Here is a 56,113-nt window from a genome sequence, read left to right as displayed (position 1 = left end):
AGGACGCCAGCCCGCCGCCGAGGTGGACCTGGAAGCCCGGGGTCGGGTCGCCGTCGGGCGTGGGCAGCATCATGCCCTTGAGGCCGATGTCCGCCGTCTGGATCCGGGCGCAGGAGTTGGGGCAGCCGTTGATGTGCAGCGACAGTGCCTGGGGCAGCTGTTTGCTCTCTGCAAGGTCGGCCAGGCGGCGCTCCAGCTCGGCAACCGCCGTCGCCGCAGTAACCTTCGTTTCCACGATGGCGAGCTTGCAGAACTCGATGCCGGTGCAGGCGATGGTGCCGCGCCGGAACACGGACGGGCGGGCGGACAGGCCCAGGGCGTCGAGCTCGGCGACGAGCGGGTCCACCTCGTCCTTGGGCACGTCGAGGACCACGAGCTTCTGGTGCGGGGTGGTGCGCAGGCGCCGTGAGCCGCGGGCTTCGAGGGTGTCCGCGAGCTTGACCAGCTGGCTGCCGGAGAGGCGGCCAGCCAACGGCGTGGCGCCGATGAAGAACTTGCCGTCCTTCTGTTCGTGCACGCCGACGTGGTCGCCGGGCGTGGACGGCTTGGGCGCCGCGGGGCCGTCGGAGAGCTTGTAGCCGAGGTATTCGTCCTCAAGGACCTGACGGAACTTCACCGGTCCCCAGTCGGCCAGCAGGAACTTCAGGCGGGCCTTGGTGCGCATGCGCCGGTAACCGTAGTCGCGGAAGATGCTGGTGACGCCGAGCCACACGTCCGCGGCCTGGTCCGGGCGAACGAATGCGCCGAGGCGCTTGGCCAGCATGGGGTTGGTGGAAAGCGCGCCGCCTACCCAGAGGTCGTAGCCGATGCCGAGCTCGGGGTGGACCAGGCCCACCAGGGCGACGTCGTTGATCTCATGCACCACGTCCTGGCTGGGGTGGCCGGTGATGGCGGTCTTGAATTTGCGCGGCAGGTTGGCCAGCTCCGGGTCGCCGATAAACCGTTCGGCGAGTTCCTGGATCAGCGGCGTGGGGTCGATGATCTCGTCCTTGGCGATGCCCGCAACCGGGGAGCCGAGGATCACGCGGGGGACGTCGCCGCAGGCTTCCGTGGTGGACAGCCCCACGCCCTCGAGCCGGCGCCAGATCTCGGGCATGTCCTCCACCCGGATCCAGTGCAGCTGGATGTTCTGGCGGTCCGTGAGGTCGGCCGAGTCGCGGGCGAAGTCCACGGAGATCTGGCCGATGACGCGCAGCTGCTCGGTGGTCAGCGCACCACCGTCGATCCGCACGCGGAGCATGAAGTATTTGTCTTCGAGTTCGTGCGGCTCAAGCGTGGCGGTCTTGCCGCCGTCGATCCCGGGTTTGCGCTGGGTGTACAGGCCCCACCAGCGGAAGCGGCCGTGCAGGTCGGTGCCGTCGATCGAGTCGAAGCCGTGCTTGGAGTAGACGGACTCGATACGCTCGCGGACGTTGAGGCCGTTGTCTTCCTGTTTCCAGGTCTCGTTGGCGTTCAGCGGCGTGGTGCCGTCCACTTTCCACTGCCCGTGCGGCTTTGCGGCCGGACGGGAGGGGCGTTTGGTGCGGCCGGCGGCAGCCTCGTCCGTGGACGCTCCGGCTAGAGCTGTATCAGTCATGCATCGACTGTAGGGGTGGCCGCAAACCCGTCACAAAGGTTCAGAAATGGGGAGTCACCTAGGGAAATATTTCGTCACGAACCGCCGAAAACCCTTGAAGTAGCCATGCGTCTGTGCATCTGCGGGGACGGTCAGGGCCGGTGTTGTGGGGCTGCGTCCAGCGCGGCGTCGTAGCGTTCCAGGGCAATTTCGGCGAGGACCGGCGAGGGCAGGAGCGGCGCCGTCACAAGGTCCGCGCCGGCCTTGGCCAACTGGTCATGGAAGAAGCCGGGCGCCAAGAGATAGGAGGCGATGACCACGCGTCCGCCGAGGTCCACCGCACCGGCCGATTCCCCCGCGCCGGCACCGCCGGCGGCTTCCTCGCGGAGCATCGCGACGGCGTCGGGAACCGAGGGCTTGGCGGAGGCGCCGTAGCCAGCCACGATCCGGTTGGAACGCAGCGCACGGAGCTGGTCCGCGAGTTCCTCGACATTCCGCCCCGCGCTGGGATCGGAGGATCCGGCGGCGGCGAGGACCACTGCGTCGTTGTCCGTCACCCCGGCCTCGCGCAGCCGCTGGTCCAGCAGCGCTGCAAGCCGCGGATCCGGCCCCAGCGGCGCCGCGGCAAGAGTGTCCGGCCGGCTCTTCACGGCCCGGGCGATGTCCACCTTGACGTGGTACCCGACGCTCAGCAGCAGCGGAACCACGACGGCGGTCTCCCCCTCCGGAATGCCCGCCACAACAGCCTGCAGATCCGGGTCCTGCACGTCGACGTAGGCCTCGCGGACGTCCAGCCCGGGCCGGAGCCCGGCGATGCCGTCCCGGAGCTTGTTGACCTCCACAGCTCCCTGCGGGCTCGACGTGCCATGGGCGCAAGCGATCAGGATGGGGCTATTCATAGCCGTTAGCGTAACCTTGGAGCCGCCCTCTATCCGCCCCCTTGTTATCGACCGGGACGCTCCATGACCTTCTCCTTCAGTATTGTCCTGGTCTGGCTTGACCTCGCCGGAGTGTTCTTCTTTGCCGTCTCCGGCTCGCTGCTCGCGGCGCGGAAGCAGTTCGACATCATCGGCTCGCTGCTCCTGGCCTCGCTGGTGAGCCTTGGCGGCGGTGTCATCCGCGACATCATCATCAACGCAGGCCCGCCCGCCGCGTTCACCAACCCGGCGTATCTGGCGCCGCCAATGCTCGCCACGGTGCTGGTGTATTTCCTGTTCTCCAGCGTCCAGCGCTTCACTTCGCTGCTGGTCCTGTTCGACGCCGGCGGCCTGGCCCTGTTCTGCATCACCGGCACCCTGAAGGCCCTGGCCGCCGGGATGAATCCCGTGGCTGCCGTCCTGCTGGGTGTCACGACGGCGGTGGGCGGCGGCCTGCTGCGGGATATCACCGCCAACGAGGTGCCGCAGCTCTTCGACCCCAAGGATCTGTACGCCCTGCCGGCGTTCGCCGGGGCAGTGTCGACCGTGATCCTGTCCCTCACGGGTACCTTTACCGCGGTGACGGCCTGCGCCGTCACCGCGGTCGTCTTCGCCTTCCGGGTCACGGCCTGGCGGCGCCACTGGTACGTTCCGCTGGCGGTGCGCGGCTGGCACCGGCTGGGCCTGGACGAGGCGGAAAATGAGCGCTAGGGATTAGCTAGGATAAGACCATGACTGACATGTTCCTCGAGAAATTCCGCGCGCTTGTCCCGAAGTATCTCGAAGACGAATGGCAGGAAGAAGATGGCCTCCCGGCCGACGAGCTCGACGCCGCACTGGCCGAACACCAGTTCCAGGTCCCGCCGGTCCTGCGCGAGTTTTACCTGGCCGTCGGCGGCTGCGAGGACCTCATGGAGGCCTACCACTACTTCTGGGACCCCGAAGAGCTCGAAGTCGATGACGAGGGTTTCCTCATGTTCCTCGAGGACGAGCAAGAGCAGTTCACCTGGGGCTTCCGCGTCGGGGACCTCAGCATCCCGGATCCCATCGTGTACCGCAGGAACAACGCCCGCGCCCAGTGGAAGAGCGAGGAGGGGACCTTCTCCGAATTCGTGTTCGACATGTTCGAATGGGCCTTCAACGACGAGGACGAAGACTAGGCCTCCGCTCCTCCTGCGCTCTCAGTCCCGCCTCCTCCCCCTTCCCGCCGCCGCTTCTCCCCATGTTTGGCGTCCCTCACCGGAGTGTCCGGCGGAACCGCGGGTATTCTGCGGCGTCGGAAGTTCAAACCTGGGGGAATTCAGCGGATGACGCGGCCGCGTAGGACCTGCCACACCTCATCGACGACCTTCTGCGGGTTGTAGACGATGTCGTGATACCCGTACCGGAGCACAGCGTAGCCCGTCAGCGTGCTGGCGTTGTTCCGCCCCCGGTCCCTCTTGACCTGCGCCGGCTCAAGATGGGTGCTCCCGTCGATCTCCACGATCAGGAATCCTTCGAGCAAGAAGTCCACGAAGCCGATCCCCGGCAGGTTCACCTGCGTCTGGGTGTAGATGCCCTGGCTCCTGAAGAGTAGCCTGGCCACGACTTCGATCGGCGAATCAGCCGTGCCGTCGACCAGCTCCAGGACTGCACGGGCGGCACCGTTCCGGTTTCCCGGCAGCCGATGCCTGAGGTAATCGAGCGTGGTGCGGCCCTGCAGCAGGGCACTTTCCACCATGACGGCGGCATCGACCGGCGGCAGGCAACGGAGCGCATGGAGCAGGGTGTCAGTGAGCCCGGCCACGGGCCGCGGAAACTCCGGCGGCACTACGCTGCCTCGGTGGATGACCGCACCGGCGGCCACGCCATGCCGACACAGCAGATGCAGCCGCTCTGGGGCATGGAGCTGCCAAAGCCTGTGGTGCGGAGCCGCCGACGCGCAGCACAGCGAACCGTTGGCCAGCACCGCGGCCACCAGATCAGGCTCCGGCCCGGCCAGCGCCACGACGCCGTGGCGCAGCCGCTGCATCTCCCCTGCCGCGACTGCATTCCTGATGCTCCGCTCAGAGAAGCCAGCCTGCAACAGCGTCCCGGTCCGGGCCACCGAGCCTGCGTACTTGAGGTAACTGGTGAGGTCCATGAACCCAGCACAGCCACGGACCGGACGATCCAACAGCAGTCTTGACGCCTATGTGGAAACTTCCGGCGCCGATTCTCCCCGGTTTGGCGCCGCCACACGGCGTGCCGCCACCGTTTTAGCGCTCCCTGATCCAGAGGTGGGAGATTCCGCCGCAGCACCAGCAAGACCCGTGACAAACAATTTACAAAATCGCTGGACAGTGTGACATTTCTGTCATATGCTCTTTCTTGGGTTCACCACCTGCCTCCGGTGGATCTGATGCGAACGGAGAAATGGCCCCGGTTCGGCACAACGGAAGACTCGAACGTTGTGAGGAACCGGGGCCATTCCGTTTAAGAATCGGCACGCCGGACGCGCCCAGCCGGACGTGCCAGACGCGCCCAGCCGAAAGTCTCGGCCGAGGCATGCGGTGGAGGCTCAGCGCCAGGCCGTCAGGCTAGCTGCTGCGGTCCACTACCGCGTGGGCGAAGCTGGTCAGCGAGGCCTTCACGACGCCTTCCGGCAGCGGGGCAAGAGCGGCAATGGCTTCATCGGCCCAGGTGCGTGCCACCACCCAGGACTGTGCGGTGACGGGGTGTTCCCGGAGTCCGGCCACGGCGGCGGTCAGGGCCTCGTCCGAGCTGAGGTCGCCGTCGATCAGCGTCAGCAGTTCGACGGCGGTTTGATCCCCGTCGCGGGCGGCGTTGCGCAGCAGCAGCACGGGCAGGGTGGGGACGCCTTCGCGCAGGTCGGTCCCCGGGGACTTGCCGGACTTGACCTTGATCCCGGTGACGTCGATGACGTCGTCGGCGAGCTGGAAGGCCACGCCCACCTTCTCGCCGTACTCGACCAGGAGGGGCTCGTAGGCTTCGTCGGCACCGGAGAAGATCGCGCCAAGCTGGCCGGAGGCGGCCACCAGCGAGCCCGTCTTGTCAGCGATGACGGACAGGTAGTGCGCCAGGGGGTCCTCGTCCGGCCGCGGTCCCACGGTCTCGTGCAGCTGGCCCAGGCAGAGCCGTTCAAAGGTGCGCGCCTGGATGCCAAGCGCACGGGAGCCGAGCTCCGAGACCAGGATGGAGGCGCGCGCAAAGATGAGGTCGCCAGTCAGGACGGCGACGGAGTTGCCCCAGACCTCGTGGGCCGTCGGCGCCCCACGGCGGAACGGCGCGGAGTCCATGACGTCGTCGTGGTACAGGGTGGCGAGGTGCGTCAGTTCAACGACGACGGCGGCCTGCACCACAGCGGGCAGCGAGGCGTCGCCAAGGTGGGCGCACAGCAGGGTCAGCAGCGGCCGGATGCGCTTGCCGCCGGCTTCCACGAGGTGACGCGACGTTGCGTCAGCCAGGGGATCGGAATTGGCGATGGCTTCGCGCAACCTCTTCTCGACGCGCGCCAGGTTGGTGGTGAGCGCGGGACCCAGCTCGGGGTCGCCAGCAATCGCCGCGAAGCCTGCCGGCAGTTGGAGGCCGGTGGCGATCGCCGTGGTGTTAAGGTCGGGTTCAGAGCTCGACGGGCCGTGTCCGGCGTGCGTCCAGCTTTGGTCTGCAGAGTTGGTCACGGGTTAACCCTAACTTTTGTTGCGGAAACCGCGGAGTTGGTGCCGGAGTGCGGAACGCTGTCCGTGGTGGGCGCGGCCTTGTTGGACGTGGCGGGGACCAGGGATTCCAGGACGCGGATGACCCGGTCCTCGAAGCCCTTGGCGGCAGGATCGGTGAGGTTGGCCAGCATGCGCACCACAAAACGCATGAGCACGGGGACAGGCATGCCCGTCCGGAGGGCCAGTTTCATGACGGCAGGCTTGCCGATCAGTGCGGCGAAGGCCCGGCCCAGCGTGAAGTGTGAGCCCCACTGCTGCCGCACGTAGTCGGCATACCGGGCAAGGTGCGCGTCGGCGGCTGTGGCGCCCCAGCCTGCCGACGCCGACCGGGCAGCGCCGTCGATGATGAATTCGGCCGCAAAGCGGGCGGACTCCATGGCGTAGGAGATGCCCTCGCCGTTGAACGGGGAGACCATGCCGCCGGCGTCGCCGAGCAGCAGCAGGCCCGGCGAGTAGTGCGGGGTCCGGTTGAAGCCCATGGGCAGCGCGGCGCCGCGGATCTCGCCGACCTGGTTTTCCGGCGTGAAGCCCCAGCCGGCGGGCATGCCGGCGGTCCATTCGCGCAGCACCTGCTTGTAGTCCAGCTTGCCGAAGTCCTTCGAGGAGTTCAGGATGCCCAGGCCCACGTTGGAGGTTCCGTCGCCGACGCCAAAGACCCAGCCGTAGCCGGGCAGGAGTTTGCCGTCGCGGCCGGGAAGTTCCAGCCAGCCTTCCATCCAGTCGTCCTCGTGCCGCGGCGAGGTGAAGTAGGTCCGCACGGCCACGCCGAGCGGCCGGTCGTCGCGCTTGCGGATGCCCAGTGAGACGGCGGTGCGCGTCGAGTTGCCGTCTGCGGCGAGGACGACGTCGGCGGTGAAGTCGCGCGTTTCCCCGGTTTTGCGCCCTGAGTTGTCCAGCAGCGCGGCGCGGACCCCAGTCACCCGGCCATCGTCGGAGTGCAGCGCCTCGGTGACGCTGTGGCGTTCCAGCACGACGGCGCCCGCGGACTGGGCGTGCCGGGCCAATTGTTCGTCGAAGCCGAGCCGGGTCCGGATCAGCCCGTACTGCGGGAAGTCGGCGACCTCCGGCCAGGGCAGCTCGATCGTGCGCCCGCCGGCGATCAGGCGCAGGCCTTTGTTCCGCCGCCAGCCCTCGGTTTCAGGATGTGCGAGGCCCAGCTTCTGGATCTCGCGGACTGCGCGCGGAGTCAGGCCGTCGCCGCAGACCTTCTCGCGGGGAAAGCTGGTTTTCTCCAGCACCGTGACATCAATGCCGGCTTTGGCAAGGTAGTAGGCGGCGGTGGATCCGGCCGGGCCCGCTCCGACGATCAGTACATTCACGACGCGTAGCGGCTAACGCCCAGGCCGGGTGATGTTGCGGCGCAGCTTGGCCACGGGTCCGGTGTGGGCTGCCAGCGCGGCAGCGCCCGTGGCGGGATCACTTGCGGGGCCGGCCAGCGGTTTCTGGGCCCGGTGCACGGCGACGATGCCGCCGCTGAGGTTGCGGTAGGTGACGGATTCCCAGCCGGCCTCCTGCAGCCAGGCCGCGAGGTGGTCCTGGTCCGGCCAGGCGCGGATGGACTCGGCGAGGTAGACATAGGCGTCGGGGTTGGAGGAGACCTTGACGGCGATGGCCGGGAGGGCCCGCATGAGGTATTCGGTGTACATGGTGCGCCACAGCGGCACCACGGGCTGGGAGAATTCCGCGATGACCAGCCGACCGCCGGGCTTGGTGACCCGCAGCATCTCGGCCAGGGCCTTCTTCGGCTCGTTGACGTTGCGCAGGCCAAAGGAGATCGTGCTGGCATCAAAGGTGTTGTCCGCGAATGGCAGGCGGGTGGCATCCCCGGCGATGAAGTCGATGTCCGGGCGGCGGCGCTTGCCGACCTTGAGCATGCCAAGGGAGAAATCACAGGCGATGACGTTGATGCCGGCGTCGGCATACGGCTCACTAGAGGTGCCGGTGCCGGCGGCGAGGTCCAGGACGCGCTGGCCGGTCGATACGCCCACGGCCTCCACCACCACCTTGCGCCAACGCCGCGTCTGCCCCAACGACAGGACATCGTTGACGACGTCGTATTTGGGGGCGACGTCGTCAAACATCGTGGCTACTTCGTCCGGACGCTTTTCCAAGGATGCTCGGTTCACCCTGCCATTGTCTCAAATGATCGGCTCCCCCACGAACGGGGCGCCAATCAACGCGGCTTTCACCTGCGGGAACGGCCGCGGCCGCCTCGCTCAGCCCCTGCCGGACCGTGTATATCCACGGCACGGGCGTTCACGGGCTAGTGTTATGCCATCATGACGAGCACGTTCCGCACCTTGACAGTCCCCCTCGATGCCGAAACTTTCCCCGGGGGCCTGCCGTCGTTTCTGGTCCGTGACGATGTCCTCTGCTGGACCCGCCGCGAGGCCGGGCTGGTGGGCTTCGGCGAGATCGCCCGGTTCACCGCCACCGGCCCCGAGCGTTTCCTGGAGGCCGACATCTGGTGGCGTCATCTGGTCCTGGAGGCGGACATCGAGGACGAGGTGGACTGCCCCGGCACCGGCCCGGTGGCCTTTGGCTCCTTCGCCTTCTCCAAAGTCTCCGCCCACGAGTCCCGGCTGCTGGTCCCCGAAATCGTCGTGGGGCTCCGCGACGGTCAGGCGTGGCTAACCCAACTCACCCTTGACGACGGCGAACTCACCGAAGCGGGCGCCCGCGCCGCCCTGGACCGCTGGCTTGGCAGCGCCAGCGCCAATACCGACAGCGCCGTGGTGGACGACCCGCCGCCGGCGGCCGCCCAGGCCGGTGTCGCCGTCGTACGCCCTTTGCCCTTGGCTGCAGGGGCAACTCTGCACACCGGCTCGCTCAGCGAGGAGGACTGGATGGCCGCCGTCGCCGCCGGGGTCCAAGAGATCCGGACCGGGGCCCTGGAGAAGCTGGTGCTGGCCCGCGACGTGGTGGCCACCGTCCCCACCGGCGTCAACGCCGCCCAGGTTCTCCGCGAGCTGTCCGCCCGGTACCGCGAATGCTGGACGTACGGAGTGGACGGACTGGTGGGCGCCACGCCGGAGATGCTGATCCAAGTGGAAGGCCGCACCGCGCAAGCCCGCGTCCTGGCCGGCACGCTGGACCGCCGCGACGCCGACGGCATGGACGGCTCCCCGCTGGAATTCGCCGAACGCGTCCTTGCCGGGTCCGAGAAGCAGCGGCACGAACACGACATCGCGATCCAGTCCCTGACCACGCAGCTGGCCCCGTTTTCCGAGGCCATGAACGCCCACAGCGAGCCGTTCATCCTGGAACTGCCCAATGTGTGGCACCTGGCCTCGGATGTGAAGGCCGAGCTGGCCGAGGTGGAAGGCCACGTCCCCACGTGCCTGGCCCTGATCAACGCACTGCATCCGACAGCCGCCGTCTGTGGCACACCCACCACCGTGGCCGGGGCACTGATCCGCAAGCTTGAGCATCTGGACCGCGGCCCCTACGCCGGGCCGGTCGGCTGGCTGGACGCGGCTGGCAACGGCGAGTGGGGCATCGCGCTGCGCGGCGCCGTCATCGAGTCCCCGCAGACGGTCCGGCTTTACGCGGGCTGCGGCGTGGTGGATGGCTCCGTCCCCGAGACCGAACTCGCCGAGACGTGGGCGAAGTTCCGTCCCATGCTGGAGTCGCTCGGCATCAGCAGCTAGTCGGCGGGGCCAGCGGGGTTGGCGCCGGGCAGGAGAACTTGGCCCGGCGGTCCCGGCGAATTCAGAAGGAATCCGGGATTACAGACAGATCGGCCATTGAAGATATTGCATATGGGTCTGGTTTAGTTATCCAATAGTGAAACTTAGTTTTCTGTGACGTACATCTCTTGTTCGGCGATACACTATAAATCGGCTTGTTACGCATCCCTCCGGCAACAAAAGGTAAGAAAATGCAGATCTCCCGTTCGCTCCTGAGCAACCCCGCCCTGAAGGTCGCCACGGTGCTCGCCGTCGGCACATTGGCCCTGACGGCCTGCACCAACGCCTCCGAGACCGGCACCTCCGGCGCGGCTTCCGCTTCCGGCAGTGCCGCGGCCAGCTTTGACCCCAGCACCGTTCAGAAGGACGATGCCCTGGCGGCCATGGTGCCCGAGGCAATCAAGTCAAAGGGCACCCTTACCGTTGGCTCGGACACTTCCTACGCCCCCGCAGAATTCCTCGGCACCGACGGCCAGACACCTGTGGGCTACGACGTCGACATCGCCAAGGCGATCGGCGCCGCGCTCGGCCTGAAGGTCCAGGTCCAGACGGCCGAATTCACCGGTATCCTCCCGGCCCTCGGCCCGAAGTACGACCTCGGTGTCTCCTCCTTCACCATCAACCCGGAGCGGCTCGCCGCGGTGAATATGGTCAGCTACTATCAGGCAGGCACCGGCTGGGCCGTGCAGAAGGGCAACCCGAAAAAGGTCTCCCTGGATGACCTGTGCGGCAAGTCCGTCGGCGTTCAGACCGGCACCATCCAGGAAGATCCGGACCTCTCGGGCCGCAACAAGAAGTGCACCGCCGAGGGCAAGCAGCCCATCAACATCGTGACACTCAAGACCCAGACCGATATCACCACACGTCTGGTCAATGGCAGCATCGATGCGATGGCGGCCGACTCCCCCATCATCGGCTACGCGCTGACCCAGACCGGCGGACAGCTCGAAAAGCTCGGCGAGGTCTACGACGCCGCACCGCAGGGCATTGCCGTCGCCAAATCCGACAAGGCCCTGGCGGACGTCGTCCAGAAGACCGTCACCAAGCTGATGGAAGACGGCTCCTACAAGAAGATCCTCGAGGGCTGGGGCGCCGCTGACGGTGCCATCACCAAGTCCGAGGTCAACCCGGCGGCGACGTCTTGAGCCTGCCAGCAACCGGACACACACCAGGGGCACAGATGGACAACCATCATGACCGCCACGCCGCACCGGTACTGAATAATGCCGTACCGGTGCGGCACCCGGGCCGCTGGATCAGCGCCATCATCATTGTCGGCTTCCTTGCCGCCTTCCTGCAGAGCCTATTCACGAACCCCAACTTCCGCTGGGACGTCGTCGGGACCTACATCCTGGACACCAAGGTGGTCCAGGGCGTGGTCTGGACCCTGTTCCTGACGTTTGCCTCCATGGTCCTGGCAATCATCCTGGCCATCCTGCTGGCCTTCATGCGGCAGTCCGACAACCCGGTGTTCCGCTGGTCCAGCTGGACCTGGGTCTGGTTCTTCCGCGGCACCCCGATCTACACCCAGCTGCTCTTCTGGGGGCTGGCCACCGTCCTCTATCCGACGATCGTTCTCGGCATCCCGTTTGGTCCTGCAGCCATCACCTGGGTGACCTCGGATCCCACGCACGGCCTGATCCCGGCCATCCTTGGCCTGGGCCTGAATGAGTCCGCGTACCTCGCCGAAATCTTCCGGGCCGGCCTGAAGTCCGTCGACCAGGGCCAGAGTGAGGCCGCAGAGGCCCTCGGCATGACGAAGGGCAAGATCATGCGGCGGATCATCCTGCCGCAGGCCATGCGCGTCATCGTCCCGCCGACCGGCAATGAAACCATCGGCATGCTCAAGACCACCTCGCTGGTCCTGGCCGTGCCGTTCACGCTGGATCTGACCTTTGCGACCAACGCCCTGGCCAACCGCATCTACCTTCCCATTCCACTGCTGATTGTCGCGGCTTTCTGGTACCTGCTGATCACCAGCCTCCTGATGGTGGGCCAGCACTTCATTGAGGCGTACTACGGCAAGGGCGTGGACAACCGCGTTCCAGCAGCGGTCAACCCCGCAGCGGCCAAGGCTGCAGCGGCGGGGGCCCCCAGCGCCGAGGCCGAGCCGGACCTGAAGATGGACTTCCCCGAGGAGGAGGCGAAATGACGATCACCCCTGAGAAACCGCTGGTACAGATCGAGGGCCTTCACAAGTACTACGGCGAGCACCACGTGCTGCGCGGCATCGACCTGACCGTCAACCAGGGCGAGGTGTCGGTTGTGATCGGCCCGTCCGGTTCCGGCAAGTCCACCATGCTCCGCTGCGTGAACCTGCTGGAGACCATCAGCGCGGGACGCATTTCCGTGGGCGGCCAGCTGATCGGCTACCGCGAGGTCAAGGGCCGGCTCCATGACCTGAAGACCAAGGAGATCGCCGCCCAGCGGCGCGAGATCGGCATGGTGTTCCAGCGCTTCAACCTGTTCCCGCACAAGACCGCGATGCAGAACATCATGGAAGCCCCGGTGCAGGTCAAGGGCCAGTCGAAGACAGTGGCCCGGAAGCGGGCCCTGGAACTGCTGGACCGCGTGGGGCTCGGCGACCGTGCCGGCCACTACCCGAACCAGCTCTCCGGCGGCCAGCAGCAGCGTGTTGCGATTGCCCGTGCCCTGGCCATGGATCCGGAGCTCATGCTCTTCGATGAGCCCACGTCCGCTCTTGACCCGGAGCTCGTGGGCGATGTCCTGAACGTGATGAAGGACCTCGCCAAGTCCGGCATGACCATGATCGTGGTGACCCACGAGATCGGCTTCGCCCGGGAGGTCGGTGACCGCCTGACGTTCATGGACGGCGGCGTCGTGGTGGAGGCGGGCGACCCGCGGGAGGTCCTGGCCAACCCGCAGCACCCCCGCACCAAGGAGTTCCTGAGCCGGGTGCTGTAACCCGACGCGGAAGCCGTCTGAAGACGCGCAGAATACCTGAAGACACGCTTGCGGTCCGGGGACATTTATATATGGATGTCCCCGGACCGCTTCCGTGTCACGGCAACATTTCACTGTCCCGACGCAGGCCGACGACGGCGCGGCACGCCGGCCTGCGACAGCAACTCTTCCAGGGCCCGGGGTTTCCAAAGGACGGCCCACGTCCAGCGGACGACGTTTCTGCCCGTCGCCCGGATCCGGTCCTCGCGTATCTTTTCATCCACCACGACTTGCCCGGGCGTTCCCCCTCGGAGAAATTCGTCCCGCTGATACTTGGCGACACCGTCGAATTCGCCCACAGTGCGGCTACCTTCCCAATAGAAGTCCGAATAGGCCACGCGTCCGGTTGAATTGCGAACCTCGTACTGCAACTCGGGCGGAGCAAAGCCGGACACGTGGATCACTCCCCGGCTGTAGGACTCCCCCGGCGAGCCGGAGGCGGAATCCGCAAACGCCACCACCGCACGCACCCTCCTTTCTACTGCCAACGGATAGCGTCCCGGCAACGCGTCCAGGAGTTCGGCCTTGGCGAAGGCCGCCAGACCGCGAACGGCGTCGGGCTTGAGCACATGATCCAGCGGTACGACGGCCTCGGCGAAAGGAACGAAGGCCGCAAGGTCCAGCACTGTGGCCATCCGGGATGTGACGAGGAGTCCCTCAATTTCCTGGGCCTCTGCCATGGCAGGCTCCACCAGGTGCCTCCGAACTCCGGCGCGGGACCTGCCCCCGCCCCGGAAGGTGGTCAGTGCATGGACCGGCTGATCCTTCAGGATGGTGGGTATCCCCCAGACGGAGGCCCCGGAGTGGTGCGAGAAGATCGTGGGCGACTGGAGAGACTCGGCAGCGGCTTCAACCTGCAGCCTGTATTGCTGCCAGAAGTTGAGGTTCGTCCACAGGTCCCGTTCCACGTAGACTCCGTGGCGGAGCCTGAGGAGGCGTCCGGACTTGGCAGCGGCAGATAGCGGGCGGGAACTGGCGCCGAGTAACGCCAGGTCCTTGGCCAACACTAGTCGGGGAAGGTCCATCATGGACCGAGCCTCTCAGGGACCGGGACTGCGCGCACCCCGCACGCGCGCCCATGTGGACAACCGCATCCGGACCACGCGGACACGGATCCAGACCGCGGACCCGCGTCCGGCCGCCGGACGCGCACATCCGGGCGTCCTATTGCCGAATGCGCGTCCCCGCACCAACAGCGGGTCGTCGCGCCCAGCGCAGCGCACCCAAGGTCAGGTCTGCGGGAGGCCTTCCACGGCGGTGGCCACCGCGGCCCGGATGGCGCGGTGCAGTTCCCCGAGCCGGTGCCGGTCCGTGCGCACTTCGATGATGCTGCGGCCCTCCAGCGGGCCGGACAGCGCCTCGGCGAGTTCCGCCGTCGTGCCGACCCGGCGGTGCGCGACGCCGTATGCCGCGGCCAGCGCAGCGATGTCCACCCGCTGCGGGGTGGCGAAGAGGCGTTCAACGGCGTTGCCATAGCGTCCCGCCGCGGCGACTGCGCCGTGCTCCAAGAGCCCGAAGATGGCACCGCCGGCGTCATTGAGCACCACGATCCGCAGCTGCGGTTCGGCCTCCCCGACGCCGAGCAGGAGTCCCCCGGCGTCATGCAGGAATGTCACGTCCCCCATGAGCACGGTGGTTTCCTGGCCCCCGCCCAGCGCGATCCCCGTGGCGGTGGACGTGGTGCCGTCGATCCCGGCCAGACCCCTGTTGGCGAACATGGTGGCCTGCGGTTCCGCGGGCGGCGCCCCGGCGAGGTCGACGTCGCGGATCCCGTTCGACGAGCCCAGTACCAGCTGCCCGCGGGCGTGCTTCCAGACCTCGGCGCCGACCGACGGCCCGGTCGCGGCGGGGGACGCGGCGAGGTTCAGGTCCACGGCGTGCTGCGCGGCGGCTCCTGCCAGCAGCCAGGCATCGAGCCACACGGCAGCTCCGCGCCCGGCGAACTCCGCCAGGTCCGCCAGGGTTTCCAGCGGCAGTTCGGTGCGGCGGCCTGGTTCATACCAGGCGACCGGAACGGGCTGGTACAGGGCCGAGGGGACATCGGCCCGCTCCAGCAGCGCGCTCACGGGCCGGGAGAGCGTCGGCCGGCCGAAGAGGACCACACGCTCGATCGGGTGTGCCGAGTCCGCGCCGAAGTGCTCGATCAGCAGCCGGTAGGGCCCCACGGCGTTGGGGCCGAAGCGTGCGTTGGAGGACGGTTCGGCCAGCAGCGGCAGGCCGTGCGCGCGGGCGAAGGCCTCGGCGACCGGTCCGGCGTAGTGCCCGGCCAGCACCACGGTGCGCCGCTCCGGCAGTGCCGTTGACGCTGCCGGAAAGTCCAGTGCCAGGGGGTTCCGGGCGGCCCGGTATATGCCTCGGCTGGCCGTTGCGGGCAGTCCGTCGCCCACGGCCGGGACCAGCGGGTCGCGGAAGGCAAGGTTCAGCTGCACCGGCCCGGGAGGGGCGTCCTCGAAGGCTCCGGTGGCGGCGCTGAGGGCCGTGTCCACGGCGCGCTGCGGATCGCTGCCCGCGGGCACGTCGACGGCGAAGCGGACGTGCTCGCCAAAGAGGTCCAGTTGCACGGTGGTCTGGTTGGCGCCGGTCCCCCGCAGTTCCTCGGGCCGGTCGGCGGAGATGACCACGAGCGGCACCGCGGCGTGGTTGGCCTCCATGACGGCGGGCAGGAGGTTGCCGACGGCGGTCCCGGACGTGGTGAGGACGGCGACGGGGGCTCCGGCGGACAAGGCGAGGCCGAGGGCCGTGAAGCCGGCCGACCGCTCGTCGATCCGGACCAGCAGCTCCACGCGTCCGGCGGCTTCGGCCTCGGCCAGGGCGTAGGCCATGGGCGCCGACCGCGAACCCGGGGACACCACCACCTGGCGCACACCGGCGGCAAGCAAAGTGTCGACGGCGATGCGCGCCGCCTCCACCGCGGTCAGGCCGCCGGAGGTGGACGAGGCGGCAGCGGAATCCGCCGGACTCACATGTTCTCCGGCGTTTCGATGCCCAGCAGCTCCAGGCCGCCGGACAGACGGCGCAGCGCCAGTGCGCACAGGGCCAGCCGCGAGTCCCGGACGGATTCCTCGGCCTTGAGCACCGGGCACTGGTCGTAGAAAGTGGTAAACAGCTGCGCGAGCTCAAAGAGGTAGCCGCAGAGCCGGTGCGGCTCGAGCGCGTCCCTGACCTTGTTCAGCGTCGCGTCGAACTCCAGCAGGTGCAGTGCCAGCGCGCGTTCTGCGGGTTCGACGACGGCGATCGCCGTGGCCGGCCCGCCCACCCCGGCTGCCGCGATGCCATTTGCCCGGGTGCCGGCTGGCGTGCCGCCGTCCGGTCCGCCGGTGACCTGCTCCAGCACCCCGGCTTTGCGCAGGATGGAGCGGATCCTGGCGGCAGCGTACTGGACGTAGGGTCCTGTGTTGCCGCTGAGGGCGAGCATGCGGTCGAAGTCGAAGACGTACTCGGTGTCGTGGCCGGTGGAGAGGTCGGCGTACTTGACGGCGCCGATGCCCACCTGGCGGGCGGTCACGGCGCGCTCGTCCTCGCTGAGCTCGGGCCGGCTCGCGTCAATGACGGCGCGGGCGCGGTCCACGGCCTCCTCGAGCAGGGCCATGAGCTTCACCGGGGCACCGGAGCGGGACTTGAGGATCTTCCCGTCCTCGCCTAGCACGTTGCCGATCTGCACATGCACGGCCTGGACCGCGTCCGGAAGCCAGCCGGCGTCCCGGGCGGTGGCCATGACCATGCGCAGGTGGACGTTCTGCGGGGCGCCGACAACGTAGAGGATCCGGTTGGCCGCCAGGTCCCGGACCCGGTAGCGGATGGTGGCGAGGTCCGTGGTGCCGTAGCCGTAGCCGCCGTCGGACTTGCGGATGATCAGCGGCAGCGGCTGCCCGTCGCGGCCGGTAAAGCCTGCGGGGAAGGTGCACAGGGCGCCGTCGCTGATCCGGGCGAGGCCGCGTTCCTCGAGTTCCTGGCACAGCTGTGCCAGATGCGCGTCGTAGGAGCTTTCACCGGCGATGTGGTCATCGGTGAGGCTGATGCCCAGCGTGGAGTAGATGGCGTTGAAGTAGCGCTTGGACTGGGCGACGAGCCGCTGCCAGACGGCGAACGTCTCGGCGTCGCCGCCCTGCAGGGCCACGACGCGGAGCCGGGCCCGGGTGGCGAAGCCGTCCTCGTCGGTGGCGGAGGCATCGAACTTGGCCCGGGCGGCCTGGTAGAACGCGCTGGGGTCCTCCACCAGCAGCGCCGCGTCCGGGGAGTCCTCGCCGATCTCCAGCCAGTGTTCGATCAGCATGCCGAACGGCGTGCCCCAGTCACCGATGTGGTTCTGCCGGATCACAGTGTCGCCGAGGGCTTCGAGCACCTTGACGAGGCTGTCCCCCACCACGGTGGTGCGCAGGTGGCCGACGTGCATTTCCTTGGCGACGTTCGGGGAGGAATAGTCGACGACGACGCGCTGCGGTGTCGCGGCCGGCGTGACTGCCGTGGCGATGGACGCGGCTTGGACCGACTCTGCATTGAGCAGTTCCTCGATCCAGGTGCCGTCAAAGCTCAGGTTGATGAAGCCGGGCCCGGAGATTTCCACACTGGTGCAGATGCCGTCCAGGTTCAGGGCGTCCACGATCTTCGCGGCGGCGTCCCGCGGCGGCAGGCCGGCTTTCTTGGCCAGGGCCATGGCGGCGTTGATCTGGATGTCGGCGAACTGGGAGGGCCTGAGCACCGGGTCCGTCTGCCGGAACTCTTCGCCGAACGCGGTGGCAATTGCAGCCTGGACTCTGGGGACAATCAATTCGGCCGGATTATTCACAGTCCCAAATTATCAGTTCGGGCCTGCCCGGGTTTCTCCCCTTCCGCGGCCCGAAGCAACGCGGGTTCACTTCGCGCCCATGCAGGGCCCCACATGGGCGCGAAGTGAACCCGCGTTGCTGTGCCGGGAGGAGGCTAGCCGCCCGTGCGGAACACCTGGACCACGGACGGACGCGGGGCACGGACCTGGCCGGGCTTCGGCGTCGCGCCGGCGGCGACGTAGTCCGGGAAGTAGGAGTGCTGCTCGGCGAATGTGCCTTCCTCGCCCGGGTGCTGAACGGCGACGAATACGGTGCGTTCGTCGTCGTGGATGACGGGGCCGCAGGTCTCGGCGTCGCGCGGGACCGCGAGGAACTGCTCCACCTTGCCCCGTTCGGCACCGTCCAAGGTCACTTTGAAGAGCCCGTCGGCGTAGCCGATGCTGGAGGGCGCGCCGTCGGTGGAGATCCACAGGTTGCCCACGGAGTCGAAGGCCACGTTGTCCGGGCAGGAGATGGGTGAGACCTGGCTGGCGGGGAACCCGGCGAAGTAGGCGGCGGAGTTCTTGGCCGGATCGCCGCAGACCATCAGCAGGTTCCAGCCAAAGGTTGTGGAGCTCTGGTCCCCGGTTTCGGTGATTTCGACGATGTGGCCGTCGCGGTTGAGGGTGCGGGGGTTGACCTCGGTGGCCCCTTCCTTGCCGGGCTTGCCGCGGTCCGCGTTGTTTGTGCAGACCACGTAGACCTTGCCGGTATGCAGGCTGGGCTGGACGTCTTCGCAGCGGTCCATCTTCGTGGGCCCCACCTTGTCGGCGGCGAGGCGGGTGTACACGAGCACCTCTTCCACGGACATCCCGGCCACCTTGGACTGTCCGCCGACCACGAGGGGCAGCCATTCCCCTGCGCCGTCGAAGGCCCCATCGGCCGGAAGCTTGCCCGCGCCGTCGAACCCGGCGGCCGCCGAATTGCCCGTGAACTTGGCGACGTACAGGTCACCCTCCGAGAGCAGTGCGAGGTTGTTCTTGCGGTCCTCCGCCGTTTTGCCGGGCCGGTATGTGCCGGCCGAGACGAACTTGTACAGGTAGTCGAAGCGCTCGTCGTCGCCCATGTAGGCCACGACGTGGCCGGACTTGGCGACGATCACGTTGGCGCCCTCATGCTTGAAGCGGCCCATCGCGGAGTGCTTGCGGGGCGTGGAGGAGGGATCGAGCGGGTCCACTTCCACGATCCAGCCGAAGCGGTTGGCCTCGTTCTGGTACCCGGGGTTGCGGGTGTCGAAGCGCGGGTCATCCAGTTCCCACTGGCGGGCGGTGGGCTTGCTGGTCAGGCCGTAGCGCTTGTCGGCGTCAGAAGTTCCGGGCGCCGCGAAATAGCCGTTGAAGTTTTCCTCGCCGGACAAGATGGTGCCCCACGGCGTGGTGCCGCCGGAGCAGTTGCCCAGCGTGCCCTTGATGGACCGGCCGGAGGGATCGGCTGCGGTCTTCAGGAGCGCGGACCCGGCGGCCGGGCCGTCGAGCTCGTAGGTGGTGTCGGTCAGGAAGCGGCGGTTCAGGCCGGCGCCCTGGACGTAGTTCCAGGGCTTGTTCTTGTTCGCGCGCTCCAACTCGACCACGGTGAGGCCGTGGGCTGCGCGGCCGATCGCGCGGGTCTCGGCGGCGTCGAATCCGGCCGGCAGCATGATGGACTCGTTGGTGTATTCGTGGTTGGTGAAGAGCACGGCCCGGCGGTCCTTGGAGCCGTCGACCGGCAGGATGTCCGTGTAGTCGTTGTTGTAGCCGAACTGGCGGGCCTGCGCCGCCGCGCTCTGGCGATCGATATCGAAGGCCGGCGAGTCCTGGAAGAGCGGGTCGCCCCAGCGGATGACCGGCCGCCAGGTGAACCCGGCGGGGACGGTGAGCTGGTCCACGGTGGCGTCCACCGGAGCGATGGCGGTGAACTGCAGCTTGGATTTTCCAAACCCGTCCTTGGCGGCAGCGGCGAGGCCCGGGCCGCCGTCGGCGGCAGCGGGTCCGGCGGATGTCACCGCGTTGCCGAGGGCGACGGCGAGCGCGCCGGCGGCGCCGAAGCCCAGGGCGGCGCGGCGGGACATCGTGGCGGAGGCGATGTCACGGAAGTAGCTGTTGGTGCTGGTGTTGCAGACCTCGCCCGAGCAGGCGTTGTCGCACTTCAGCGCGCAGGTGACGGGGCTTCGCTTGCCTTTGGTGTGGCCAAGCATGGGGAGCAGGGAGAATGTGCGTCCGGAGGAGACAGACATGGAGAGACCTTCCATGGGGTGAGTTGCGGTCGCGCCCACCCTTGCAGCCGCGGACGACGCGGACCCGTCCCCCGGGTGAAGAGCCGATGAACGCTCTCCCTTGCGCGCCAACCCATCGGTTGCTCCGTAAACGCCGTTTTGGGCGTCCATAAGGGCCGTTACGGAGCAGTCGATGTGGCCAGCACCGCACGCACGCGCCGCAGCCGGTCCAGCCACCAGTCTCGGCGTTCCCGCGAGGCGGCGTGTGCGTCCAGCAGCTCCGGCGCCGGGCGGACGTCGCGGAGGGCGATCGTGCCGTCGTCGGGAACCAGTGAATCCTGCGTGACATCGGCGGCGAGCAGGGACACCGTCCCCAGGCCGCAGGCGTACGGCAGTTCGGGCAGGGCGGCGGCGAGGGCCAGGCCGGCCCGGATGCCCACCGAGGTGTCCAGCGCCGAACTCACGACGGCGGGCAGCCCGGCCTGCGCCACGATCTGCAGGGCGCGCCGCACTCCCCCGAGCGGGGCGACCTTGACCACGATCAGGTCCGCGGCGCCGGCGCGGGCCACTTTGAGGGGGTCGTCTTCCTTGCGCACGCTCTCATCCGCGGCGATCAGCACCGGCACGCCGCCGGCCCGGAGCTGCCTCCGGACCTCGGCGAGGCCCGCGATCTCCGGCACGGGCTGTTCGGCATATTCGAGCCCGACGGCGGCGAGCCGCCTCAGTGCCGTGACGGCCTCCGGCACGTTCCAGCCACCGTTCGCGTCCACCCGGATCGCGGCGTCCGGCAGCGCCTCCCGGACGGCCGCCACGCGGGCGGCGTCGTCGTCGAGGCTTTGGCCGCGTTCCGCGACCTTGACTTTGACCGCGTCCACCCGGCCAAAGCGGGCCAGGATCTCGGGCACCTGGTGCGCCGGCACGGCAGGGACAGTGGCGTTGACCGGGATGCTGTCCCGCAACGGCGCCGGGAACCCGGCCCAGCCGGCCTCGATGGCGGCCGCAAGCCAGCGGGAGGCCTCGGCGTCGCCGTACTCGGGGAAGGGAGAGAATTCGCCCCAGCCCAGCGGCCCGCGGAGCAGCAGGGCCTCGCGCTGCAGGACGCCCCGGAATTTCACGCGCATCGGCAGGCTCACAACATGGGCGCCGGCCAGGAGTTCGTCGAGGCCGGGCAGGGGCGCGGCAGGAGGTGCCGGGGGGTCCATGGGGAGGGCGGGCATGGTGCCACTGTACTGGTATGCCGTCCTGCGATCCCGCACCGGGACGCGGTGCTGGGAGGCTGATGAGGTCCTTGATGGGCCGGCGACGACTGGGGGTGAGTCCCTGGTCCAGGAAACTCGTCCTCGCCGGCCCCGCTCAAGGAGCGTAGTGCCGGGAACAATCCGCGCCGGCACAAACGACTCTATGAGTCCCGGTCCGGCGGGACACGAGTAGCGAGTACTCGATTATTGGCCGGCGCTACACCCGCCGCGCGCCGGACCTTCAGCTGGCGCGCAGGGTTCTGTGGGAATCTTAATGGCATGACTTTTCGGCAGGAGCGCACCCCCTGGGACCCGTCTGCCCGAGTCCAGGAAACACAGGCCGCGGAAACACAGCTCGCGGAAACACAGGTCCTCACCGCCCGGCCGCCCGAACCTCCGGAGCGCCGGCCTCGAGTGCGCAGCACACCGGATCTTCGGGCCCAGGGGTCCCCCGGCAAGGCCGCGGCCGCCTTGTTCGTGCTGGCCACGGTTGTCTGCGTCGCTGGGCTGGCGGCCACCTACTTCTTTTTTGTCCGCACCACCACCGGACAGTTCATTGACGAATCGGCCCTCGTCGAAGCCGTTGAGCTCAGCGGTGCCGCGGGCAAGGCCGCCACGAAGCTATTGGACTGGCTGCCGGCGCTCTCTGTGGTGATCGCGTCAATCGTGGTGGTATTCGTCACCATCCTGCGGCGCCGCTGGTCTGCGGCCGGGATCGCGATTGCCGCCTGTGTGGGCGCCAACGTGGCCACGCAAATCCTGAAGGACCTGCTCCCGGTCCGGCCATACCGCGGCGTCGAGACGCTGGAGCTGAATTCGCTGCCCTCGGGCCACACCACCATAGCGGCTTCGGCCGCCGCCGCCGTGTTCCTGTTGGTCTCGCCGCGCTGGCGGCCGCTGGCCGGTTATCTGGGCGGCAGCTTCGCGGTCGCCACGGGTGTGTCCACCCTGATCAACCAGTGGCACCGGCCCGCCGACGTCGTGGCAGCCTTCCTGCTGGTGGGCGCCTTCATGATCCCGGCCGGCTGGCTGATCATCCGCCGGGGCCAGCGCTGGAACGTCTGGGACGGCTACGGCGGGCACTGGGCCTCAGCCAGGGTGTGGGTGGTGCTTCCGGTCCTCACCGGCCTTGCCGCGGCCGGGGTGGCGGCCTATGCCTTGCTGAGCATCGGCCCGAGCGGGCAGATCAGCACCACCAGTTACTTCTGGGCCGGGACGTCGCTGATCATCATTGCTGGCTACCTCGCCACCGTGGCCGGCGTGTGGTTGTTCGGCCTTGCGGCCCGGCAGAGGGCCGTTCAGTAGTTCCGGCGGTGCTTGAGGCGCGGAATGGTCACGGCGAACACCGCCGCGGCGGCGAAGCCGATCACACCGGTCGCAGCCACTCCGGCCCCCAGGGCCGCGACGGCGGTGACAGCTGAGAGTAGCACCGGACCGCCGGTGGCGCCGGCGTCGGCCATGAAGCGCCAGATGCCCAGGAACTGGCCGCGGCCGTTGTCCGGCGAGAAATCGGCCCCGAGCGTCATGTTCAGGCCGGAGCTGATCCCGTTGCCGAAGCCGATCAGGAGCGCCGCCAGCATGAGCGAGACGAAGCCGGTGCTGAGCGGGATCAGCAGCATGGCCGTCCCCATGATGAGCGTGGACGGCACGGCCACCCATTGCCGGCCCTTGCGGTCCATCAGCTTTCCGGCCGGATAGAACACCAGCATGTCGATCGCCCCGGAGATCCCGTAGATCAGGGAGGCCTGGGTGGGGTCCAGGCCCAGGTGATCGGCCCACAGCGGGATGACTGCCTGGCGCGAGGCACGCAAAGCGCTCAGCAGCAGGACCCCGGATCCCACGCTCAGGAAGACGCCGGCGTGGGACACCGCGATGCTGCGCAGGGTGGGCTGTTGCGCCAGGACGCCGTCGGCCGGAAGCGGCTTCGCCTCAAGGTCGGGGATGGTGACGGACACCGCCGCCGCGGCGGCCATGGCCACGACGCCCGCCCAGTAGGCCCCGCTGATGCCGGCAAACTGCATGACGGCGGCGCCGATAAAGGGGCCGATGAAGATCCCGATCCTGTTAACGCCGCCGAGCGTGGACAGGGCCCGCGCCCGGACCATGACCGGCACGGCCTCGGTCAGGTATTTCTGCCGCGCCAGGCTGAACACGCTGGCGGCCATGCCGACAACCACCATCGCCGCCGCCAGTACCCAGAGGCCGCCGGGAAACAGCGGAGCGACCGCCGCCGCGGCGAGGGCCACGGCGCTGGCGGCGGCAGCCCCCACGATCGCCCAGCGTTCCCCAAATTTCAGTGTGATCATTGACGCCGGCAGGTTGAAGAACCAGGATCCGAGCCCGATCAAGGTGACAATCAGCGCAGCCCCTGCCACGGAAGCGCCAAGATCGCGGGCGGACAGGGCAACCACGGGAAGGATCGCTCCCTCGCCCAGGCTGAACATGAGGGCCGGCCCGAACGCGGGAACGGCGATGCTGCGGAGGCTGAAGGGGGCGAGGCGTGTGGTGGTCATCCCCTCCATCCTAGGCATCCGCCGCGACCGTCACTGCCTAGACGTCGAAGTGGGTACGGACTTCGACGCTGGTGAGGTTCCGGAGCACCTCTGCGGCGACTTCCCGGAGCTTTTGGTTCCGGTTGCTGGATACCCGGGTCAGGATGGCCATGGCCTCCTCCTGCGAGCAGCGGTTCTGCGCCATGACCACACCACAGGCGAGATCTATGGAGGTGCGGTGTTCCATGGCGGCCTGCATGTCCTCGGCCCGGGACTGGGCGGTTCCGATCCGCACGGCCAGGCGCAGGGCACGCCCTGCCAAGTCCGCGAAACCGGCAGCTTCGGCGATGGTCGCCTCGGTGTAGACCCCAGTGTCCGCCGCGAAGAAGTTCAGTGCGGCTGCGGCGTCCTGACCAATTTCCAGTGGAACGCCCAGCGTGCTGCGGCACCCGTTGGCGGCAAGCTGGCGCTGGTATTCGGGCCAGCGGTGGTCTGTGTCCACATCCGCCAGCAGGACCATGTCCTTGGTGCGCAGGGCCTCGATGCAGGGACCGTTACCCAAGCTTTGCTCAATGCGGTCCAGGACCACGGCCCGGGGGCTGCTGCCCGCGACTGTCATGGTCCGTTTACGGCGCTGGAGCGTGACACCGCACTCAACCGCGGCGCCAGTCATGTGGCTCAGCGTGGCGGCCGAAAACTCCGCGAGACGATTCAGGAAGTCGTCGACGTTTTCGGTCCCCAGCAGTAAATCCTGCAGGTGCCGGGCGGCGGCGTCCCCGACGTAGTTGTTGGCCATGGTCAAATGTACCGCGGAGGCCCGCATGGGCGCGCTTAGATGTAGCCGTCGACGATTGCCGCGGCGATCTCCCGGTAGGCGCGCCGCGTTTCGGGGCGGAGCACGTCAAGGGTGACGAGGTCGCCGTCGGCCACTCCGCGGTCGTGCGGAACCGCGATCAGCTGGCGGCAGATGCCGGACAGGTGTTCCTCGATAGCGTCCTTGTCCACCCGGGTGGACACCTCGTCCTTGTCGGTGATGACCACGACGGCGTTGCGGGCCAGGTCTTCGTAGCCGTGGCTCGCCAGCCAGTGCAGCGTGCTGCGGGCCCGTTTGGCGCCGCTGACGGCATAGCCGGCCGCGATGATCAGGTTGTCCGCCGACTGCAGGATGCCGCTCATGGCATTGTGCGTCACGCCCGTGCCGCAGTCGATCAGCGCCACGGAGTAGTAGGCGGAGATGAGCTTGCGGATCCGCAGGTATTCCTCGGCAGTCAGCGAATCCGACACCTCTGGATCCTGTTCACCGGCAATGAGGTGCAGCCTGCCGGCATGGTGCATGTAGCGGGCCAGGGCCGTGAGGGAATCGACCGACTCGATGTTCCTGAGCAGGTCCGTGATGGTCCGCGGGCTCTGCTGCTGGTAGATGCCCTCTCCGAGGGCGCGTTCGACGAGGTCGCCGGAATCGGGGTTGGCGTCGATCGCGCACGGAGGATCACCCCGGAACTCGGCCAGGGTCAGCCCGACGCCAACCGTGGTGGAGGTCTTGCCGATCCCGCCCTTTAGGCTCAGGACGGCCGTGTTGTAGCTGCCCTGGAGCTGGCGGGAGATGCGCCGGGCCAGCTCGTCTTCCTCACGCTGCCTGGCACTCGGGCCCAGGTTCAGCCCGCCGCCGGTCAGGTTGTAGAGCGCCCCGCGGAAACCGCCGACGGGCCGCGGCTTCTGCTCGCGGACAAAAAGACCCGGGGAACTGATGAAGTCGGGAACCGGGGCCTCGGCCAGGGCCGCCGCCTTGCTGGCCGAACGTGTGGAGCGGGTGGGCTGGGCGGGCACGGAAGGAGCGGCCTCGGGGGCAGGCGGCTTCAGCACAGGATCCTTGGACGGCTTTGCGGGCTGCGGCCGCGCGGGCGCGTCGGCTGCAGCGGCGGCCTCCGCCCAGGAACTGCTGGGGGCCGTGGGGCGCTGCTCGGCCTGGTTGCTGGAAATGATAGGCATGGTTCCTGTCCAGGCGTCGGAGTCGTCGCCGCGGCGGCGGTCTCTCCGGCGCGGGAGTTGGGCCTGCTCTGCAGCTGCTTCAGCTTCAGCGAGGGCATTGGCGGTCTTGTTTTCGACCGGTTCTGGCATGTTCGTTCCCCCCAGGGATCACAGCGCAGACCGCTGCAGTGCTCGATTGACATCGTTCAAGGAACAAGTCTAGGGGCAGTAATGAGCACACTTACCATTACTGCCAATATCCTGGCCCTAGCGGTGGGCCTGCGTGTCCTGCAGGCGCTTGATAAACCAGCGCGACTGCTCGGGGCCGTACGGCAGGATCGGGATGGCCTTGGTTGCGTCGTCCGGGGTTTCCCGGGTGGCCTGGGTTGCCTGCCGGACCGCGGTGGTCATGGTGCTGGCCATGGTCTTGACGAACTGGTCCGAGCACTGTTCGCCGTGGCCGGGAATCAGGAATTCGTAGCGGTGCCGCAGCGCGGAGAGGTGCCGGAGGGCGTCGGCCCAGTCTTCCGGGAATGAGTCCTCGAAGGACGGGTGGGAACCCTGTTCGACGAGGTCGCCGGCGAAGAGGGTGCTCGCCGTGCCGACCAGGAGGTCACCGTCGGTGTGGCCGCGGCCCAGATAGAACAAGCTGGCGGTCTGCCCGCCAAGATCCACGAGGACGGGCTGGTCCCTCACGATGGCGTTCGGAACTACCAGTTCAGCGTCGGAGCCCTGCCCGGCCGCCATCTCCGGTTCCGCCGAAGCCACGAACCGGCGCTGCTCGTCGCCGTTCTCCTCGATTTCCGCGGCGCAGTTCTCGTGCGCCCAGAATTCCGTGACGCCGTCGTCGGCGAACACGGCGTTGCCGAAGAAGTGGTCGTAGTGGGCGTGCGTGTTGACGACCACCAGTGGCAGCCCGGTCTTTTCCCGCACGGCCGCCAGGATCTCACGGCCCTGCCGGGGGCCGCCGCCGGTGTCGATCACCATGGCGCGCTCGGTGCCGACCACCAGACCCGTGTTGAGCAGGGAACCTTGAGTTGTCAGTACGTAGTTGTCCGGACCGACCTCGAGCCATCGTGACATTGAATCTCCGTATTTCCGACGCTTTTCCGGCGTTGTTGGTGCGGTGTTGTTGGTGCGCTGTGCAGGCCTCGATTCTACCCGTGCCGGCTGGCAATCCCCGGAGGCATGCCCGCCCGGCCCGTGCGGCGGGTTTGCCCGGACGCCCCTCGTCTTGTCCCGCGCCGGGGAGTAGCCTGTGGGCAACTTCCGTCGATGAGCCAGGTGCTCCACCGAACGATTGGGGGTGGCTCCCGTTGAATGCCGGTACGTCCCTGGAACGGATGGTGTTCTTCAGCGATGCCGTCTTCGCCATCGCCCTGACCCTCCTGGCCCTGGACCTGAAACTGCCCGAGGGCATCCCCGCGGAGCAGCTGGACAGCGCCTTGATTGCGGCCTGGCCGCAGTTGCTGGCGTACGCCCTGTCCTTTGTCATCATCGCCAAGACGTGGATGTCCCACCACTCCGACTTCGCCCTCATCCGCCGCTTCAACGCGAACCTGGCCTGGCTGAATCTGGCGCTCTTGTTCTTCATTGCCATGCTGCCCGCTCCGACGTCGATCCTCAGCGACTACGGGGACGACCCCACGCCGTGGCCGAGCGTTTTGTACGCCGCCAACATTGCCGCGGTCTATCTGATGCTGGCGGCCATCTGGGGCTACGCCAAGCACGCCGGGCTGATGGACCGCGAGATGGCCGCCCACGTGCACCGCCGCATCTTCAACGCGCGCATGGCCGTGGCCCTGGTCTTCCTCATCTCGATCCCGGCGGCGTTCGCGCTCAACGCCTACACGCCGATTTTGTGGCTGCTGCTCCTGCCGGCGTCGTGGCTGGCGCGGTGGTTTTCCGCACAGGCGGAGAAGAGCGCGGGGACCGCGCAGCACTGACCGCACAGCACTGACCGTGTGGCCCCCGCCCCCACCCGGGAATCCCCGGCCAGCGAAGCCTCTATGGGCCAAGTGCTCACATGTCCGCGAGCGCCGACCCCGGGTTCTCGATGGCGTCGGCGACATAGCGCAGGAAGCCGCCCGCCGTGCCGCCGTCGCACACCCGGTGGTCGAACGTGAGGGTCAGCTCGGTGACCTTACGGACCGCGAGCTCGCCGTTGAGCACCCAGGGCTTGTCGATGATCCGCCCGACGCCCAGGATCCCCACTTCGGGGTGGTTGATGATCGCGGCGGAACCGTCAACCCCGAACACGCCGTAGTTGTTCAGCGTGAAGGTGCCGCTGCCCAGCTCCGCCGGGGTCGCCTTGCCCTCACGCACGACGGCGGTGAGGCGCCGGATCTCGGCGTCCAGTTCGCGGGCGCTGAGCTTGTCCGCGTTCCGCACCGACGGCACCATCAGTCCGCGGTCGGTCTGCGCCGCGAAACCGAGGTTGACGCCGTCGAAGGCCACAATCTCCTGCATTGCACCGCCGGCGGTGTCCTCTGTGGTCACGATCCTGGTGTTCAGCTCCGGGAACTTCTTCAGCCCCGCGGTGACGAACCGGGCGATGAAAGCCAGCAGGCCCGGGGTGATGTGCGGGTCCGCCTTCTTCAGCGCCGCACGCATCTCGACGAGCGCCGTGGCGTCCACGTCCACCCACACCGTGGCTTCCGGGATCTCGGACCGGCTGCGCGTCATGTTCGCCGCGACCGCCTTGCGCACTCCACGGACCGCTGTGCGTCCGGAAATGCCCAGCCCGGTACGTGCGTCGGTGCCGGACGCAGACGCCGGAGCGGCCGGATCCACGGCCGGGCGCTCAACCACCGGTGAGGGCTTGATGACGGCTTCGACATCGCGCCGCATGATGAGCCCGCTGGCCCCCGACCCCTGGAGTTCCCCCAAATCAACCCCATGATCGCGCGCCATCCGGCGAACCAGCGGAGAAATAACCGCCCCCAGCTTCCCCGGCACCCGGGTCCGCAGCAGCACCAGGTCATCGGCAGCCTTCTCGGCAGCAGACACCCCGCTGACAGACTCAGCCGTCGCGGCCCGCTTAGGAGCCCGGCTCCGGCGGGCAACCCCATGCCCGCCAGGAGTACCGTACCCAATCAGGACATTCCCCGACCCAGCCTTCTCCTCCTCGCGGTACGCCTCAGCGGCAGCAGCGGCAGCGGATGAAGAAGAGGCGACTGCCGCACCCGACTCAGCCGACGCGGATGATGCCGCCCCGGGAGTGGCATCGGGCCTGTCGGAGCCGGACGGCATGCTGCTTGCAGCAATGTCGTCCGGCGAAGGGGCGGGGGCGGCATCATCCGCGGCGGCCACACCGGCCCCAGCGGAACCAGCGCCAGCGGCGGCGGAAGCAACAGAAGCGCCAACCGGCATCACCGAGATCAGCGGCTTGCCGACGTCGAGCGTCTGGCCGGGCTCGCCGTGCAGCACGGCCACAGTGCCGGCGTACGGCGAGGGCACCTCCACCATGGACTTGGCGGTCTCCACTTCGGCGATCGGCTGGTCCACGCGGATCTCGTCGCCCACGGCCACGAGCCAGTTCACGAGCTCGGCTTCGGTGAGGCCTTCGCCCAGGTCAGGCAGGAGGAATACTTTCGGTTCGCTCATGGTCAGTCTTCCCACTGGAGGTCGTCAACGGCGTCGAGGATGCGGTCCACGCCGGGCAGGTAGTAGTGCTCGAGCTTGGGCGCCGGGTAGGGCACGTCGAAGCCGGTGACGCGGCGGATCGGCGCGGCCAGATGGTGGAAACAGCGTTCCTGGACCCGGGCGACGATTTCCGAGGCCACGGACGCGAAGCCGTGGGCCTCGGCGATGACCACTGCGCGGCCGGTCTTGCGGACCGAGGCGCAGACGGTCTCGTCGTCGAACGGCACGATCGAGCGGACATCGATCACTTCCAGCGAGCGGCCTTCCTCGGCGGCGGCGGCCGCGGCGGCGAGCGCCGTCGGGACGGACGGTCCGTAGGCGATCAGCGTGGCGTCGGTGCCGGGGCGGGCGACGGCGGCCCGGCCCTCGGAGGACGTGCCGCGCTCGGTGTTCGTGGCGTGCTCGGCGCGCAGCGCGTCCAGGTCCACCTGGTCCTTGGACCAATACAGCTTCTTGGGCTCCATGAACATGACGGGATCATCGGAGTCGATGGCTTCGCGGAGCATCCGGTAGCCGTCGGCCACGGTGGCGGGGGTGAAGACCTTCAGGCCGGCGGTGTGCGCGTAGTAGGCCTCGGAGGAGTCACAGTGGTGCTCCACTCCGCCGATGCCGCCGGCGTACGGGACCCGGATGACCATGGGCAGCTTCACGGCGCCCTTGGTGCGGTTGTGCATCTTGGCCACGTGGCTGACGATCTGTTCGAAGGCCGGGTAGGCGAACGCGTCGAACTGCATCTCGATGACCGGACGCATGCCGTTCATGGCCATGCCCACGGCCATGCCGACGATTCCGGATTCGGCCAGCGGGGTGTCGAAGCAGCGGCTCGTGCCGAAGGTCTTGGTGAGCCCGTCCGTGATGCGGAAGACGCCGCCGAGCATGCCGACATCCTCGCCGAAGACCAGGACCGAGGGGTCCGCGTGCATGGCGTCAGCCATCGCGGTGTTGAGCGCCTTGGCCAGCGTGATGGTCTGCGGGCCGGTTTTTTCGGCCTCAACAGCGGCCTTGGCGGCCGCGCGGGCGGTCGCAGCGCTGACGTTGCCGTTCACCTCGGAGGACGTGGAGATGGTGGGACTCATTTGCCGGCCTCCGTTGCGGTGGATGCGGACGCGGCGTCGCGGGCCAGTTCGTCGGCGAGCATGGCTGACTGTTCCTTCAACTGTGGGGTGGGGGTGGAGAAGACGTACTTGAAGAGGTCCTGCGGTTCCACCGGCACCTCTTCGCTGAGGCCTTCGCGCAGCTGCGTGGCAACTGCCTCCGCCTTTTCGGCGATCTTGGCGGCGCGGTCATCGTCCAGCAGGCCGCGGTCCGTCAGGTAGGTCTGCATCCGGCTCAGCGGGTCCTTGGCCACCCATTCGGCCACTTCGCTGTCCTGCCGGTAGCGAGTGGCGTCGTCGGCGTTGGTGTGCGCCTGCATCCGGTAGGTGTGCGCCTCCACGAGGAGCGGGCCGGAACCTTCCCGGGCGAGCTTGACGGCCCGGCCGAGGACGGCGAGCAGGGCCACGACGTCGTTGCCGTCCACGCGTTCGCCGGCCATGCCATAGCCCACGGCCTTGTGGGCCAGCGAGGGCGCAACCGACTGATGCGCGAGCGGCACGGAGATCGCGTACTGGTTGTTCTGGACGAAGAAGACCACAGGCAGGTGGAAGACGGCGGCGAAATTCAGGGCCTCGTGGAAGTCGCCTTCGCTTGTGGCGCCGTCGCCGCACATGGCCAGGACCACTGTGTCCTCGCCGCGCAGCTTGGCGGCGTGGGCAACGCCGACGCCGTGCAGCAGCTGGGTGGTCAGCGGGGTGCACTGGATGCCGACCTTGTTCTTGGCGGGGTCGTAACCGCCGTGCCAGTCGCCGCGGAAGAGCGTCATGGTCTGGACGGGATCCACGCCGCGGGCCATCACGGCCACGGAGTCGCGGTAGGTGGGGAACAGCCAGTCACCCTCGGCAAGGCACAGGGCGGAGGCAACCTGGCACGCCTCCTGGCCGTGGCTGGAGGGGTAGACGGCCATGCGGCCCTGCCGGACCAGCGCGGAGTTCTGGTCATTGACGCGGCGGCCGACGACGAGCTGCTCGTAGGCGGCCAGCAGTTCGGCCTCGCTGGGCAGGCTGTATTCGTGCCCGGGCTGGGCGCCCTGCTCCGTGTGGGGATTCAGGGTGCCGTCGGGACCGACCATCTGGATCTGGTGGCGGGCCGGGAGCATGTAGTCCTCAACTGTGATGCCGAACTTGCTCACGGCATCACTGGCTGGGTTTTGCTGCGCGGCCTGCTGGGCATGTTGCTGCGCAGCGCGGTCTGCGGAGATCGTCATTGGTCCGTCCTTCTGTAGCCACTAATCTTTCCCAGTATCCGCCAGCCGATGTTTCGTATCCACCTCCACCACAAATCGTGGAGAAGTCCACAAATTTGCCCTAGTCTGGAAGACGAATCGTAAGTGTGAGCTGGATTACCGGCGGAGGTTGTAGACGAATGGCAGAGCTTGAGGCGGAGCAGGTGCCGGTGCCGCTGGACGATGTGGACCGGAACATCATTGCGGAGCTGACCCGTGACGGCCGGATGTCCGTGACCCAGGTGGCCGAGAACGTGCACATTTCCCGCGCCCACGCGTATACCCGGATTGCCCGGCTCACCGGTGAAGGTGTCCTGACCAAGTTCACCGCCCTGGTGGATCCCATCAAGGCCGGCTTGAAGTCTTCTGCCTACGTCACGCTTAAGGTACGCCAGCATTCCTGGCGCGAACTGCGCGAACTGCTGCGAGCCATCCCCGAGGTCCATCACATCGCGCTGGTGGGCGGGGACTTCGATGTCATCCTGCTGGTGCGCGCTGTGGACAACATTGACCTGCGCCGGGTGATCTTCGACCAACTGCAGTCCATGCCGGGAGTCCTGGACACCCAGACATTCCTGGTGTTCGAAGATGTGGACACACGCTAGCCAGCGAACACTTTCATCCAGGCCCGGAGCTCCTCGCCGAACTCCACCCGGTCGGCGGCCATCGAGATAACCGCCTTGAGGTAGCTGAGTTTGTCTCCAGTGTCGTACCGGCGGCCCCTGAAGACCACGCCGTAGACGCCGCTGCCCTCGCAGTCTGACACGGCAAGGGTTTGCAGCGCATCGGTGAGCTGGATCTCGCCGCCGCGGCCGGGCGGAGTGTCCTCCAGGACATCGAAAACCTCCGGATGCAGGACATAGCGGCCGATCACGGCCAGATTGGACGGGGCATCGGCGACGTCGGGTTTTTCCACGAGCCGGTTGACCCGCACATGGTCTTGGCCTGGCACAGCCGAAATGTCGGCGCAGCCGTAGGCGCTGATTTCCACGGGGTCCACCTCGATCAGCGCCACGACGGAGCCGCCGGTCCGGGCTTGGACGTCCATCATGGTGGTCAGCAGCTCGTCCCGCTCGTCGATCAGGTCATCGCCCAGCAGGACGGCGAACGGCTCGTAGCCCACGTGTTGGCGGGCGCAGAGGACTGCATGACCAAGCCCCCTGGGGTCGCCCTGGCGCACGTAGTGCAGCGGGCCCAGGCGGGAGGCGTGGCGGACGGCCTCCAGCCTGTCGAAATCACCCTTGAGTTCGAGGGCGTGCTCCAGCGAGGGTTCGCGGTCGAAGTGGTCTTCCAGCGCACGCTTCTGGCGCCCGGTAACCATCAGCAGATCCGTCAGTCCGGCCCGGACGGCTTCTTCCACAACGTATTGGATGGCCGGCTGGTCGACCACCGGAAGCATTTCCTTGGGCATTGCCTTAGTGGCCGGCAGGAAGCGCGTTCCCAGTCCCGCCGCGGGTATGACAGCTTTAGTTACAGATCTCCCCAGACTCATAACCGAACTTTACAAGTGGGTTCCGGAAATGAGAATGCTTCGAGACAAAGACGAGTACCCGGCCAACGCGTTTCCGGGGGCCCCGCCGCGCCGCCGGTCAGCCCTTGAATACCGGGCTGCGCTTCTCCTGGAAGGCGCGGAAACCCTCGGCGTAGTCCTCGCTCTTGCACAGCCGTGCCTGCTCCGCGTTTTCCTCTTCCATGGCCCCCCACAGCCCCAGCCGCTGGTCCCGGATGTGCGCCACGAGCTCCTTGCTGGCCCTGAACGCACCAGTGGCGCCGGTGGCAACGCCGGCCACGATGGCCCGGGTATTCTCCAGCAGTTCCGCCGCGGGCATGGCCCGGCTGAACAGGCCCTGCGCCACAGCGTCAGCGCCGCTCATGAGCTCGGCCGTGTAAATCAGGTCCAGGGTCCGGTGCATGCCAAGGCGCTCGGTGAAATACCAGTGCCCGCCGGAATCGAGGGTGGCGCCGAGCTTGGCGAACGGCGAGCCGAACTTGGCATTCTCCGCCACGTAGACCACATCCGTGGCCAGCAGCAGGCCCAAGCCCACGCCGAGGCAGGCGCCTTGCGCCGCGGCGAATGTGGGCGCGGGGAAAGCGCTCATTTTCTTGAGCAGCGGCTGGACGAGCCCGCCCAGGTACGCCTGCGCATCGTCGCTTTCCGGGGTTACGCCGGCAATGTCCCGGCCGGCGCAGAAGGCGCGGCCCTCGCCGCGGAGCAGCAGTGCCCGGACCTCGCCGCGCGCGGCGGCGTCAGCGGCGTCGTCGTACGCCTGGGACAAATCCGCGAGTGCCTGCTCGTCGAGGGAGTTCAGCTTGTGCGGGGCATCGAGTACGACCTCGGCGACGCCGTCGGCGATGGACAGGGAAATCATGGGGCTCCTTGGATTCGAAAAGGCGGGCGCCGAAAAAACCTAAACGTCGAAGTCGACCATGACTTCCGGGGTGGTGGGGTGTGACTGGCAGGTCAGGACGTAGCCCTTGTCGAGCTCGTCCTGCTCCAGGGCGTAGTTCTCGTCCATGCTGACATTGCCGCTGACCACCTTGGCCCGGCAGGTCCCGCAGACGCCGCCGGCACAGGCGAACGGCACGTCCGGGCGGACTCGGAGGGCGGCGTTGAGGATGGATTCGCGGGCGTGGGTGGGGCTCGACACTTCGCCCTGCAAACCGTCCAGCTTGAACGTGATCTTGTAGGTCTCCTTTGATTCGTCCGCGATCACAGGCCGGCCAATGTTGCCCTCGGGGCGGTCGGGCTTGCCGGAGGTGAACAGTTCGAAGCGGACGTGCTCCGGGGCGACGCCGCGCGCGGCGAGGGTGTCCCGGCACAGCTGGACGAGTTCGAACGGGCCGCAGAGGAACCATTCGTCGACGTCGTCAGCGTGGATGGCGGTGCCTAGCAGTCCCTGCAGCTTCTCGGCGTCGATCCTGCCGCTGAGCAGCGGCGCGATCCGCTGTTCACGCGAGAGCACGTGGTGCAGCGCCAGCCGGGCCGGGTATTTGTCCTTCAGGTCCGCGAGTTCTTCGAGGAACATCACGTCCATGGCGGCCTTGTTGGCGTAGATGAGGTCGAAGCGGGTCTCCGGGTGGGCCGCCAGCAAGGTGCGGGCGATGGCGATCACGGGGGTGATGCCGGAGCCTGCGGCGATCGCTACGAACGAGCCGGGCTCGCCCGCCAGCTCTTCCGGGTGGTTCATGGAGTTCATGACGTTCTGTTCCACGGTCTTGCCGTCGCGGCCGTGCTTGGAGACGAAAGCGCCCATGGGGCTCATGACATCCAGGACGTCGCCCGTTTTGAGCTCGGCGTTGGCCCAGGTGGAGAACAGGCCGCCGAGGTCCTTCTTGATGGCGACCCGGATTTCGCTGCTGCCGTCCTCGAAGCTGCGCGGTTCGGCGCAGATCGAGTAGCTGCGGCGGATCTCGTGCGGCTCGCCGTTCTCGTCCGGCATGGTGGTGCGCAGGGCCACATACTGGCCAGGCAAGTAGTCGTACTGCCCGGCCAGCTCGGCGGGGACCGCGAACGTCACTTCGATCGCGTCGTCGGTGAGGCGGCGGACCTCGTCCACGGCCAGCGTGTGGAAGGACGCACGACGGCGGCCGGTGGCTGCCGCCTGCTCGGCGGCGGTCTGGCGGACAACAGTCATGGGAGCACCTGTTCCTTACAAAACTTTGAAATAGTCGAACGGTTCCTTGCAGTCCTGGCACACATAGAGGGCCTTGCAGGACGTGGAACCAAAGCGGGTGAGTTCTTTGGTGTTCAGCGACGAGCACTGCGGGCATTTGACCGCGAGCGACAGCCGGATGGGGCCGCCGTGCCGGACTGCTTTTCCATCAACAGCTGTACGGCCGGACGGCGGGGCGATCCCGTACTGCTCCAGCTTGGCCTTGCCGGCCTCGCTCATCCAGTCGGTGGTCCAGGCCGGGGAGAGGACAAGTTCGATCCGGACGCTCGGGTACCCCGCGCCGTGGAAAGCCGCCGTGAGGTCATCCCGGATGGCATCCATGGCGGGGCAGCCAGAGTAGGTCGGGGTGATGGTGACCAGGACGGCGGGAACCATCCCGCCGTCGGCAGCGCTTGGTTCCTTCGAAACCTGGACATCGCGCAGGATGCCGAGATCCGCAATGGTGAGGACCGGGATTTCGGGGTCGCACACTGTGGCAGCCACCGCCCAGGCTTTCTCTTGGGCGGTGTTGCCCTTGGCGGCGTTGCGGCGCTCTGCGGTTTCCGGATCGGAGACAAACATTTCCATGGTGCCTACCAGCTGGCTCCGGGGTACTCGCGGGCGAGCACCTGCATCTCGGCGAGGATGTAGCCGAGGTGTTCGGAGTGCAGGCCGCGGCGGCCCCCGCCCGGCGAAGGCTGCACGTTGGGGACCTCGAGCTCGGCTTCGGCCAGGACCTCGCCGGTGAGCCGGTCGAAGTCCTCGCGCAGGCTCGAGGGCTGGGGCGCGGCGCCGGCTTCGCTGAGGCGTCCGGTGAGCTCGTCGTCGCGGAACAGCTCATCCACGTAGGGCCAGATGACTTTGAACGCGTGGATCATGCGCTGGCGCGATTCGTCCGTGCCGAGGGCCAGGCGCAGGACCCACTGGGCGCTGTGGTCCCGGTGGTAATCCACTTCCTTGACCGCCTTGGCGGCGATGCCGGCCAGGGTGGAGTCGGTGGAGGACGTCAGCCGGCGGTAGAGCTCGAACTGGTAGTAGCTGACCACGAACTGCCGGGCAATGGTGACGGCGAAGTCCCCGTTCGGCTGTTCGAAGAGCGCCGCCGAGCGGAACTCGTGCTCGCGGCGGAGGTAGGCGAGATCGTCTTCGCTGCGCCCGTCCAGTCCGCCGGCGTAGCTCAGGAGGGACCGGGCGTGGCCGAGTTCGTCCAGGGCGATGTTGCCGAGGGCGACGTCCTCTTCGAGCTCCGGCGCGCGGGAGATCCAGTGGCCCAGGCGCTGGGCCAGGATCAGGGCGTCGTCGCCCAGGCGCAGGGCGAACTCGGCGACGTCTTCGCTCGGCTTCGCGGCGCCGCGGCTGACGGCCAGCGCGATGTCTTCGGGGCGGAGGGCGTTGCCGGGGGTGATGCGGGTGGCGCTCGCGGTGCCGTCACCGCTGGCGCCGGCACCGGATACACCGACGGAGATGTCGCCGTGGCCGCCTGTTTCTCCTGAGGAGACCGCAGTTTCAGGTGTGGTGCTCACAGGTGCTTCACGCCCTCACTCTTGGTGTAGTACGTGGCATGGCGGTAGTCCTTGCCCTGCGGGGATTCAAAGAAGGATCCTTTGGAATCGGGGTCGCTGGAGGCGATGGCCTCGGCCGGGACCACCCAGATGGACACCCCTTCGTTGCGGCGGGTGTAGAGGTCCCGGGCGTTGCGCAAGGCCATGGCCGCGTCGGGTGCGTGCAGCGACCCTGCGTGGACGTGGGATAAGCCGCGGCTGGAGCGGACGAAAACTTCCCAGATCGGCCAGACGTTGCCTGCGTGGGGTTCGGTTGCGGAGTCGTTCATGCTGCGGATACCTTCTCTGCTTGCTTGCGGTTCTGCTTTTCCGCGTATGCGGCTGCGGCTTCGCGCACCCACGCGCCGTTCTGGTGTGCCTCGCGGCGCCGTTCCAGGCGCTGGGCGTTGCAGGGGCCGCGGCCGGCCAGGACTTCATGGAATTCGGCCCAGTCCAGCGGCCCGTGCTCCCACTTCTTGGTTTCCTCGTTGAACCGGATGTCTTTGTCCGGCAGGGTCAGCCCGAGGACCTTGACCTGCTCCATCATCATGCCGACAAACCGGTTGCGGAGTTCGTCATTGCTGAATCGCTTGATGTTCCAGGCCATGGACTGCTTGGAGTTGGGCGAGTCGTCATCCGGGGGGCCAAACATCATCAGGGCCGGGGCGTACCAGCGATTCACCGCGTCCTGCGCCATCTGCTTCTGTTCGGGGGTGCCGTGGGAGAGTTCCAGCAAAATTTCAAAGCCCTGGCGCTGGTGGAAGGACTCTTCCTTGCACACCCGAACCATGGCCCGGCCGTAGGGGCCGAAGGATGCCCGGCAGAGCGGGACCTGGTTGGCGATCGCGGCGCCGTCGACCATCCAGCCGATGGCACCCATGTCGGCCCACGTGCGGGCCGGGTAGTTGAAGATGGAGGAGTACTTGGCCTTGCCGTCCATCAGGTCCTGCATCATCTGATCACGCGGCTGGCCGAGGGTTTCGGCGGCGGAGTAGAGATAGAGTCCGTGGCCGGCCTCGTCCTGGACCTTGGCCATGAGGATGGCCTTGCGCTTCAGGCTCGGGGCGCGGGAGATCCAGTTGGCCTCGGGCTGCATGCCAATGATCTCCGAGTGGGCATGCTGCGAGATCTGGCGCAGGAGCGTTTTGCGGTAGGCCGGGGGCATCCAGTCACGCGGCTCGATCCGGGAATCCTCCGCCATGACCTTGTCGAAGTAGGCCTGGCCCTCGGCGTCGAGCCGGGCCGCGTCCTCGGGGCTCGGTTCATCCCGTGCCGGCGATGGCTCGGCGGGCACTGACTGCAGGGTCTGCGATGCCATGGTTGCTCCTAAAGAATTTCCGATAAATAATTACCGACCGTTCGTTCAGGATATGCGGAAGGCCCGAGATGCGTCAAGGACAGAACTTCTATACCTAGGGCTACTATGTTTGATACCCTTCAGCTCTAGGTATAGGAGGCGCAGTGCGCATTGATAAGGACCTGGTCGCCGCTTCAGCCACTCCTCTTGTGCTGGGCATCCTGTCGGATGGCGACCTTTACGGCTACGCAATCCTCAAGCGGGTGAGTGAGCTCTCGGGCGGCGGCATGCAGTGGACCGACGGGATGCTCTACCCGCTACTGCACCGACTCGAGCGGCTCGGTTACGTATCCTCGCTGTGGGGTACCTCCGACGCCGGGCGCCGGCGCAAGCACTACACAATCACGCCGGCGGGCCGGGACGCCCTCGCCGACCGCCAGGAGCAGTGGACCGTCGTCGCAAACGCTTTGCGGCAGGTGTGGCAGAGCACTCAAGGACCCTCGTCCGCGATTGAGGGATGGGCGTGATGGCGCCACACGCTGAGCTGGAGGCCCAGATCGACCGGTGGCGCGGATATGTTCAGCGGAGCCGGGCGATTTCCCCCGCCGACGTCGACGAGCTGGAGGACCACCTGCGCGAGCAAATTGCGGACCGGCAGGCGACCGGCCTCGACGACGAGGAGGCCTTCCTCGTCGCGATCAAGCGCCTGGGCAACCTCGACGCCGTCTCACGCGAATTTGCCCGCGAGCACTCCGAGCGGCTGTGGAAGCAGCTCGTCCTGGTGCCGGAGTGTTCCGACGACGCCAACGCGTCACCATGGCGCGAGCTCGCCGTCGTCCTAGCACTCGCCGTCGGGGCAGGCGTGGCGGTCAAGGCCGGCTTTGCCTGGATCGACGACGGCGCCGCCATGATGCGCAACCTGGGCCTGCTCGTCTTTCCCTTCCTGGCCGCTTACTTCGCGTGGAAGCGGCGCTTGACCGGGGCGATGGTGGCCGCACTGATTGTCCCCTTTGCCGCCCTGGCAGTCGCACTCAACCTCTACCCGTTCGCCCCAGGCGGCGCCACCGGGATGCTCGCTGCCTTGCACGCTCCGGTCATCCTGTGGCTGCTGACCGGCGTGGCCTACGTCGGCGGGAGATGGCGGTCCGACAAGCGACGCATGGACTTCGTCCGATTTACCGGCGAACTCGCGATCTACTACACGCTGCTGGCCCTTGGCGGCGCGGTCCTGATCGCCCTCACGATCGCGACCCTCCGGGTCGTTGGCGCCGATTTCCAGCCGGTCCTGGACGACTGGATCCTGCCGTTCGCTGTGCCCGGGGCCCTCGTGGTCGCCGCCTGGCTTGTAGAAGCCAAGCAGCAGGTTGTGGAAAATATCGCCCCCGTCCTGACCCGCGTATTCACACCCCTGACCGTTGCCATGCTGCTGGTCCTGCTGGCCGTGCTAGCCACCGCGGGAGGCTTCGCTGACATCGACCGCACCCTACTCATCCTCATGGACGCGATCCTCGTGCTGGTCCTCTGCCTGCTGCTCTATTCGATTTCTGCCCGCGACCCGCTCGCCGCTCCCGGACTGTTCGACGTTCTTCAGTTGGCCCTCGTCATCGCGGCCCTTGCCGTCGATGCCGTGATGCTGACTGCGATGCTGACCCGTATCGCTGAGTTCGGCTACAGCCCCAACAAGATCGCCGCGCTCGGCCTGAACCTGCTGCTGCTGGTGCACTTGGTGCGTGCGGCCTGGCTCGCCGTCGGATTCCTGCGCCGCAGACTCCCGTTTACCGCAGTCGAGCGCTGGCAGACGCGCTACCTGCCGATCTACGGCGCCTGGGCAGCGGTCGTGGTGGTGGCGTTCCCGCCCATCTTCGGCTTCATCTGATCTGCACGTTCCTCTGTCACGGACCGGAAGTTCGTGCCAGGGCGACCCGCGGAAGGGCACCGTCATGAGACGGTTACGTTGAGAGCCTGCGCGGGGACGGGGGCACTAATCACGCCCATATCGTGCAAGGCTAGTTGCATGGATCTGGAGGTGTCGCCCGCGCTCACGATTCCCGCGTCGGAACTCGGCTGGCGGTTCTCGCGTTCGTCCGGGCCGGGTGGTCAACACGTCAACACCTCGGACAGCCGCGCCGAACTCTCGTGGAACGTCGCCGACTCGGCGGCGCTATCGGATGACCAACGGCTGATGCTGCTCAGGCGCCTCGGACCACGTCTCATCGCCGGGGTGATCACCGTGACCGCCTCCGAACGGCGCTCTCAGCTGCGCAATCGCGAGATCGCCCTGGCCAAGCTCTCCGCCCTCGTGGCCGAGGGGCTTGCCCCCGAAGCTGCCCGCCGCCGGGCGACCAAACCCACCCGGGGCTCGAACCGTCGGCGCCTTGCCGCAAAGGAACAGCGGGCGGCGACGAAACGGCAACGACAGCGGCCGTCCGCAGAGTAGCGCCATCCCGTCATTTTCCAGCCGCGGGGGCAGCGGGAGCGTGTAGAACCTACCGCGACGGCCCACTCGGGGCTTTCCTGCCCGCGCGCATCGGTCAGCCCGTTGAACCGCGCACCACTAGCGAGCTGTCAAGCGTCACATGCGGTTCCTCCAGCTCAAATCCTTCCATGAGCCCGCGGAGTTGCTGACCCGCTTTGCGCCCAAGCGGCATGGCCGGCAGATGCACACTCGTCAGGCCGGGGTTGCTCGTTGCCGAATAAGGCAAGTCGTCGAAGCCGGCCACGGCAAGTTCCTGCGGAATGCCGACACCCGCCACACGCGCTTCCTGCAGCACGCCGTAGGCGTGTGTATCAGTCCCACACACGACGGCGGTGACTCCGGTGCGCTGCCACTGCGGCCAAGCCCGGGCGAACGCCTCGGCGGCCGACCCGACATCGATCATGGTGCTGATGATGCAGTCGGGCGCCACCGAGATCCCGCGCGTCTTGGCCTCCTCGAGGAACGCCTTGCGCCGCAGATCGAAGGTGGCTGTGCCGGTCACGCTGTCGATGTAGGCAGCATGCGTGTGCCCCGAATCGGCGAGGTGCGCTGCCAGCTCACGTGCGCCGCGCGCGACGTCCAGGTTTACCGAGGGGGCGTAGGCCTCCAGACCGGGTGCATCCAGCAGCACCAGGGGCCCGGCTGCGGATAGCTCTTCGAGGAAGCCGGCGTTGGGGGCATCCACCAGGAGGCCGGCGGGCCGGAGCGCCATGAGCTTCCGGACGTCCTCGGCCTGCGGGAACTCGCCGGCGTCGGTGACGGACAGCAGCAGCTGGTACTCGGCACCAAGGGACTCCCGCACTCCGGCGATCACCTTGGCGAAAAACGGGTTGGAGATGTCGGGGGCCACCAGGATGACGATCGAACTCACGCCCTTGGCCAGCGAGCTTCCGATGCCGTCCACCACGTAGCCCAGCTCGGAGATGGCCTCCCGCACGCGCGAAATGTTGTCGTCGGACACCCGTCCTCGGGTTTTCCCGTTGGCCACCAAGGAAACCGTGGCGGTGGAAACGCCGGCGCGCTCGGCCACCATCGCGGCCGTGACGCGGGGCGCGCGGGCGTTGCGCCGATCGAGGGGGTCCATGCATCGATCGTAGCCAACATCTCAAGCTTTCAGGCATATCAAGGCATCAAGCGCTTGACGCAATTTACGTTAAGCGCTTGACGTGGCGCGGGAAACGATGCCAGAATTCCCATGAATGCTTAATGCCCTGCTCGGGCACGGCACCCACCCCCAGCGACAAGCACACAAAAGGTGCAGCATGCCAGCGGGCGCGGTTGCCCGGCACCTGTAGGCCCCAATGACGTGGAGACAACAATGGAAACCCAGCCCCTGACACCGGCACCCAGCAAGATCATTCTTGACTGCGACCCCGGACATGATGACGCAGTGGCATTGCTGCTGGCTCACGGCAACCCGGATATCGAACTGCTCGCCGTCACGACCGTCGTGGGCAACCAGAGCCTCGAAAAGGTCACCCGCAACGCACTCTCGGTGGCCACCATTGCGGGCATCACAGGCGTCCCGTTCGCCGCAGGCTGCGACCGCCCGCTGGTCCGCACCATCGAAACCGCCCCCAGCATTCACGGCGAGACCGGCATGGACGGGCCCGATCAGCCCGAGTCCACCATCGAGCTGGACCCGCGCCACGCCGTTGACCTGATCATCGAAACCGTGATGGCGCATGAGCCGGGTACGGTCACTTTGGTCCCCACCGCCGGGCTGACCAACATCGCCATGGCGGCCCGCAAGGAACCGCGCATCGTGGAACGCGTCAAGGAAGTCGTCCTCATGGGTGGCGGCTACCACGTGGGCAACTGGAGTGCCGTTGCTGAATTCAACATCATCATCGACCCCGAAGCCGCACACATCGTGTTCAACGAAAAGTGGCCGGTGGTGATGGTTGGCCTCGACCTCACGCACCAGGCATTGGCCACTCCGGAGATTGTTGACCGGATCGCGGCCATCGGCACCAAGCCGGCCACGTTCGTCATGGAACTGATGGAGTTCTTCACCAAGACCTACAAGGACGCGCAGGGCTTCGACTACCCTCCGGTCCACGATCCGTGCGCGGTTGCCTACGTCATCGACCCCACGGTGATGACCACGCGCAAGGTCCCGGTGGACATTGAGCTGCAGGGCAGGCTGACGCTCGGCATGACCGTGGCCGACTTCCGCACGCCGGCCCCGGACGAGTGCCACACCTCCGTTGCAGTGGACCTTGACCATGAGAAGTTCTGGGATCTCGTCACAGATGCGATCGTCCGGATCGGCGAGCCCGACGGCGGCGCTCCCGCCGCCACGGCAGCAGCCGTCCCCGCGATGGCGGGGGCCGTTACCGCAGGCGCCGTTGCAGGAGAGGCCAAGTAAATGACCACCTTGATCTCCGACGCCAAGACCACCCGCGGTAACGTCACCGCGCTCGTGGTCGCACTGCTGGCGGCCTGCGTGGCCTTCCAGCTCAACGCCTCCATGCTCAGCCCGGCCCTGGTCACCATGGGCAACGAGCTTCATACGGACCAGGCCGTCATCGGCCTGTCCCAAACCTGGTTCTTCACGGCCGCGGCCTTGTTCTCGCTCTTCCTGCCGCGCCTCAGTGACATCGTGGGGCGCAAGAAGATCCTTCTCGGCATGATGCTGATGATGGCCGTCGGCTCGGTCATCGCCGCCCTCGCGCCCGATGTCACGTGGCTCTTCGTGGGCCGCATCATCCAGGGCGTCAGTGGCCCGACCGTCCCCCTTTGCCTTATTATGCTCCGCTCTGCCGTCAGCAACCCGCGTAAATACGGTGCACTCATGGGCCTCATCACGGCGGTCAATGGCGGTGTGGCCGGCGTCGACTCGTTTGTTGGCGGCTACTTTGCCGAGCACTTCGGTTTCCGCAGCATCTTCTGGCTCATGGTCGCCCTTGCTGTGGCGGCCGCGGTCCTGGTGGCTGTTCTGGCCGGAGAGAGCAAGCCGGCTGCAGGCACCACCATGGACTGGCTGGGCGTCTTCTTCATCGTGATCGCGGTGGGAGCACTCCTGACCGCACTGAACGAAGCCTCCAAGCTCGCCGCGGACTTCTCTGCTGGCACGTTGATCCTCGCCATCGGCCTGGTCGTGGTGGCCGGCGCCGCGTTCTTCGCGTTCTGGACCGTGGAGAAACGTGCCAAGGCGCCCATGGTGGAAACCGTGCACCTTCGCCAGCGATCCACCTGGGCACCGCTGCTCACCACCACCCTCACGATGACCGGAATTTTCGCCGTCATCAACGGCATCGTCCCGGCGTATGTTCAGGCAGCCGACCCGGGCTTCGGCGTCGGCCCCACCGAGATGTCCCTTCTCATCCTCACGCCGTACGCCCTGCTGGGTTGGATCTTCGGTCCGATCAGTGGCCGCTTGGCCCCCGTCCTGGGTTACACAAAGGTCCTGCGCATCGGCCTGTTGGGCAGCCTCGCGGCCTTGGCGATCATCGCGTTCCTCGGCCTGAACAACCTGCCGATGATGATGATCGGCACGGCCTTGCTGGGGATCATGTACGCCGGTACGGTCAATATCATGCTGAACGGGCTTGGTGTGGTTCTCTCGCCGCATGGCAACCCCGGCTTCCTGCCTGGCATGAACGCCGGCGCCTTCAACCTCGGCGCTGGGCTAAGCTTCCTGGTCCTCCCGGCGGTCCTCGTCGCGACGTCGTCCATGGGGGACGCCAAAGCTTCTTACCTGACCGTCGTGGTCGTGGGCCTCGCCATCACCACGGCAGCCTTCGCCGCGTCCCTCCTGATCCCCAAGCCCGTCGACGCCGAGGTAACCGAATGAGCACCGAAGCCAGCACGCCGGCGAGGGTCGTCGTCGTTGGTTCCCTCAACGCCGACCTCACCATCTACTGCGACCGTCTCCCCCAGCCGGGCGAGACGATCCATGGCAACGGCTTCGCCGTAAATCCGGGCGGCAAGAGCGCCAACCAGGCGGTAGCTGCAAGCAAACTAGGCGGCCAGGTCAGCCTGGTGGGCGCCGTCGGCGACGACCCCAACGGCACCATGCTCCTGGAGTCGACGGCCCGCGCCGGAGTGGACGTCTCGCGCGTCCGCCGCGCTGCCGATGCCGCCACCGGAGTCGCTATCATCTCGGTCGATGCCGTCGGCGAGAACAGCATCATCATCTCTGCCGGCGCCAACGGGGCCCTGGCCCCGGCCGATGTTGACGCCGCCGCCGACCTTTTCGACGACGCCGCAGTGGTCTGTCTCTGCCTTGAAGTTGGCCTCGACACGGTTGCGGCCGCCGCCCAGGCAGCCCGCGACGCCGGGGCAACGGTCCTGCTGAACCTCTCGCCCTACGCCGAGATACCGCAGGCCCTGGCACGGTTGAGCGATGTGTTGTTGGTCAATGCGCATGAGGCTTCCCTGTTCTTGGGGAAGGGGACCATACCCGGTGCCGACATGGACGCCGCCGAATGGGAGCCGGTGCGCAAGCAGTTCGCTGAACGTGGCTTGTACCGGGTGTTGGTGACCCTGGGTGCCCACGGTTCCGTGGTGTTGGACTCCCAAGCCGCCGGCACACAACAAATCACCCTCATTCCACCCACCAAAGTCGTGGCGGTGGACACCACCGGGGCGGGCGACGCTTTCACGGGCGCCGTGGCTGCGCGGCTGGCCGACGGGGAATCCCTGACAGAGGCCGCTGCGTTTGCCTCCGTGGCCGCGGCCTTGGCTGCCACGAAGAAGGGCACCCAGACCGCATACCCGGACGCCGGTGAGGTAAGGCTCCTGCGCAGCAACCACCCCCGCAGGAGCTGATACTGCGGCTGGATTCTAGGCCGCCGCCAGCCTTCGGACCCGGGGAATCGCGGCCGTTTCAACCGGCGCTACGATGCTGAGCTGGCATTCTGACTGGAGCGGGTCAATGGCGGTCGGCAGGTGGTGGGAGGCTGAGCATTCCCGCAGCTGCTCCATGGCCGCCGGTTCCACCACGGCGTGGCTGACATTCAACACCAAATGGAGTCCTTCTTTCAGGTGGTTTGCCCGCTTGACCACCACGTAAAGGGCCTGGAGGCTCTGCGCCGTCACATGTCCCTGCGCTGCTACTTCTGCCTGACCGCAATCGAGGTCGAGCCTGACAAGAACCCGGAGTTTGTGGTTCAAACGATTCCCCTGTTCGTGCTTTTACCGCTTGGCCGCGACGCTGCGACCGCTTTGGCCGCGACGCTGCGACCGCAACCCAGCCTAGGCAGGGAGTGTGACGCAGGCAACAGTGCGCTTCATATCGGGGAAACCTCGCGTTATGTGCCGGTTGTTGGCGAAAAAGTGTTGATCGGCGGGCCCGGTGTATTGTAAAGGAGGCCCCACGGCGACCATCCGGCCCTTGGCACTAGTCCAGGACGCAACGGAGAGCGACGTCGTGGCCTCTTACCGCCACGGCGAGGAACTCTGCATCACCGGATGCAGGACGAGCCAGTCCACTCTGCGTTTCGCGCCCCTCAGTGCTCCGGCGTGGCCCGCCTGAGTACTGACAGCCAGAATCCGGGCACCACGCCCGGCCGACTTAGAGGAACACATGACACACCCCTTCGACAGCCCAGACGACGTCCGCGGGGCGGAATCCCGGGAGCGGCGGCCCAAAAAGACGCGCCGAGGCCGCAAGGTGCTGGTCGCCGTCGCCGTCGTGGTTGCGCTCGTCGCGGTGGTGGCTGGCGGCTACCTCTTCAACCTCGCACGGACCTTCGACTCCGGCACGAGCAAGATTGACCAGGCCTTCCCGGAGGAGTCCACGCGCCCGAAGAAGACGGACACCGCGATGAACATTCTCGTGATGGGCAGCGACAGCCGCGGCGCCACCGAGTCTGATGCCGCGGGCGGAACGCCCACGAACCAGCGCGCGGACACGCTGATGCTCATGCACATCCCGGCGGACCGCAAGAACATCTACACCATGTCCATCATGCGCGACCTCTGGGTGGACATCCCTGGCCACGGCGAGGCGAAGATCAACTCGGCGCTGGCCCTCGGCGGCACGCCCCTGATGGTGCAGACCATCGAGTCGATCTTCCAGCAGCGCATCGATCACGTCGCGATGATCGACTTCGAGGGCTTCAAGGGACTCACGGACGCGCTGGGTGGGGTAAGCGTGAATATCAAGGTGCCGTTCACCTCGACCGCACTGCCGGGCCAGTCCTTCGCCCCGGGCCAGCACACTTTCAATGGAACCCAAGCCCTGGCCTTCGTGCGGGAACGCCACGCCTACGCCGACGGCGACTACCAGCGCGTCCGCAACCAGCAGGAGTTCCTGCGGGCCATCATCAAGAAGTCGATCGCCGGCCAGACGCTGAGCAACCCGATCACCATCAACAACATGGTGGGCGCCGTCTCGCCGTTCGTCACGGTTGACAAGTCCCTGGACTCGGGCGCCGTGGCAGGGCTGGGGCTCGAACTCAAGGACATCCGGGCGCAGAACACCGTCATGTTCACGCTGCCAACCGGCGGCATCGGCTCGTCCTCGGACGGCCAGTCGATCGTGCTGACCGACCCGAACGCCATCCACGCGATCTCCGCGGCAATGGCTTCGGATTCCCTGGGCCAGTATGTCGCCGCGAACAAGTTCGAGAACGGGAACTGAGTCCCGCCAAGTGAGGCGCCAGGGGAGGCCCTTGGACCCTTAGTCCGCGGCGGGCAGCAGTGGTAGCGTCCGTTCATGGGGAACGCTCCGGAGCCAGCAGCCGCGGCTTCCGCGGCGTCCCCGCCCCCTCCCGCGTCCCCCGCGGCAGGCCGTCGTCGTTGGATAATCCTGCTTCTGGCGGCGCTGCTCGCGGTCGCCGTCGCCGTCTCGGCGTACGTTCTCTCCCGCCAGCGGCCCGCGGATCCCGCACCGGAGGGAACCGTCGCCCCGGCTGCCGCGCCTGCGACGGCACCGGGCCCCACGCCCACGCCCACGCCCGAACCACCTGCCGTCGCCCTCAACATCTTGCTGATCGGGAGCGACAGCCGGGTGAATGAGCGGGCGGTGGCAGTCGGCGGCATCGCCTCCGACCAGCGCGGGGACGCCCTCGTGCTGATCCACATTCCGGCGGACCGGCAGAGCGTCTACGGCATCTCGATCATGCGCGACCTTTGGGTGAACATCCCCGGCCACGGAACCGCGAAAGTGAACGCCGGACTGGAACTGGGCGGGCTGCCGCTGATGACGCGAACGGTGGAGGCGCTGCTGGGCCAGCACATTGACCACACGGTGATGCTGGATTTTCAGGGGTTTGCGGCCTTGACGGACGCGCTCGGCGGCGTCGACGTCAACGTCAAGCAGGCATTCACCAGCACCGCGGACGACAAGGTGTATTTTCCGGCGGGCGTGAACCGACTCAACGGGCTGCAGGCCCTGGCCTTTGTCCGCGAGCGCCATGCCTTCGCCGATGGCGACTACCAGCGGGTCCGGAACCAGCAAACTTTCCTGAAAGCCGTGATGGCCAAAATGGCATCCGAGGGCAGGCTGGTGGACCGCAACACTGTCCGCAAACTCATCAAAACGGTGCTGCCGCACGTGACCCTGGATGCAAGCTTCACCCTGAAGTCGCTGGAAAACCTCGCCTTCACCCTCCGCAACACTGCGCCGGGACGTGGCGTGTTCTTCACGCTGCCGACCGCCGGCACAGGGTTCAGCTCGGACGGCCAGTCGATTGTCCTGCAGGACCCTGCCGCGACCGCGGCGGTCTCCGCCGCGCTGGGCTCGGGAAAGCTCGCCGGCTACGTGGCGGCCCACAATCTGCAGAACGGCAATTGAGGCGCCGCTCTTAGGTAGATTGGGTCCATGACCCAGACTCCCGCCCAGCCGTCCCACCAGCCTCCCGTCGCCCGGAAAGTTCCCTCGGTGCGCACCCACCACGGCGACGCATTCGAGGACAACTACGAATGGCTGCGGGACAAGGAATCCACCGAGGTCGTGGACCTGCTCAAGGCGGAAAACACCTACCAGGAGGCGGTGACCGCGCACCAGGAGCCGCTGCGCGAGGCCATCTTCCAGGAAATCAAGGGCCGCACGCAGGAAACCGACCTCTCCGTCCCGAACCGCAAGGACGGCTGGTGGTACTACACCCGCTCGGTCGAGGGCAAGGAGTACGGCATCCACTGCCGCGTGCGCGGCCAGGAAACCGGGGACCGCGTCGCGGACTGGACTCCCCCGGCCGTGGAGGCCGGCGTCGTCATCCCCGGCGAGGAAGTCCTCCTCGATGGCAACCTCGAGGCCGAGGGCAAGCCGTTCTTCGCCGTGGGCGGGGCCGCCACCACCATCGACGGCACCCTCTATGCCTACGCCGTGGACAACGCCGGCGACGAGCGCTTCACGCTGCGCATCAAGGACCTGAGCACCGGCATGCTGCTACCGGACGTGATCGAGAACATCTTCTACGGCATCTCTTTCTCCCCCGACGGCAGCCGGATCTTCTATACCGTGGTGGACGATTCCTGGCGGCCGTACCAGGTCAAGTCCCACGTGCTCGGCACACCCGTCAGCGAGGACGCGGTCCTCTATCAGGAGGACGACGTCGCCATGTGGCTCGGCTTCGAGCTCTCGGCCGACCGGCGCCACCTTGTGCTCAGCATCGGCTGCTCCGAGTTCAGCGAGACCCGCCTGCTGCGCTTTGACGACTTCGACGCCGGGCTGCGCACCGTGATCTCCCGCGACGAGCGCATCCTGTACGAGGCCGAGCCGTTCCTGCTGGCGGACGCCTCGGGCCGGAGCCAGGAGCGAATCCTGCTCACCCACAACAAGGACGCCATCAATTCCATGGTCTCGCTCGTCGACCCGGCCGAGCTCGCAAAGCCGCTCGCCGAGCAGCACTGGGACACCGTCGTCGCCCATTCCGACCAAGTCCGCGTCAACGGTGCCGGGGTCACCTCCACCCACGCGGTGGTCTCCGTCCGCAAGAACACGATTGAACGGGTCCAGGTCCTGCCCCTGGCCGGCCTGGGCACCCCAGAGCAGGGCGCCGCGGTGGAACCTGCGTTCGATGAGGAGCTGTACACCGCCGGCGTTGCGGGCTCGGACTACGAGGCCCCCGTGATCCGGATGGGCTACACCTCCTACTTCACCCCGTCCCGGGTCTACGACTTCGTGCTGCCTACCCCGGAGCAACCGGGCGGTGAACTCCTGCTGCGCAAGGAGAGCCCGGTGCTGGGCGGCTACTCGGCGTCGGACTACGTCGCCACCCGGGAGTGGGCCACCGCCGGGGACGGGACCAAGATTCCGCTCTCGGTGCTCCGCCACGCCTCCGTCCGGCGGGATTCGACCGCGGCCGGCCTGGTCTACGGCTACGGCTCCTACGAAATGAGCATGGATCCGGGCTTCGGGATCCCCCGGTTGTCCCTACTGGACCGGGGCATCGTGTTCGTGATCGCCCACATCCGCGGCGGCGGCGAACTGGGCCGGCACTGGTACGACGACGGCAAGAAGCTGCGCAAGAAGAACACGTTCACCGACTTCATCGCGGCCACGGACTGGCTCGCCGGATCCGGCTGGGTGGACCCGGGCCGGATCGCCGCGATGGGCGGCTCCGCCGGCGGCCTGCTGATGGGCGCGGCCGCCAACTTGGCGCCGGAAAAGTATGCGGCGATTGTTGCCGCCGTTCCGTTCGTGGACGCGCTGACCACCATCCTGGACCCCGAACTGCCGCTCTCGGCGCTGGAGTGGGAGGAATGGGGCAACCCGATCACGGACCCGGACGTGTACGCGTACATGAAGTCGTACACGCCGTACGAGAACGTCCGCGCCGTGGCGTACCCGAAGATCGCAGCGGTCACCAGCTTCAACGACACCCGCGTGCTCTACGTGGAGCCGGCCAAATGGGTGCAGCGGCTGCGCGAAGTGAACACCGGAAGCGAGCCGATTGTCCTGAAGATCGAGATGGAAGGCGGCCACGGCGGCGCCTCGGGCCGGTACGTGCAGTGGCGCGAACGGGCCTGGGACTACGCGTTCGTCGCCGATTCCCTCGGAGCCACCGAAATGCTGCCGGGAGCCGGGCAGAAGTAACACCCCTCCCCCCGCCCGCCCCCCATTCCCCACCCCCATCCCTCATTCATCGACTGCTCCGTAAGTGCCCTTTTGGACCTCCATAAGGGCGGTTACGGAGCAATCGATGGGTTATCCCGGCCTCCATATACCCAAAATTGGTCACCATGCTTACTATTTACTGGCATGATGGGCACTTCGACGTGGAACCCGTCCGCTGGGGGCGGGGCGTCTTAGGGCTTTGACCGGGCACAGGGTGCCGGAGATGGAGTTTGTTATGAGCGCTGAGCAGGGAATGACCCCGTTGACTGATGATGAGCTGATGGCACAGGGCGGCACGGCCCTTCCGGACAAGGAGGTCGCCTCCGTCCTGGACCTGAACGCCGACCTGAACCTGGGGATCAGCGCCGCCGCGCCGATCGACCTCGGTATCGCGGCCAACGCCAACGTTGCGGCGCCGATCGATGCGGGCGCGTCGGCAAACGTCCTCTCCTTCGGATCCGAATCCCAGGCCCTCGCCGACCAGGGCACCCTCATCAGCCAGGGCATCACGGGCGATGCCACCGCGCACTCAGTGCAGGACAGCGGCATCGACCAGGGCACCGGCACGGATGCCGGGACCGCGGCCGATCCCGCCGCAGCGCCTGCCGCCACGGAACCGGCCGCAGCCGATCTCGGCGCTGCCGTACCTGCCGGCACCACCGGCAGCCTGCCCGATGGCACGGCCCCGGACCTGGGCGGCGCGCTGCCGGCGGATGTGGCCGGAGCGGCCGGCGGCGCAGGCGCCCTCAACGGCAACCTGCTCAACGTCGACGTGAACCTGGACGCCAACGCGGGCATCGCAGCACCCATCAATGGCGCGGTGGCCGCCAACGCCAACGTCGCGGCGCCGATCGACGCGGCCGTCGGCGCCAACATCGGCTCAATCGACAGCAACGCGGTCGCCGTCGCCCAGCAGGATGCCATCATCAACCAAGACATCCATGGCGACGCCACGGCGTCGGCTGACCAGCAGTCCGACCTGAAGCAGTAGCACCTAGATGAGCACTGTGCACGGAGGGCCGTCCGGGCAGGACGGCCCTCCGCTCCTGCCCGCCCCCGGCGGGGTCGGCTCGGCTGCCGATACTGCCGCAGACGCTGCCGCCGGATCCGACGCCGGTACTGCCGGCGCCGGTACTGTCCGCGCGGAGTCGTCCGTGGCGGGCGGCCTGCAGCCGGTGCCGGTGCGGGCCGCCGGCGTCCAGCTGATCGGCGAGGCGAAGGGGTCCGGCTACAAGGAAGCCCCGTCCCTGGTGCGCCGCTCGGACGGCCAGACCATCCAGCTCACCCGCCTGCTGTACCTGGTGCTCGAGGCGATCGACGGCCAGCGGGGCCCGGAAGAAATCGCCGGGCACGCCAGCAACAGTTTCGGACGGCTCGTCAGTGCCGAGAACGTCCGCACGCTGATCACCTCCCAGCTCCTCCCGCTCGGCCTCCTCCGGCTGGCGGACGGTTCCGAGCCCGCGGTGAAGAAATCGAACCCGCTGCTGGGCATGCGCTTCCGGTATTCGGTGACCGATCCGGACCGCACCCGGAAGATCACAGCGCCGTTCGCCACGCTGTTCAACCCCTTGATCGTGGTGGCCGTGACCGCTGCCTTCCTGGTCACGTGCTGGTGGGTGCTGATGGTCAAGGGGCTGGCATCGGCCACCCACGAAGCCTTCGCCAACCCCGGCCTGGTGCTCCTGATCCTGGTGGTCACGGTGCTCTCGGCCGGCTTCCATGAGTTCGGCCATGCCGCCGCCGCCCGCCGCGGCGGTGCCACCCCCGGCGCCATGGGCACGGGCCTATACCTGATGTGGCCGGCCTTCTACACCGACGTCACCGATTCCTACCGGCTGGGGCGGGGCGGCCGGCTGCGCACCGACCTTGGCGGACTCTACTTCAACGCAATCGTGGCCGTTGCAATCATGGGCATCTGGTGGGCCACCGGCTTCGATGCGCTGCTGCTGGTGGTGGTCACCCAGATCCTGCAGATGGTCCGGCAGCTGATGCCGCTGGTCCGTTTTGACGGCTATCACATCCTGGCCGACGCTACCGGCGTCCCGGACCTGTTCCAGCGCATCAAGCCCACCCTGCTGGCCCTGGTGCCGTGGCGCAGGACAGCTCCCGAAGCCAGGCTCCTGAAGCCTTGGGCGCGGGCCGTGGTCACCATCTGGGTGCTGGTCACGGTTCCCCTGCTGCTCTTCAGCATGGCCACCATGGTGCTGACCCTGCCGCGCGTCCTGGGCACCGCCTGGGTCAACGGCCTCAAGCAGCAGGCTATGCTCTCCCACAGCCTCGCCGCCGGGGACGTCGCCGACGCCGCCGTGCGGGTGATCGCGCTCGCCTGCCTGGCACTGCCGGTGCTGGGCATCCTGTACATCCTGCTGCGCCTGGTCCGCCAGCTGGTCACCGGGCTGTGGCAGAAGACGCGCGGCAAGGCCCTCCAGCGCGCCACCGCAATCGTTGCGATCGCGGCCGTGACGGCGGGCCTCGCCTGCGTCTGGTGGCCCGGCGGCGACACCTACCGCCCCGTCCAGCCCTACGAGCGCGGCACCCTGGCCGACGCCACCACGGCAGTCTTCCCGGCCGCCGCCACCAGCCGGATGGCAGAGGGTCAGACGGGCAAGACCGTTGCCCTGTGGCCGGAGGGCGCCCGGAAGCCCACACGAGACGAGCCGCAGCTGAGCATGGTCCTGGTGCCCCGGCAGGCCGCCACAGCCGGCTCGACCGGCACAGCCGGGTCGGCAGGCACGGCGGCTGCCGCGGCGCCGACTGCCCCTTCCTGGGTTTTCCCCTTCGACAGGCCGGCCGCTCCGGAGGATGACGGCAACCAGTCCCTCGCGGTCAACACCACTGACGGTTCCGTGGTCTACGACGTCGCGTTCGCCCTGGTCTGGGCGGACGACGGCGACACCGTCGACACCAAAAATGAGGCCTACGCCTTTGCCAGCTGCGCGGACTGCGCCGCAGTAGCCGTGGGCTTCCAGGTGGTCCTGATTGTGGGCCAGGCCAATGTGATCGTCCCGGAAAACCTCTCGGCTGCGGCCAACTACAACTGCCTCCGGTGCCTGACCTACGCCCTGGCGAGCCAACTGGTGCTCACCCTCGACGGGCCCCTGAGCAGCGACGGCATGGCCAGACTCAACGCGCTATGGCAGGAGATCGCGGCCTACGGCAAGGACCTGCGGAACCAGCCGCTCTCGGAGATCCAGGGCAGGCTCAGCGCGTACAAGGAACAGATCATGGCGCTCATCAAGGCCGATCCCAGTGCCACCCCGGCCGGGTCTGCCGGCACGGCCGCGACGCCGGGCGCCACATCCGGCGCCACAACAGGTGCCTCTCCCGGCAACACGCAGGCCCCGTCACCGGGAGCTGGCGGCACCGGGACCACGGCGCCGGCCGGCGGTGGTGCGCCCACCGACGGTGCTGCACCGGCACCGGCAGAGCCCGCACAGACCGGGCAGCCTGCGCAGCCCGGGGGCACGGGTACGCAACCGGCGACTGCGCCGGCTCCCACGCCGGACACGGCCTCACCCGCGCCAGCATCCACCGCGCCGCCGGCGCCCTAAGGCGGGACCCGAACGGCACCCGGGCCGGGTCCGGCCGGCCCGGGCCCGCGTGTTGCCCGGATCGCGGCGCTCCATCCCAGTTGCTGGCCGCCGGGACCGATTCCGGCCCCGTGGAACCCCGGGATTCCACGGGACCGGGGTGGTCCGGGCAGAAGCAACTGGGAGGGAGCGTCGCCCTGAAGTTCAATCCGTTGAGCGCTTCGCGGGCGAGCAGGCCTTCCATTCTTCCGCGAGGTTGGTGTACACCATTTCCGTGGCCCCTTCGCCCTTCGTGCCACTTTTCCGCCTGCCGTGGTTCCAGGCGCATGCCGAACCGCTGGACCGGCAACCAACACGGGAGAGGTATCACGATGAGACTAACGCTGACAGAGTTCCTTACATTGGACGGAGTAACGCAGGGTCCTGGATCGCCCGAGGAGGACACCAGCGACGGCTTCTCACAAGGAGGTTGGTTCGTCCCCTATCTGGACGAGGATTTCATCCAGATAGCCGCGAACTGGCTCGGTGAGGCGGATGCGTTACTGTTCGGCAGCCGGACCTACGTCAACTTTGCGAGGGACTGGCCGAGAATCACGGACCCTGATGATCCGTTCTCTGAAAAGATGAATGGTTTGCCGAAGTTTGTGGCCTCGCACAGCCTGGCGCAGGCTGGTTGGGCACCGACGACGATCCTGTCCGGAGACGTCCCCGCACAGGTCGCTGAGTTGAAGAGGCAGCCCGGCAGGGAGTTGCAGATCCACGGGAGTGCCCGGCTGGCCCAGTCGCTTCTGGGCGCGGAACTGATCGACGAGCTGAGGCTGGTTATCGCCCCGGTGGTGGTGGGTAACGGCAGGCGGCTGTTTCCGGCCGGAGGCGCCCCGGCGGGCCTGCGTCTGGTCCGCAATGAGACGACGCCGGGTGGACTCGCGATTCTTGTCTTTGAGTCGGCAGGGCTTCCGACCTACGGGACCTATGAGCCCGGTTCGTCCCGTGGGTGAGCCGAACAGAGCGGACTTGCCCGAGTCCAACCAGTGGGGCCCGATTAGCGGGCCTTCCATTCATCCACGAGGATGGCGTACACCACTTCCGTGGCCCATTCGCCCTTGTAGTGCCACTTGTCCACCTGCCGTGATTCCAGGCGCATGCCGAGCCGTTCACAGAGCGCCGCCGAGTCCGTGTTCAGGGCATCGAGCTTGGCGTCGATGCGATGGAAGCCCAAGTCCTCAAAACCGAGCCTGAGCAGTGCCCGGGCGGCCTCGCTCGCGATGCCCCGTCCCCGGGCTGCCGGGGCCAGACTCCAGCCGATCTCGGCCTGCCCGCATCCCTCCAGCCACTTCAGCACCACCTCGCCGAGCAGCCCGGGCGAGTCCGCGGCCTCGATGGCCAGGGCCACCCAGTCGCCCTCCTTTTCGAACTCGAAGTTGGCGTACCGTCCCACCGTTTCCATCGACTGGGTGTAGCTCTTGGCCTCGCGGGGTAGGAACCGGGCGGTTTCCGGGAGCGAGTGGTAGGCATGGAAGGCATCGAGGTCGGAGGCGTCAAAGCGCCGCAGCACGAGCCGTTCGGTGCGGATGGGCAGCGAAGGGAGGGGCTTGGGTTCGGTCATGCCTCCAACGCTACCCATCGGTCGGTTGCTCCGTAAGCGCCGTTTTGAGCCGCCACAAGGGCGGTTACGGAGCAACCGATGCCTGGGCGACGACGGCGGCCGTTGCCTCGGCGATCGCTCGCTCCTCGTCGGTGGGGACCACAAGAACGGGCAGGGCCGACGTCGGGGTGGAAATGACCCGGGGTTCCTTGGACCGTTCCCGGTTCAGGCCGGCGTCGAGTTCGACGCCGAGGGCACCGAGCCGCTGCGCCACCAGGCCCCGGAACTGGTGCGAGTTCTCGCCGATTCCGGCCGTGAACACGAGGGCCTTCGCGCCGCCGACGGCCACGTGGTACCCGCCGATGTACTTCGCGAGCCGGTAGGACGCGACCGCCAGGGCCATAGCTGCCTTGGCATCGCCGGCTTCCGCGGCCTCCACCACCGAGCGCATGTCGTTGTATCCGGCCAGGCCCTTGAGCCCGGACTGCCGGTTCAGCATCGAATCCAGGTCCTCGGGTGACCAACCGGTCCGGCCCA

51 protein-coding genes (2 of these 51 running past the window's edge) are annotated in these 56,113 nt (G+C 67.5%); 22 read left to right on the top strand and 29 right to left on the bottom strand.

All coding sequences use genetic code 11. The annotated features are described in order from the left end of the window. Window positions 1-1,576 carry the 5' portion of a nitrite/sulfite reductase gene (locus BLQ10_RS04025; protein WP_091558648.1) on the bottom strand. It extends 170 nt beyond the left edge of the window, so 1,576 of the gene's 1,746 nt are visible here — the first part of the coding sequence; its start codon is at window positions 1,574-1,576; its stop codon lies off the left edge, out of view. 131 nt (window positions 1,577-1,707) lie between these two features. Continuing rightward, a complete protein-coding gene (locus BLQ10_RS04020; RefSeq protein WP_091558646.1) occupies window positions 1,708-2,454 on the bottom strand; it encodes a sirohydrochlorin chelatase in 747 nt (248 codons plus the stop codon). A 63-nt stretch (window positions 2,455-2,517) separates the two neighbouring features. Between BLQ10_RS04020 and BLQ10_RS04015 the strand changes: the two genes are divergently transcribed. Continuing rightward, window positions 2,518-3,183: a trimeric intracellular cation channel family protein gene (locus BLQ10_RS04015; protein ID WP_091558644.1), complete on the top strand. Its 666-nt coding sequence runs from the start codon at window positions 2,518-2,520 to the stop codon at window positions 3,181-3,183. 20 nt (window positions 3,184-3,203) lie between these two features. Further along, entirely contained in the window at window positions 3,204-3,632 is a 429-nt protein-coding gene (locus BLQ10_RS04010; protein ID WP_091558641.1) for a hypothetical protein, read from the top strand. A gap of 140 nt (window positions 3,633-3,772) precedes the next feature. On the opposite strand, the gene BLQ10_RS04005 is transcribed toward BLQ10_RS04010, so the two are convergent. The 4 genes from BLQ10_RS04005 to BLQ10_RS03990 form a co-directional block, all read right to left on the bottom strand. Next, window positions 3,773-4,594 carry a type IV toxin-antitoxin system AbiEi family antitoxin domain-containing protein gene (locus tag BLQ10_RS04005; protein WP_091558638.1) on the bottom strand — a complete coding sequence of 274 codons (822 nt, stop codon included), beginning with the start codon at window positions 4,592-4,594 and terminating at the stop codon, window positions 3,773-3,775. A 436-nt stretch (window positions 4,595-5,030) separates the two neighbouring features. Further along, entirely contained in the window at window positions 5,031-6,131 is a 1,101-nt protein-coding gene (locus tag BLQ10_RS04000) for a polyprenyl synthetase family protein (RefSeq protein WP_091558637.1), read from the bottom strand. Continuing rightward, window positions 6,128-7,489, bottom strand: a complete 1,362-nt coding sequence (locus BLQ10_RS03995; RefSeq protein ID WP_091558635.1) for a geranylgeranyl reductase family protein — start codon at window positions 7,487-7,489, stop codon at window positions 6,128-6,130. The genes BLQ10_RS04000 and BLQ10_RS03995 overlap by 4 nt, the downstream gene beginning before the upstream one ends. Before the next feature lie 12 nt (window positions 7,490-7,501). Further along, window positions 7,502-8,296 (bottom strand): demethylmenaquinone methyltransferase, encoded by a 795-nt coding sequence (locus BLQ10_RS03990; protein WP_254785392.1) that lies wholly within the window; start codon window positions 8,294-8,296, stop codon window positions 7,502-7,504. Between the two features lie 153 nt (window positions 8,297-8,449). Here BLQ10_RS03990 and BLQ10_RS03985 point away from each other — a divergent pair, with 153 nt between their 5' ends. The 4 genes from BLQ10_RS03985 (at window position 8,450) to BLQ10_RS03970 (ending at window position 12,784) form a co-directional block, all read left to right on the top strand. Beyond that, window positions 8,450-9,820, top strand: coding sequence for an isochorismate synthase (locus tag BLQ10_RS03985; protein WP_091558631.1), 1,371 nt, complete (start codon window positions 8,450-8,452; stop codon window positions 9,818-9,820). A gap of 230 nt (window positions 9,821-10,050) precedes the next feature. Then, window positions 10,051-11,004: an ABC transporter substrate-binding protein gene (locus BLQ10_RS03980; protein ID WP_091558628.1), complete on the top strand. Its 954-nt coding sequence runs from the start codon at window positions 10,051-10,053 to the stop codon at window positions 11,002-11,004. A 35-nt stretch (window positions 11,005-11,039) separates the two neighbouring features. After that, window positions 11,040-12,011, top strand: a complete 972-nt coding sequence (locus tag BLQ10_RS03975) for an amino acid ABC transporter permease (RefSeq protein ID WP_091558626.1) — start codon at window positions 11,040-11,042, stop codon at window positions 12,009-12,011. Next, window positions 12,008-12,784, top strand: a complete 777-nt coding sequence (locus tag BLQ10_RS03970) for an amino acid ABC transporter ATP-binding protein (RefSeq protein WP_091558623.1) — start codon at window positions 12,008-12,010, stop codon at window positions 12,782-12,784. Before BLQ10_RS03975 ends, BLQ10_RS03970 begins: the two co-directional genes overlap by 4 nt. A gap of 110 nt (window positions 12,785-12,894) precedes the next feature. Here BLQ10_RS03970 and BLQ10_RS03965 read toward each other — a convergent pair whose 3' ends face one another. The 5 genes from BLQ10_RS03965 to BLQ10_RS03945 all read right to left on the bottom strand — a co-directional run bounded on the left by BLQ10_RS03965 (window position 12,895) and on the right by BLQ10_RS03945 (window position 21,036). Beyond that, window positions 12,895-13,851: a type IV toxin-antitoxin system AbiEi family antitoxin domain-containing protein gene (locus tag BLQ10_RS03965; protein WP_091558621.1), complete on the bottom strand. Its 957-nt coding sequence runs from the start codon at window positions 13,849-13,851 to the stop codon at window positions 12,895-12,897. A gap of 201 nt (window positions 13,852-14,052) precedes the next feature. Then, window positions 14,053-15,786, bottom strand: coding sequence for a 2-succinyl-5-enolpyruvyl-6-hydroxy-3-cyclohexene-1-carboxylic-acid synthase (gene menD / locus BLQ10_RS03960; RefSeq protein WP_091558618.1), 1,734 nt, complete (start codon window positions 15,784-15,786; stop codon window positions 14,053-14,055). Continuing rightward, on the bottom strand, window positions 15,783-17,609 hold the full coding sequence (gene argS / locus BLQ10_RS03955; RefSeq protein WP_091558616.1) for an arginine--tRNA ligase: 1,827 nt from the start codon (window positions 17,607-17,609) through the stop codon (window positions 15,783-15,785). The genes menD and argS overlap by 4 nt, the downstream gene beginning before the upstream one ends. Window positions 17,610-17,743: 134 nt before the next feature. Beyond that, on the bottom strand, window positions 17,744-19,840 hold the full coding sequence (locus BLQ10_RS03950) for a PhoX family protein (RefSeq protein WP_091558614.1): 2,097 nt from the start codon (window positions 19,838-19,840) through the stop codon (window positions 17,744-17,746). Between the two features lie 158 nt (window positions 19,841-19,998). Beyond that, window positions 19,999-21,036, bottom strand: a complete 1,038-nt coding sequence (locus BLQ10_RS03945; RefSeq protein ID WP_254785391.1) for an o-succinylbenzoate synthase — start codon at window positions 21,034-21,036, stop codon at window positions 19,999-20,001. A gap of 300 nt (window positions 21,037-21,336) precedes the next feature. Here BLQ10_RS03945 and BLQ10_RS03940 point away from each other — a divergent pair, with 300 nt between their 5' ends. Then, window positions 21,337-22,362 carry a phosphatase PAP2 family protein gene (locus tag BLQ10_RS03940; RefSeq protein WP_091558611.1) on the top strand — a complete coding sequence of 342 codons (1,026 nt, stop codon included), beginning with the start codon at window positions 21,337-21,339 and terminating at the stop codon, window positions 22,360-22,362. Here the strand turns inward: BLQ10_RS03940 and BLQ10_RS03935 are convergent. The 4 genes from BLQ10_RS03935 to BLQ10_RS03920 form a co-directional block, all read right to left on the bottom strand. Further along, window positions 22,356-23,570, bottom strand: coding sequence for an MFS transporter (locus BLQ10_RS03935; RefSeq protein ID WP_091558608.1), 1,215 nt, complete (start codon window positions 23,568-23,570; stop codon window positions 22,356-22,358). The genes BLQ10_RS03940 and BLQ10_RS03935 overlap by 7 nt on opposite strands. A 37-nt stretch (window positions 23,571-23,607) precedes the next feature. Further along, window positions 23,608-24,345 (bottom strand): GAF and ANTAR domain-containing protein, encoded by a 738-nt coding sequence (locus BLQ10_RS03930; protein WP_091558605.1) that lies wholly within the window; start codon window positions 24,343-24,345, stop codon window positions 23,608-23,610. Between the two features lie 35 nt (window positions 24,346-24,380). After that, window positions 24,381-25,667, bottom strand: coding sequence for a MinD/ParA family ATP-binding protein (locus BLQ10_RS03925; RefSeq protein ID WP_091558603.1), 1,287 nt, complete (start codon window positions 25,665-25,667; stop codon window positions 24,381-24,383). 117 nt (window positions 25,668-25,784) lie between these two features. Beyond that, window positions 25,785-26,600, bottom strand: coding sequence for an MBL fold metallo-hydrolase (locus BLQ10_RS03920; RefSeq protein ID WP_091558601.1), 816 nt, complete (start codon window positions 26,598-26,600; stop codon window positions 25,785-25,787). Between the two features lie 233 nt (window positions 26,601-26,833). Between BLQ10_RS03920 and BLQ10_RS03915 the strand changes: the two genes are divergently transcribed. Next, window positions 26,834-27,463, top strand: a complete 630-nt coding sequence (locus tag BLQ10_RS03915; RefSeq protein ID WP_091558598.1) for a TMEM175 family protein — start codon at window positions 26,834-26,836, stop codon at window positions 27,461-27,463. Between the two features lie 76 nt (window positions 27,464-27,539). Here the strand turns inward: BLQ10_RS03915 and BLQ10_RS03910 are convergent, their stop codons facing one another. From BLQ10_RS03910 to pdhA, 3 genes are read right to left on the bottom strand one after another with little or no spacing between them, the layout of a single operon-like run. Beyond that, complete coding sequence (locus tag BLQ10_RS03910; protein ID WP_091558595.1) at window positions 27,540-29,123, bottom strand: dihydrolipoamide acetyltransferase family protein; 1,584 nt, start codon at window positions 29,121-29,123, stop codon at window positions 27,540-27,542. 2 nt (window positions 29,124-29,125) lie between these two features. After that, window positions 29,126-30,238 carry an alpha-ketoacid dehydrogenase subunit beta gene (locus BLQ10_RS03905; protein WP_091558593.1) on the bottom strand — a complete coding sequence of 371 codons (1,113 nt, stop codon included), beginning with the start codon at window positions 30,236-30,238 and terminating at the stop codon, window positions 29,126-29,128. After that, window positions 30,235-31,464, bottom strand: a complete 1,230-nt coding sequence (gene pdhA, locus BLQ10_RS03900; protein WP_091558591.1) for a pyruvate dehydrogenase (acetyl-transferring) E1 component subunit alpha — start codon at window positions 31,462-31,464, stop codon at window positions 30,235-30,237. Before pdhA ends, BLQ10_RS03905 begins: the two co-directional genes overlap by 4 nt. 158 nt (window positions 31,465-31,622) lie before the next feature. On the opposite strand from pdhA, the gene BLQ10_RS03895 reads away from it, so the two are divergent. After that, window positions 31,623-32,087, top strand: coding sequence for an Lrp/AsnC family transcriptional regulator (locus BLQ10_RS03895; protein WP_091558588.1), 465 nt, complete (start codon window positions 31,623-31,625; stop codon window positions 32,085-32,087). Here BLQ10_RS03895 and galU read toward each other — a convergent pair. The 7 genes from galU to paaA all read right to left on the bottom strand — a co-directional run bounded on the left by galU (window position 32,084) and on the right by paaA (window position 37,994). Beyond that, entirely contained in the window at window positions 32,084-32,974 is an 891-nt protein-coding gene (galU, locus tag BLQ10_RS03890) for a UTP--glucose-1-phosphate uridylyltransferase GalU (protein WP_091558587.1), read from the bottom strand. The two genes, BLQ10_RS03895 and galU, sit on opposite strands and share 4 nt — an antisense overlap. A gap of 97 nt (window positions 32,975-33,071) precedes the next feature. Next, window positions 33,072-33,851, bottom strand: a complete 780-nt coding sequence (locus BLQ10_RS03885) for an enoyl-CoA hydratase/isomerase family protein (RefSeq protein WP_091558584.1) — start codon at window positions 33,849-33,851, stop codon at window positions 33,072-33,074. Between the two features lie 39 nt (window positions 33,852-33,890). Further along, the gene (gene paaE, locus BLQ10_RS03880; protein ID WP_091558582.1) at window positions 33,891-35,117 is read right to left on the bottom strand and encodes a 1,2-phenylacetyl-CoA epoxidase subunit PaaE; all 1,227 of its coding nucleotides are present in this window, start codon (window positions 35,115-35,117) and stop codon (window positions 33,891-33,893) included. Between the two features lie 15 nt (window positions 35,118-35,132). Next, complete coding sequence (gene paaD, locus BLQ10_RS03875; RefSeq protein ID WP_091558578.1) at window positions 35,133-35,717, bottom strand: 1,2-phenylacetyl-CoA epoxidase subunit PaaD; 585 nt, start codon at window positions 35,715-35,717, stop codon at window positions 35,133-35,135. 11 nt (window positions 35,718-35,728) lie between these two features. After that, a complete protein-coding gene (paaC, locus tag BLQ10_RS03870) occupies window positions 35,729-36,658 on the bottom strand; it encodes a 1,2-phenylacetyl-CoA epoxidase subunit PaaC (protein ID WP_091558577.1) in 930 nt (309 codons plus the stop codon). Further along, window positions 36,655-36,966, bottom strand: a complete 312-nt coding sequence (gene paaB / locus BLQ10_RS03865) for a 1,2-phenylacetyl-CoA epoxidase subunit PaaB (RefSeq protein WP_254785390.1) — start codon at window positions 36,964-36,966, stop codon at window positions 36,655-36,657. The genes paaC and paaB overlap by 4 nt, the downstream gene beginning before the upstream one ends. Further along, complete coding sequence (paaA, locus tag BLQ10_RS03860) at window positions 36,963-37,994, bottom strand: 1,2-phenylacetyl-CoA epoxidase subunit PaaA (RefSeq protein ID WP_217635774.1); 1,032 nt, start codon at window positions 37,992-37,994, stop codon at window positions 36,963-36,965. The genes paaB and paaA overlap by 4 nt, the downstream gene beginning before the upstream one ends. A gap of 143 nt (window positions 37,995-38,137) precedes the next feature. On the opposite strand from paaA, the gene BLQ10_RS03855 reads away from it, so the two are divergent. The 3 genes from BLQ10_RS03855 to arfB all read left to right on the top strand — a co-directional run bounded on the left by BLQ10_RS03855 (window position 38,138) and on the right by arfB (window position 40,410). After that, window positions 38,138-38,500: a PadR family transcriptional regulator gene (locus tag BLQ10_RS03855; RefSeq protein WP_091558572.1), complete on the top strand. Its 363-nt coding sequence runs from the start codon at window positions 38,138-38,140 to the stop codon at window positions 38,498-38,500. Beyond that, window positions 38,500-39,849, top strand: a complete 1,350-nt coding sequence (locus tag BLQ10_RS03850) for a permease prefix domain 1-containing protein (protein WP_368086494.1) — start codon at window positions 38,500-38,502, stop codon at window positions 39,847-39,849. The genes BLQ10_RS03855 and BLQ10_RS03850 overlap by 1 nt, the downstream gene beginning before the upstream one ends. Before the next feature lie 138 nt (window positions 39,850-39,987). Further along, window positions 39,988-40,410, top strand: a complete 423-nt coding sequence (gene arfB, locus BLQ10_RS03845; protein ID WP_091558568.1) for an alternative ribosome rescue aminoacyl-tRNA hydrolase ArfB — start codon at window positions 39,988-39,990, stop codon at window positions 40,408-40,410. A 94-nt stretch (window positions 40,411-40,504) separates the two neighbouring features. Here the strand turns inward: arfB and BLQ10_RS03840 are convergent, their stop codons facing one another. Next, on the bottom strand, window positions 40,505-41,533 hold the full coding sequence (locus BLQ10_RS03840; protein ID WP_091558566.1) for a LacI family DNA-binding transcriptional regulator: 1,029 nt from the start codon (window positions 41,531-41,533) through the stop codon (window positions 40,505-40,507). A gap of 234 nt (window positions 41,534-41,767) precedes the next feature. Between BLQ10_RS03840 and BLQ10_RS03835 the strand changes: the two genes are divergently transcribed. From BLQ10_RS03835 to BLQ10_RS03825, 3 genes are read left to right on the top strand one after another with little or no spacing between them, the layout of a single operon-like run. Further along, window positions 41,768-42,820 (top strand): uridine-preferring nucleoside hydrolase UriH, encoded by a 1,053-nt coding sequence (locus BLQ10_RS03835; RefSeq protein WP_091558564.1) that lies wholly within the window; start codon window positions 41,768-41,770, stop codon window positions 42,818-42,820. After that, window positions 42,821-44,248, top strand: coding sequence for a uridine transporter UriT (locus BLQ10_RS03830; protein ID WP_091558562.1), 1,428 nt, complete (start codon window positions 42,821-42,823; stop codon window positions 44,246-44,248). It abuts the gene before it with no gap. After that, window positions 44,245-45,225, top strand: a complete 981-nt coding sequence (locus tag BLQ10_RS03825; protein WP_091558561.1) for a ribokinase — start codon at window positions 44,245-44,247, stop codon at window positions 45,223-45,225. The genes BLQ10_RS03830 and BLQ10_RS03825 overlap by 4 nt, the downstream gene beginning before the upstream one ends. A 15-nt stretch (window positions 45,226-45,240) precedes the next feature. Here the strand turns inward: BLQ10_RS03825 and BLQ10_RS23010 are convergent, their stop codons facing one another. After that, complete coding sequence (locus tag BLQ10_RS23010; RefSeq protein WP_368086493.1) at window positions 45,241-45,420, bottom strand: hypothetical protein; 180 nt, start codon at window positions 45,418-45,420, stop codon at window positions 45,241-45,243. 3 nt (window positions 45,421-45,423) lie between these two features. Between BLQ10_RS23010 and BLQ10_RS23005 the strand changes: the two genes are divergently transcribed. The 7 genes from BLQ10_RS23005 to BLQ10_RS03790 all read left to right on the top strand — a co-directional run bounded on the left by BLQ10_RS23005 (window position 45,424) and on the right by BLQ10_RS03790 (window position 54,989). Next, a complete protein-coding gene (locus BLQ10_RS23005) occupies window positions 45,424-45,762 on the top strand; it encodes a hypothetical protein (RefSeq protein WP_368086492.1) in 339 nt (112 codons plus the stop codon). A 220-nt stretch (window positions 45,763-45,982) separates the two neighbouring features. Then, the gene (locus tag BLQ10_RS03815; RefSeq protein ID WP_091558557.1) at window positions 45,983-47,041 is read left to right on the top strand and encodes an LCP family protein; all 1,059 of its coding nucleotides are present in this window, start codon (window positions 45,983-45,985) and stop codon (window positions 47,039-47,041) included. 75 nt (window positions 47,042-47,116) lie between these two features. Then, the gene (locus BLQ10_RS03810) at window positions 47,117-48,196 is read left to right on the top strand and encodes an LCP family protein (protein ID WP_254785389.1); all 1,080 of its coding nucleotides are present in this window, start codon (window positions 47,117-47,119) and stop codon (window positions 48,194-48,196) included. Between the two features lie 27 nt (window positions 48,197-48,223). Further along, window positions 48,224-50,440, top strand: coding sequence for a S9 family peptidase (locus BLQ10_RS03805; RefSeq protein ID WP_091558555.1), 2,217 nt, complete (start codon window positions 48,224-48,226; stop codon window positions 50,438-50,440). Between the two features lie 256 nt (window positions 50,441-50,696). Next, complete coding sequence (locus BLQ10_RS03800; RefSeq protein WP_091558553.1) at window positions 50,697-51,452, top strand: peptidoglycan-binding protein; 756 nt, start codon at window positions 50,697-50,699, stop codon at window positions 51,450-51,452. A 7-nt stretch (window positions 51,453-51,459) separates the two neighbouring features. Further along, window positions 51,460-54,012: a hypothetical protein gene (locus BLQ10_RS03795; RefSeq protein WP_091558552.1), complete on the top strand. Its 2,553-nt coding sequence runs from the start codon at window positions 51,460-51,462 to the stop codon at window positions 54,010-54,012. A gap of 305 nt (window positions 54,013-54,317) precedes the next feature. Next, a complete protein-coding gene (locus tag BLQ10_RS03790; protein WP_254785388.1) occupies window positions 54,318-54,989 on the top strand; it encodes a dihydrofolate reductase family protein in 672 nt (223 codons plus the stop codon). A 44-nt stretch (window positions 54,990-55,033) separates the two neighbouring features. Here BLQ10_RS03790 and BLQ10_RS03785 read toward each other — a convergent pair whose 3' ends face one another. Both BLQ10_RS03785 and BLQ10_RS03780 read right to left on the bottom strand, forming a co-directional pair. Beyond that, window positions 55,034-55,597 carry a GNAT family N-acetyltransferase gene (locus tag BLQ10_RS03785; protein ID WP_091558548.1) on the bottom strand — a complete coding sequence of 188 codons (564 nt, stop codon included), beginning with the start codon at window positions 55,595-55,597 and terminating at the stop codon, window positions 55,034-55,036. Between the two features lie 64 nt (window positions 55,598-55,661). Further along, a protein-coding gene (locus BLQ10_RS03780) for an acetate kinase (protein ID WP_091558545.1) crosses the window boundary here: on the bottom strand, window positions 55,662-56,113 show its 3' portion. 718 nt of this gene lie beyond the right edge of the window; the window shows 452 of its 1,170 coding nt (coding positions 719-1,170); its start codon lies beyond the right edge, outside the window; it ends in the stop codon at window positions 55,662-55,664.

It is taken from the genome of Arthrobacter sp. ok362, assembly GCF_900102785.1.
Classification (GTDB): domain Bacteria; phylum Actinomycetota; class Actinomycetes; order Actinomycetales; family Micrococcaceae; genus Arthrobacter.
Note: the sequence above shows the minus strand (reverse complement) of the source record. Positions and strands in the feature narration are given on the sequence as shown.

What these genes read in the sequence shown, in the direction of transcription:
- BLQ10_RS04020 (WP_091558646.1), bottom strand. Translation starts at nt 2,454, where the DNA reads ATGAATAGCCCCATCCTGATCGCTTGCGCCCATGGCACGTCGAGCCCG.
- BLQ10_RS04015 (WP_091558644.1), top strand. Translation starts at nt 2,518, where the DNA reads ATGACCTTCTCCTTCAGTATTGTCCTGGTCTGGCTTGACCTCGCCGGA.
- BLQ10_RS04010 (WP_091558641.1), top strand. Translation starts at nt 3,204, where the DNA reads ATGACTGACATGTTCCTCGAGAAATTCCGCGCGCTTGTCCCGAAGTAT.
- BLQ10_RS04005 (WP_091558638.1), bottom strand. Translation starts at nt 4,594, where the DNA reads ATGGACCTCACCAGTTACCTCAAGTACGCAGGCTCGGTGGCCCGGACC.
- BLQ10_RS03985 (WP_091558631.1), top strand. Translation starts at nt 8,450, where the DNA reads ATGACGAGCACGTTCCGCACCTTGACAGTCCCCCTCGATGCCGAAACT.
- BLQ10_RS03980 (WP_091558628.1), top strand. Translation starts at nt 10,051, where the DNA reads ATGCAGATCTCCCGTTCGCTCCTGAGCAACCCCGCCCTGAAGGTCGCC.
- BLQ10_RS03975 (WP_091558626.1), top strand. Translation starts at nt 11,040, where the DNA reads ATGGACAACCATCATGACCGCCACGCCGCACCGGTACTGAATAATGCC.
- BLQ10_RS03970 (WP_091558623.1), top strand. Translation starts at nt 12,008, where the DNA reads ATGACGATCACCCCTGAGAAACCGCTGGTACAGATCGAGGGCCTTCAC.
- BLQ10_RS03965 (WP_091558621.1), bottom strand. Translation starts at nt 13,851, where the DNA reads ATGATGGACCTTCCCCGACTAGTGTTGGCCAAGGACCTGGCGTTACTC.
- BLQ10_RS03950 (WP_091558614.1), bottom strand. Translation starts at nt 19,840, where the DNA reads ATGTCTGTCTCCTCCGGACGCACATTCTCCCTGCTCCCCATGCTTGGC.
- BLQ10_RS03945 (WP_254785391.1), bottom strand. Translation starts at nt 21,036, where the DNA reads ATGCCCGCCCTCCCCATGGACCCCCCGGCACCTCCTGCCGCGCCCCTG.
- BLQ10_RS03940 (WP_091558611.1), top strand. Translation starts at nt 21,337, where the DNA reads ATGACTTTTCGGCAGGAGCGCACCCCCTGGGACCCGTCTGCCCGAGTC.
- BLQ10_RS03935 (WP_091558608.1), bottom strand. Translation starts at nt 23,570, where the DNA reads ATGACCACCACACGCCTCGCCCCCTTCAGCCTCCGCAGCATCGCCGTT.
- BLQ10_RS03930 (WP_091558605.1), bottom strand. Translation starts at nt 24,345, where the DNA reads ATGGCCAACAACTACGTCGGGGACGCCGCCGCCCGGCACCTGCAGGAT.
- BLQ10_RS03925 (WP_091558603.1), bottom strand. Translation starts at nt 25,667, where the DNA reads ATGCCAGAACCGGTCGAAAACAAGACCGCCAATGCCCTCGCTGAAGCT.
- BLQ10_RS03920 (WP_091558601.1), bottom strand. Translation starts at nt 26,600, where the DNA reads ATGTCACGATGGCTCGAGGTCGGTCCGGACAACTACGTACTGACAACT.
- BLQ10_RS03910 (WP_091558595.1), bottom strand. Translation starts at nt 29,123, where the DNA reads ATGAGCGAACCGAAAGTATTCCTCCTGCCTGACCTGGGCGAAGGCCTC.
- BLQ10_RS03905 (WP_091558593.1), bottom strand. Translation starts at nt 30,238, where the DNA reads ATGAGTCCCACCATCTCCACGTCCTCCGAGGTGAACGGCAACGTCAGC.
- pdhA (WP_091558591.1), bottom strand. Translation starts at nt 31,464, where the DNA reads ATGACGATCTCCGCAGACCGCGCTGCGCAGCAACATGCCCAGCAGGCC.
- BLQ10_RS03895 (WP_091558588.1), top strand. Translation starts at nt 31,623, where the DNA reads ATGGCAGAGCTTGAGGCGGAGCAGGTGCCGGTGCCGCTGGACGATGTG.
- galU (WP_091558587.1), bottom strand. Translation starts at nt 32,974, where the DNA reads ATGAGTCTGGGGAGATCTGTAACTAAAGCTGTCATACCCGCGGCGGGA.
- BLQ10_RS03885 (WP_091558584.1), bottom strand. Translation starts at nt 33,851, where the DNA reads ATGATTTCCCTGTCCATCGCCGACGGCGTCGCCGAGGTCGTACTCGAT.
- paaE (WP_091558582.1), bottom strand. Translation starts at nt 35,117, where the DNA reads ATGACTGTTGTCCGCCAGACCGCCGCCGAGCAGGCGGCAGCCACCGGC.
- paaD (WP_091558578.1), bottom strand. Translation starts at nt 35,717, where the DNA reads ATGTTTGTCTCCGATCCGGAAACCGCAGAGCGCCGCAACGCCGCCAAG.
- paaB (WP_254785390.1), bottom strand. Translation starts at nt 36,966, where the DNA reads ATGAACGACTCCGCAACCGAACCCCACGCAGGCAACGTCTGGCCGATC.
- paaA (WP_217635774.1), bottom strand. Translation starts at nt 37,994, where the DNA reads ATGGCATCGCAGACCCTGCAGTCAGTGCCCGCCGAGCCATCGCCGGCA.
- BLQ10_RS03850 (WP_368086494.1), top strand. Translation starts at nt 38,500, where the DNA reads ATGGCGCCACACGCTGAGCTGGAGGCCCAGATCGACCGGTGGCGCGGA.
- arfB (WP_091558568.1), top strand. Translation starts at nt 39,988, where the DNA reads ATGGATCTGGAGGTGTCGCCCGCGCTCACGATTCCCGCGTCGGAACTC.
- BLQ10_RS03840 (WP_091558566.1), bottom strand. Translation starts at nt 41,533, where the DNA reads ATGGACCCCCTCGATCGGCGCAACGCCCGCGCGCCCCGCGTCACGGCC.
- BLQ10_RS03835 (WP_091558564.1), top strand. Translation starts at nt 41,768, where the DNA reads ATGGAAACCCAGCCCCTGACACCGGCACCCAGCAAGATCATTCTTGAC.
- BLQ10_RS03830 (WP_091558562.1), top strand. Translation starts at nt 42,821, where the DNA reads ATGACCACCTTGATCTCCGACGCCAAGACCACCCGCGGTAACGTCACC.
- BLQ10_RS03825 (WP_091558561.1), top strand. Translation starts at nt 44,245, where the DNA reads ATGAGCACCGAAGCCAGCACGCCGGCGAGGGTCGTCGTCGTTGGTTCC.
- BLQ10_RS23005 (WP_368086492.1), top strand. Translation starts at nt 45,424, where the DNA reads ATGGAGTCCTTCTTTCAGGTGGTTTGCCCGCTTGACCACCACGTAAAG.
- BLQ10_RS03815 (WP_091558557.1), top strand. Translation starts at nt 45,983, where the DNA reads ATGACACACCCCTTCGACAGCCCAGACGACGTCCGCGGGGCGGAATCC.
- BLQ10_RS03810 (WP_254785389.1), top strand. Translation starts at nt 47,117, where the DNA reads ATGGGGAACGCTCCGGAGCCAGCAGCCGCGGCTTCCGCGGCGTCCCCG.
- BLQ10_RS03805 (WP_091558555.1), top strand. Translation starts at nt 48,224, where the DNA reads ATGACCCAGACTCCCGCCCAGCCGTCCCACCAGCCTCCCGTCGCCCGG.
- BLQ10_RS03800 (WP_091558553.1), top strand. Translation starts at nt 50,697, where the DNA reads ATGAGCGCTGAGCAGGGAATGACCCCGTTGACTGATGATGAGCTGATG.
- BLQ10_RS03795 (WP_091558552.1), top strand. Translation starts at nt 51,460, where the DNA reads ATGAGCACTGTGCACGGAGGGCCGTCCGGGCAGGACGGCCCTCCGCTC.
- BLQ10_RS03790 (WP_254785388.1), top strand. Translation starts at nt 54,318, where the DNA reads ATGCCGAACCGCTGGACCGGCAACCAACACGGGAGAGGTATCACGATG.
- BLQ10_RS03785 (WP_091558548.1), bottom strand. Translation starts at nt 55,597, where the DNA reads ATGACCGAACCCAAGCCCCTCCCTTCGCTGCCCATCCGCACCGAACGG.